This is a genomic window from Ruminiclostridium papyrosolvens C7 (genome assembly GCF_000421965.1).
Lineage (GTDB): Bacteria > Bacillota > Clostridia > Acetivibrionales > DSM-1351 > Ruminiclostridium > Ruminiclostridium papyrosolvens_A.
Genome location: NZ_ATAY01000009.1, coordinates 1 through 53,423, shown reverse-complemented (window position 1 = coordinate 53,423; position 53,423 = coordinate 1). Strand labels below are relative to the sequence as shown.

Genomic DNA, 53,423 nt, shown 5'->3' with positions numbered 1-53,423 from the left:
CACGAGCTGAAGAATATTTTGAAGCAGATTATATGTTTATATTCTTCAGCTCGTCATAAATATTGGTTAGTATCTTCTCTTCTTGCTCCTTAACCAGACAAATTGTATCTATTATCTTAAGTAATAGTTCAGTCTTGTATGACTCGTTGTCACTGCCCCCTTGAGCTATAACACTGTGCTTTAAAAAAAGATTTCTTGCATAAAGTGCTTTTTTTACTACTCCTGAATATTCCCGAATAAGCATTACTAATATTTCACTGGAATTAAAATGTGAAACTATATACTCAAGTCGTTTATGCATGATTGATTTATGCTCGAACATTAAGTGCATATATCTAAAATCCATAGTATTCTTTCCTTGGATTAAGTCGTTTAAATGAAGAATTAATTCATCATGCACTTTAAAATTAAATGATGCCTGCCTTCCATTTGTCTCAAGATTATTTGGACGTATCATGGAATAATTTCCATCACCCGATAAATAAATCTTCAATTCCTCCAGAAATAAATCCAATTTAAAATTATACGTCTCTATATTATTTTTAGGTTTGATAATCTCTGCAGTTTCATTTAAGACCCACACTGGTGAGGATTGATAGTTTTCTTTTCCTAATTCGTATGCTTGATTAAGTATTTTGTAGGTATATTCATTACTTGTAAACACGCCTTTCTCATTAAAAGCAATTGTCATTAAAGTCTCGGTTTGATTACTATACCCGTAAACCATTAATTGGTGCAAAAAGTGATTTGACATATAACTTAATTTTTTTGGTAAATAGTATTCATCTACAAAAATTATTACATAACATCCCTGGTTTATTTTGTTAATAATGAATTCAACAATATCCTTTTCTTCACTTAACCTTTTATAATCATATATTTTATTTTCTGCAACATCCCTATAAAAATCACGATGTTCTAAGTAGTCAACCCAAAGGTTACCATTATCGTCAGTCAAAGTATAAAGCTGTACAAAGTGCTGATAAAACCATGAATACAGGCTGTCGTCAGTGAGAATTGCACAAAGCGGAAGGGAATAGTTTAAATATGTAGTTAAATCCTTTTGAATATTTATTCTTAGCTTATTCTCCGATAGCTGATAACTCATATCATACAGCCTCCTGATAATTACTTTTGTTTTATCTTTTATCGGTATTTCTAATCTTCTCTTTATGCTATCACTATATCAAAACACTGTCAATATTTATAACTTGTTACATATTTTGTATATAATGTCGGAATTTGCGACTATTGAATGATAGAGAAATAAACGTAAAATAAAAAGTAATTTCAGTTGTAAAAGTTTGATGGGACAAGAATTTCTCCCGAATAAATTAAACTCTCAACGAGCTGCGGAAACCTCTTGAAGAATAGTAGGACTCTGCTCCATTGTGGTAAACGAAAACTGTATCATAACGGCGATCACAAAAAATTGCACCTCCAAGTTTTCTAATAGAAGCAGGTGTTTTCACCCAGCTTGAGGTTTTCATATCGAAATTCCCCAGTTTTTGCAACTCCCGGTATTGTTCTTCCGTTAAAAGCTCAGTCCCCATTTCAGCAGCCATATCGATAGCATTATATTCTGGTTTATGTTCTTTTCTTGACTCCAATGCTTCACGGTCGTAACAAGCACTTCTGCGTCCTTTTGGACTTTCTGCTGAACAATCACAAAAAATATATTCATCTGTCTTTTTATCATAACCGACAACGTCCGGTTCACCGCCGGTTCTTTCCATCTCACTAAGCGCCCACAGTTTTTCAATATTTGCTTCCAGTTTTGCTTGCACCTTAGCCCATTCCGTATCATTATGGCGGTGCATATTTTTCTCAAAACGAGCTTTCAATTCTTTTAGCAGTTTCTCACTCTGTTCCGGTAACAACTCTCTTTTTTCATTTATCATTGTAAAATCTCCTAATGAAGTTTTATATATATCTTATTACCAATATAATCATTATTACCATTTATATTAATTTCTAAAAAATCTTTGTAGATGTGATACCCAAGATTATTTACTCCCTGCCAGGGAATGTCAAAGTCCATATTCTCTTTAGTGGTATCTCAGCTTTTATTTCATCGTCTAATTTCTCATAATTCTCCAAAAGCTCATTAATAATTTCCTTTTGATCCCAAAGCCTTACATTAAAAAACTGGGATGGTATTTCTTTATAAACAGAGCTTTTGAATCCACTCCAGGAAACCAACAAACCATGATCGGCTTTGTAATTATGCATTGTACCTACTAACTGGTCGAGAATCGGTCTATCAACTTGGGCATCAGTTGTTTTAACCTGAATACATAATTTAGGACTTCCAAAGCCTAGCGGACCTTGAGAAGCGAGGATATCAACACCTTTGTCGGGGCCTTCCGGACTGCGGTAAGTTACATAACCCTTTGCCTTCAATATAGCCTCAACAATTCGTGCCATACCATGCCCTTTAAATTTTCTCATAAGGTGTTTTGCTATGTGATCCATAGCATACTGTTCAAAATCAATGCCGTCTTGACTAAGCTCATCTTCAACATCTTGAATACGATTGATCTCCATTCCTTCCTTCGGCATCCACTTATTTTTTCCCATTTCTCTTATTCTATTCTCAGCATCATTCCTACTTATGCGGCAAACAGTCATAAAGGCTCCAAAAGAATAAAGAATGTCCTGATCAAAATTTACCCTTGGAATATCTGTAGCAAACCACCTTACAGCCCTATAATGGAAATATGGATCTTCTTGCTTTTTATCAAATACATATTCGCCAGTTATTTCTCCAATATGTACAGATGCCTTCATTTTGCTTGGCAGAACTATCCAGTCCCCTATTTTGATTTCATGTGCAATAGGCCAAATCTGAGAAGCCCAGTTTCTTGCACGTCCAGGTATCTCTGCACCGTAGTCCTCCAATAAATAGTTATACAAGTCCTTTTTGCTTTTAAATTTTGTCAAATCAAGCTTAAGTTCCTCCCATGTAAGATACACTCTATTATCTTCCAGAAACTTGTTCTCATACTCTCCTGAACTACCTGCACGAAACAGCCATATTGCCATAACTATAGTTCCCCCAATCTAGTCGTACACTATACTTTTAACTTATATCTAATACAAAACATAGCATATCATGGGTTTATTTTCAACTATTGTAAAATAGAGATAAACTAATAAGTTGACACTCACAAATAACATATGTTACTATTAACATATGTTATTTGTAAACGGGGTGTGATTATGTCAATACTATTAGCAATATTAGGAATACTAAGTTGGAAACCCATAACAGGATATGAACTAAAAAAGATTTTTGAGGATTCCTCCTTTATGTATTGGTCAGGAAACAATAATCAAATTTACAAAGCTCTAACCAATCTGGAAGACGAAGATTTTGTTACTAATCAAGTAATCCATCAGGATAACTCTCCTTTAAAGAAAATATATACGATAACAGAAGAAGGACTTAAAGAACTAAAAAAGTGGCTGTTGTCATCACCGGAGGCTCCTGAAATTAAAAAAACCTTTTTAGTACAGTTTGCATGGTCGGATATGTTGAGTAATCAGGAATTAAGTGAGTTACTCTCAGAATATGAAAATGAAATCAAGCTTCAATTAATTATGGAGAAAGAAAAATACAGGCGTGCTCGTAATTCACCTAACAGAAGCGCCAGAGAAAGCTTAATATGGGAAATGATTTCAGAGAACATTATTTCAAACTATAAAAATGAACTTAATTGGGTTCATGAAACCCGTCAGAAGTTGTTTGGAAATGACGTAGAGGAGGAAAAAGAAAAAATGAACTATCAAATTAGAAAAATAGGAAGCAAAAAATATATTGAAGTGATTTCTACTACTGAATCTATAAGTACAGAGAATGATGCACTTGATCTGATAGCTTTATGCTGGGAACATGAGGCAAATGCACTTATGATACACTATGAAACCTTGTCAGAAGACTTCTTTAAACTTAAAACAAAAGTTGCCAGTAACATTATTCAAAAATTTATAAACTATGGTATAAAAGCTGCTGCTATTGTTCCTCAGGAGACAATTCAAAAAGGCAGGTTTAAGGAAATGGCCCTGGAAACCAACAAAGGTAATCATTTTAGATTGTATGAAAGTAAAGAAGAAGTAGAAAAATGGCTTTTAAAATAGAAAAGAAAGGCGATTGTAATTATACTCAAAAAACAACCTGAGTCCGTTGCATACAACTTTATTGCAGCCGATTTCTTCGATAGTGTGGCTTACTTTCATCTCTATTCCAAGCTCCGCCAATTTCCCCTGTACAACCCACTGGGAGAATGTCTCTACCTCAGGGACTGCACTCACTTTCTGAATATCTTCACAGCAAAGAAGGTAAATATGCCAGTCTGCTGAAGCAAACTGGCATATCTACTTTAGCTTTTATTAACTTTTATTATACTTGTGCAGGGAATTTTGTTATAAGTCCAATCAGATATTGCTTCATAACAGCAAAATCTAACGCATCTACTGTTCCGCTGGCATTTACATCTGCAGCAACCAAACCATTTTCAGCAGGGAATTTGGTTATTGAGCCCAGCAGATATTGCTTTAGAAGTGAATAATCTATAGCGTCTACACTTCCGCTGCCGTCAAGGTCACCATATTTTACTGTCGGTGTAGGAGCTGTAGCGAGAGCTGCTTGCACTGCATAATAAGCTGGTTTTGGATTATAGTTTTTATCAAAGAGTAAAGCATTGTCTCTTCCTGAGAATGTTCCGGGTACCCAAGAATATTTATCTGTGAAGCCCCAAAATTGGATAGCCTTTACAGCAGGCTGTGCCATACATTTCTCGATGATATTCTTGTAGTAGCTGGCTTGAGTTTGAAGTTCAGTCGAATTAGTATTGCTGGATACACGTACATCCATCTCGGTTACATATATCTCAAGGCCTAAATCTGCAAAACGTTGCATATTCTTAGCGAAGTCATTATAGTCAATTGCGTATTGTATATCTAGGTGCATCTGGAACCCAATACCGTCTACAGGTATACCCCGGCTCTTAAAGTCTTTGAGCATCTCATAGGCAGCGTTGGACTTAGGACCGGTATACTCAAGATTGTAATCATTGTATACTAGCTTAGCAGAAGGATCAGCCGCACGAGCACGGATAAATGCTTTTTCAATAAAGCTCTTACCCATAGTTCTATACCAGAAGGAATTTCTGTAGCTTCCGTTGTCCTCAAAAACTTCATTAGCTACGTCCCAAATAGGAATCTGGCCTTTATAATGTCCCATAACCTTGTCAATATGATTGTTCAAGGCAGACTCCAAAGCACTGGCATTTAAATTCTGTAACCAACTTGGAGCTTGATTGTGCCAAACAAACGTATGTCCATGAACCTTATATTTGTTAGTATTCGCCCAGTTCAGGAGTTTATCTGCTTCGCCAAAGTTAAAACTATTTTGTGAAGGTTCTAAAGCATCCCATTTCATACAATTTTCAGCAGTTACCAGATTAAATTCTGGAGTGGCAGTGTTGAAAAATGTGGAATCATTGTTATAAAAACCACTAGAGAATTCGGTTCCTACCATAACCCTGCTTTGAACATCCTTTAACCTTGTACCTGTTGGAGTAGCGGCACTAACTGTCACTGAACTAACCATCAGCGTTGTCAGTAAGACAGAAAGAGCCACTGATAAAGATTTAAAACTGTTTTTTTTCATAAATCAACTCTCCTCTTATTTTAATATAGTACTTTGCAGATACCATATCTGCCCTTGCTAACCGGTGCTCGATTATATATTCTGTGTCCCACCGCTGGTTGCAAGGCTAATCTTGCGTTAAACAATTCTGCGCCGGTGTTAAATCAACTTCCTTTACCTAACTTTCTTAAACATTCACCTCCATTCATATTAATTGTCTTGTTTATTCAAATTTGAGATTTCACAAAGGACCCGGTTAACCGGCAGTATCCGCATCTTTTGCTTCTCATTTTTGAAACATAGGTTTTATTTTCAGGGATATTCTTTACTATTACGGAAGATGGCACAATGATAAGAGTTTTGTTTGTTAGTTTGAATTAAATATCCGATGTATCGAATAAATAAATTGATTAGAAAATGTAACTATCAGTAGTTCTTTTAAATGTAACTATATTATACTATATTTGGTGCCAATTTCAAATTATCCCTTTATTTTTTTATGTTGTGAATTAACAAGAAAATCTGTAGCGGCTTCGGTGACCGTCCCACTCCGGTCTGGCCTTTTTGTTGATTATATGTTAATATTTTTTTGAGGAAGTAGTAGTATATAAAATATGTCAGATTATAAAGGCGTGAAAAAATGTATATTGATAAAAAAAGCCCTATTCCGGCTTATTATCAGCTAAAAAACAAAATTATCGAAAAGATAAACAGTGGAGAGTATGCTGAAAATTCCCTGATTCCATCTGAAAGAGAATTGAGTGACTCTTTAGGCATCAGTCGTATGACTGTGCGCCAGGCATTGACACAATTGGTACAGGAAGGCACATTGTACAGGGAAAAAGGTAAAGGAACCTTTGTTTCAAAATCCAAGATAGCACAGAGAAACATTACAAGTTTTTCCCAAACTGTCAGAAACAAGGGCATGCTGCCAATGACCAAAGTTCTTAGGCTTGAAAAGATAAAAGCACCGGATAACATTCTAAAAATACTGGAGCTGGAAGAAAATGATTTGGTTTATAATATTAAAAGATTGAGATTTGCCAATGACAAACCTGTAGCAATAGAAGAAAATTTCATTCCTGAAAAATACTGCCCCAGCCTGGATACCCATGATTTGACAGAGTCACTGTACAAGGTATTGACAGAAGAATATTCTCATAAAATTGATTACCTTGAAAATGTCATTGAGGCAGGCAAAGCGTCTGTTGAAGATAAGGAACTGCTGAAAATTGCCTCCGGAACTCCTGTTTTAAAAATCAGCTCTGTTGTTCACACTGATTCCAACCTGAAATTACTTTATGAAGACTCTAAATACCGTTCTGATGAGTATAAATACAATGTCTTGGTTTATAATAATAAAAACTCTCAATAACGAAGCATTACCCGCCACCTGAAGAGGTTGGCGGAAATACATTGCCTCGTTGTTGGTTTTATCATAAAATCAGCTTGACTTTATGGCAGTCAGATGCTAAATTATAATTAACTGGTATATACCTCTATACATATATAATTATAATAAATACATTAGATTGTGAGGAATGGTTATGACAAATACGACACAAATGTGGCAAGAAATACTGGAACAACCAAGTGTTTTAGAAAGGTGCAAGAGTTCAAGCGAAACTGTTATCTCAAACATAACTGAGCACTTGAAAAAACAACATATTGACTCTGTGGTAATTGCAGCAAGAGGTACTTCTGATCATGCAGGAGTATATGCAAAATATATTATCGAATATGCTCTGGAGATACCGGTGGCACTGGCTGCTCCTTCAATATTTACTACTTACGGCAAGAATGTAAATATGAAAAATAGCCTGGTAATAGGAATATCCCAGTCCGGCAAGGCTGCTGACGTACTTGAGGTTATAAAAAGTGCAAATAAATGCGGAGCAACAACTGTCAGTATCACTAATGATACTCAGTCTCCCCTTGCGACTGAATCAATGTTTCATCTTTACTGCAATGCAGGTCTTGAAAAAAGTGTTGCTGCAACAAAGACATTTACATCACAGCTATATCTTATAGCTCTGCTGGTTGCCGCATGGTCCGGTAATGAGGCTATGAAGAAGGAACTGTCTCTTATTCCGCAGAACATCACTAAAGTCATTGAAACTTCTGCCGAGCATATTAAAAACAAGGCTGAACGTTATCTATACATGAATGAATGTTTTATTCTTACCAGAGGTATGAATTATTCTATAGCCCTTGAAGCAGCACTGAAAATCCAGGAGACCTCATATGTTCGTGCAAAAGCCTATGCAGTGTCTGATTTTCATCATGGCCCATTTGCTATGATTGACAAGGATATGCCGGTTTTTGTATACGCACCCGAAGGACCTGCTTTAAAGGATATCATTGAAATGATTAACAAACTGAAGGAATCCCAAGCCGAAATTATAGTTATCTCCAATAACAAGGGAGTACTGGAAATGGGTAACTGTTCCTTTGAAATTCCACAAACCGATAATGATATGATTTCCCCGTTCTATAATGTGGTTATAGCCCAGATGTTTGCATGTACCCTGTCGGTGACAAAAGGTTTGAACCCGGATTGTCCCAGAGGTCTTAATAAAGTAACAATTACTAAGTAACAGGAGACATATTATGGATAATATAAGCCCTAAATTTGTTCCCGTTTTAGATAAAGAGTTTCGTCCTGCTGCTCTTGAAAATCGTTATTTTCTTAATGCTGTTAAAGCAACCGGTAAAGCAGTTCCGATTGCAATTGGGATTGAGCGAAGTGACGGCCTCATTTCCAGATACAGTACTCATATTTTCGACGAATCTTTGGAAATGGCTGAGGCAAATCTTAAATATGTGGAGCGTTTAGTCAAGTCCCTCCTATGGATATGGGGCGGTTGGAAGATTATAATGGGAGGGCCTTCGTATTTAGGTGAATATATCAGAGAAATATATTCGCCCTGCGGAAAAAGAGAATTTGATGCAGGGTTTATGGGCCAAATATACGAAAAGCAATTTACTGTAGAGATAACTGACTACGAAAAAGTTCCGGAAGCTAAAGAGAACACAAAGTCCATAGGACGCCATCAAAACGGCTGTCGTATTGGTCTTGATGCAGGAGGCAGCGGTCTCAAGGTATCAGCTGTAATAAACGGGAATGCCGTACACAGTGAGAAGATTCTCTGGCGGCCCAAGGTCAATAGTAACCCTGATTATCATTATAACGAAATTTTAAAAGCTTTGAAATCTGCATCCACTCGTATGCCATGGGTAGATGCAGTGGGAGTTAGCTCTGCCGGTATTTTTATAAATAACCGCATTATGATTTCTTCTCTTTTTCTAGAGGTTCCCGGTGAGCTTTTTGAGAAAAAGGTACGTAATATGTTTATTGATATTCAAGAAAAGCTGGGTTCTATACCACTAGAAGTTGCAAACGACGGTGATGTTACAGCTCTGGCTGGAGCTATGCAACTGAAAGATACCAGAATCTTGGGAATTTCCATGGGTACAAGCGAAGCAGGGGGCTATATAGATTCAAACGGAAATATTACAGGCTGGCTGAATGAATTGGCCTTTGTACCAATAGACTTCAATACCGAAGCAATAGTTGATGAATGGTCGGGAGATTATGGCTGCGGAGTCAAGTATTTGTCTCAGGACTCGGTTATCAAGCTCGCCTCCAATGCAGGAATTGTTTTTGAAGAAAATATGACTCCCGCCGATAAGTTCAGAGCAGTACAAGACCTTCTCTCTGACGGAGACCAACGTGGAAATGACATATTTGAATCAATAGGTGTTTATCTCGGCTATGCAATCGCTCATTATGCTGACTTTTATGATATAAAACACGTACTGGTACTTGGCGGTGTAACCTCTGAAAATGGGGGGAATATTATACTGAACACAGCAAGGACAGTGTTGGATGTAGAATTTCCGGAATTGGCCTCGGCAATATCCCTGCATTTGCCGGATGAGTCAAACAGAGGTATGGGCCAATCGATTACCGCTGCAAGTCTGCCTGACATTTTATAACGCATACAGGAGAGTGATATAAATGAAATTTAAAAATAAAGGTGCTGAATTCTATATTCCTGATAACAAGCAATTAGATGAAGCTATTAGTAGAACTACACATATGGCTATATCCGCTCATCAGGACGACATTGAATTTATGGCGCAGGATGGTATTCTGGAATGCTTCGGCAAGGAAGATAAGTGGTTTTATTCCGTAGTTGTAACAAACGGTGCAGGCAGCCCAAGGGATGGCCTGTATGCCGATTATACTGATGAACAAATGCAAACAGTCCGAAAGCTTGAACAGAAAAAAGCTGCCTTTGTTGGTGAATATGGAGCCTTGGCACTGCTTGACTATCCCAGTGCAGATGTTAAAGACCCCAAAAATGATGATGTAGTTAACGAGCTAAAAGACTTAATTTCTGCTGCCAACCCAAAGGTTATTTATACACACAACCTTGCAGATAAGCATGACACACATTTAGGTGTAGTTACAAAGGTTATCCATGCTTTAAGAGAGCTGCCTGCTGACGTTCAGCCGGAAAAACTGTACGGCTGTGAAGTATGGAGAAGTCTTGACTGGGTGAATGATGAAGAAAAGGCAGTATTTGATGTTTCTGCACACCCGAATATAGCAGCCTCACTTCTTGGCGTATTTGACTCACAGATATGTGGCGGAAAGAGATATGATTTAGCCACAACGGGCAGAAGGCTGGCCAATGCCACCTACTATGCTTCACACGGAACAGATATGGCTTCTTCTCTGATGTATGCAATGGATTTGACTCCTTTAATTCAAAATCCAAACATGGACATAATGGATTATATCTTCGGATACATTGACAGATTTAAAGGAGATGTTAAAACCAGACTTTCTAATGTACTTTAATTTAGAAAATTAATCTTTTTAAATAATATCAAAACTAAAAACTGCGGCTTGATAGAATTTTTATAATCTATCAAGCCGCAGTTTTTATTAGTAAATCCCTATTAATATCTAAATCATTCAATCATATTATGGTATCTTCCTAACCAGTATGGAAGTGTATATGTTGTGGAGCCTTCCATTTTATTAGGATTACCACCATCAAGTTCGTAGGTGCTTCCATTAAATTTATGCAGATTACGTTCATCCTGTGGTACTACAGTGATTTTTCCAGCATCATCCTTTGAGAGTTCCCCATCTTGTGTTACACCAGGTCTTCCTACAGTATAGGTTTTCCAGGTTATGGTATCGACAGGGTGACGTTTCAGTGCCCAGGATGCAGTATCAATAAGATTATTGCCGTAAGCATCCTTCACTATTGTTTCAGGATATGCAAGCTGGTAAATATAGTACCAAAGTGGATTTTCACTATATTTCATGGAATTCCACCATGCATCTAAACCTGTTCTGTATCTTTCCAATAAGGTATTATCGCTTTCCATCTGGAAAATCAGATAGTATGCAAGCATAGCCATCTCTTCATCAGAGTAATTCAGGTTCTGTTGAATCCACTCATTTATCTCTTCCTGATTGTTTGCGTCACAGCCATCTTCTATTGCATAGTAAACCCAACGTTCCCAGTACTCTCCTGCAAGATTGGCATATTCATATGGAGCTTCCAGTGCAAGCATTCTGTATTCGTCTTCCCATCTTTGTTCACCGGTTACATAACCAGCAAGCTTAAATGCATTTAGAACTACCATTGCACTTAAAGAACAATCTTCCCATGCATAGCTGTTATTGAAATAATCTCTGTCAGTTTTTCCCCAGGTAGTTGACTGTCCTGTCGCGTCTTTAAGGCCGTATCCGTTTTCAACATAGTGCTTTGCAAGATTTCTGACAGTATCAGCAATAATCTGCTTAAGCTCTGGATCTTCGGCACCCAGTACATCATAAGCAACCTTGTATATGAAAAGGTGTCCTATTAATTCGTCAGTACTTGTGTCACCTTTATATATTATGTCATCCTTACTGAAAGGTTGTCCTGTTAATGGATTTGTTACAGTATTGTACAATTTCGCCAGTCTCTCAGGAACAGTACCACTTGCATCCACAGTAACTCCTGCCAGCTTCTCCCATTTTACTTTATTTGAAGTAGTATCCAGACATGTGGCAGTATTCCCAGTTACATCATAATAATAGCCATCATTATAGCTTCCTGCACCAGCATCCTCGCTATCAAGTCCTGCCAAACGGTAGGTACGTGCTATAAATCCTGACAAGCTGCGTTTTCTGGTCTCAAACTCTGTTCCTTCAGGAGCTGTACGCGGGTCTAGCCAATCCAGAAGGGTAACAGGATTAAATACATCCTGAGCACCTTGATTGTGGTTTGTTCCAAATCTGTCTCCACCTGCCGGTCCTACTACAGGTGAAAATACAGCATAGTCTTTGCCCTTTAGCAATGCATTTCCACTCATTTGATTACTATCATTGGTCATATAGCGTACTTTCGCATCAACAGTACCTGTTCTCATTGATATATTACCCAAGAGCAGGACCGCCTCTGCTGATTTGGTAGCTACAGCCTTTGCATCATCAACCATCTGCTGTGTAACTGTGGCATCTCCAGCTTCAAATGCCTTTTTCAGCTCAGCATATCTGTATAATTCTCCAACTCCATACATACTGGTCCATAAGCCATCATTGTCTGTTTCCCTTGGGTTCCAGCCATTTGGTGACGTTGCATCTTTAAAGGCTTCCGATACCATACCTCTGCGGGATACATATTTCTGTGATGCATCACTCATTACTATAGCTTTTTCCTGATAGGACATTGTTTCCATTCTTATATGAGTAACACCATTATCAGATACTACCCAAATACCATTATTGTTATCACTAACTATTAGACCTATAGTTCCAGCCGGTAGATAACGTTCGTTCATGAAATACTGAACCTTGTCTCTGTCATTTGTTTCATTTGCCTGCGTTCGTACGATGCCATAGGATTCCACTTTCCATGTGGTGCCTTGGGCATCAGTTACCTCTGTAGCCCCACCGGTAGAGGTATCAGCAATATAATTCTTGACGGCTTCAGGTACATTTACGTCTGCACTTGCCTCCGCTAAAGTGTATCTGTCAACAAGCTTCTGAAGATTGTCCTCTGCTGTTGCAGCATTACTTGCTGTATATGATACAGCAGACTTATTAACCACTCCCTTAGTTGCCGAAGTAACAATGTTGATTACTGCTTCTGAGGATATTTTTTCAACTGTAGTTTCAGCTTTTATAGTTACATTTCCGGCAGCTAATGCTGTAACTCTTCCATATTTATCAACAACTGCTTTTGTTTCGTCACTTGAGCTCCAAGTCAACGTTCTGTCTGTGGAACTGCCAGGTAAAATAAGAGTCTCAATTGAGCGGGATTCTCCTACCACCATTTCACAATTCTCAGGAATAGCCATTTTTACCATTCTTCCATTAATTGGTGATGCAGAGCTTGTAGCCATCAGGTACATATTTTTACCCACAAGTCTTTCTGTTGTGGTAGCTGAGTAGCTTGAAGAGGCATTCACATCTGTTGTTAATTTTGCCTCACCATTTTCATCAGTCCTTCCACGGCCAATGTATTTTCCGTCAGCATAAAAATCTACAATAACCCTTGAAATAGGACTTCCGTTATCTGAGGCTTTTAATACCAGATCAATAGATGTGCCGTTGGCTGCCTGTCCGCTGGTAAGTTCAGTAGTCAGGTTTTTCTTTGTATAATACTTGCCGTCTGCCTTTTCTGTTATCATTCCGTAGTACCGTCCAAACCAGTAAGATAAGGTAAATACAGTTCCGCAATCCAGCGAGCCGGATGAATAATTACTGTAGGATTGGGCAGTAAATCCTTGATATCTGGTAAATGGATTTGAGTTGTTTTTACTTATGCTTCTTTCATCAGGCGGAAGTGCATAATTTGTTTGAGATGTAGTTTTGTCTCTTTCACAAGGTTCAATAAAGAATACATCCTGTCTATCACCTCTTACAGACATTGATTGATTTCTGATCTGAGGTGAACGGTAGAAGTATCTCACTGCTGAGTTCAGATCAACATCTGTCTTTTCGGGATGTGCCAGTTGGTACAGGAAGGTATAGAATGGATTTTCTTCTCGTTCTTCCTGATTCTCATACCATTGGTCATATGCAGAAACAATCTGTGCTTTACGCTGTGGATCTGTTTCCAATATCAGCAGAGAGTATACAGGGAACCAACCCAGCTCTTCATCGGAGTAATTGACATATTGCGTCCAATCATTATGGAGTACTGCATTTGCAGTTTTATTCCCTCTGAATTTCTCCTCAAATTGAGTTACGGGCACATTATCATTATTATTGTAAGCATCTGTTGCCTGACGAATGATTCTGCGTTCTGAATATTCATTAGCCATATCAATGTAACCCTTGCCGTTAATATAGCCTTTATCATTATTTACTCCGCCGCCTGAATATGGGGATTCATAGCATAGGTCGTAGGCAGCTTCATAAGTAGTTACCTTGTCAGCATATTTTACCGGGTCTGCATCTTTTGCAATATAGACCGCTGTCTTAAGTGCTGCCATTACTTCAAGTGCATTTAAAGGCCCATCCTCAAAACCGTATGACAAGTGGTCGTTTCCTTCAGTATCAACTCCTACATTGAACTGCCATTGAGGCTGATTTTTCATCATATCCATTCCGTCATTGAAATATTCCGAAAGCCATCTTGACCATTGTGTTGATTTACCATGTGCATCTACAATATAGTAATGGTCATCCTTTAATATAAGGTCAGTCATATCTGTTGTAGCTTTTACTATAATGTCCTTGAGTTCTGAATCTTCTGCAGTATCACAGAGGTATTTGTATGCAGTAAGGAATAATGCATAATGTCCGTCAACCTCATCAGATGAAGTATCCGCTTTGTATATAATCTGTGAGTCATCAATATAGCCATCTGCAGCAATTGCGCTAGCAGGGAACAAATCATTGAAGAAGGTAGGAATCCTTTCATAAACCGGTGTTGTCAATCTGAATTTGATTTTTGAAGGATCAATATCTGAACTATTTCCTGACGCCGGACTTGTATTAACACCGTCAACCATTAATGGGTAAACCTGACCATTGCCCGAAACAACATCTGTACCAAGCTTATTGCCTGCATCTCTTACAGTATTAAATGTAGCAATTGAAGATGGGCTTAAGCCTAGACCATTAAACAGGTCGGAGCTGGCCAATACCTGTGATCCCTTTTTATTCATAGCATCCTTTGTAATTCGTACTGTTGCTATTCCTATTGGCTCTTTGCCATCAAGCTTCATTTCATCAATAATTGGATCCGGGTATGCTTCACTTTCATTTAACAGTCTTTTTTCAAACCAGAAACCATTTTCTGTCTGAAAGTTATTATACATACCGGTAAGGGGAGCCTCTTCCTTCAGCATATAGGATCTGCAAGGGAAACCATTTCCCCGCCCTGAAACAAAGTCCAGAAGAAGGACCGCCTTTGTAGCTCTGACAGCTGCAGCCTTTGCTGCTGCTATTTCCTTATTTTCGGCACCTGTAGCTTTGAGGGTTTGATATCTGAATATTTCTCCCATTGCATACATAGCCGTCCATAAGCCGTCATTATCCTGAGTTGTTACGTATGAAGAATAATATTCGTCAGTTGCTGCATCATATGAGAAACCGTTGTTGGAGCTAACCATACCACGTCTGTCATTTATATCATTTATCAGCTTTTCATAAACATAGGTTCTTTCTTGCATTGTCTTCTCAGGCATTCTGATATGGACAGAACCCTTTGCATTTCTTACCCATACTCCTCCGTTATTATCCAGAGCAACACCGGTAACAACGTCATCTCCGCCATACATATATCTTGGCCCTGAAAAATATTGTACAATATCTCTCTGGTCAGTTTCTTTAAAATTAATACGCATCAAGCCTTTTTTAGTTCCAACCCAATATGTATCATCGGTATCCTTAACAGCACAGGTAACGTCTCCTATAGCTGCCTTTGGCATAAAATTAATATCTGTAGAACCGGTCACCCAGGTTACTCCTGCCGGAGTCTGTGTATTATAATAATCCATTTCCTTTGTTGGAGCAGAATCCAGCTGTACTGGCGAATATTTAGCTCCTGACGGTGTACCTAGTGAACCGGCAGCTGCTGCAACTGAAGACGGTGCTGCAAATGCTAAATTTGAAAATAGCATAATCGTAGCCAGCGTTAATGATATCACTTTACTTACGTTTTTAGCCTTCAACATAATAATCCTCCTTTTGGAAAATTTGTTTATCATTGTTTTATTTTAGTTACACCATCAGTTGTAATTACCCATACACCGTTACTATCTGCATCATCAACAACCAGCAATACTTTTCCCGAACCTATAGAAGCGGCAGAGTACGAAGTTACTTCATTATTTTCAAGATTAATACGGTCAACTCCACCTGCCGTATAGCCTAACCACAAAGTCTTACGATCGCTTTTAAGAACTGAGGATGATACATTTTCCAGTGTTGGGAAAATGGATGGCTTAATTGTAAAATCCTTATTAACAAAGGTCTGAGCATTTGTCAGTATAGAGCTTATTTCAGTTAAGTTATTGCTTGGAGTATATGTAGGATCCTGTAAAAACTTTATATACTGTTTTACGAATCCCTGTGAACCGGTATCAGAAAAATCAGTTAATACTTTATCGTAGGTATATTTTGTAATACCTGATTCCGGTGCGGTTCCCTGTATTAGTCCAAAATATTTACCAAACCAGTATGGCATTGTAAACGTTGGCGCATAATCATATAAGTACCCTTTACCACCTGTGAAATTGTAGTCATTTGCCCAATTATAATTTTTGATGGTATAGTCCGGATTTAAACCGGTACTGAGTAGTAAATTTCCATTAAAGGTTACATTTGTATCCACGCTTAATGGGTCATTATTTATTTTCATTACACTTCTTTCATCGAATGGCAGTGCAATATTTGAGTATAATAGATTCCAATTACGTGAGCCTACAACATGTGTGTAGATATCATTTCTGCCTGATTGATAAGAAGGATAGCTTAACAGGTATTGCGGTAAACGATATAATTGTCTCATTGCTCCATTCAGATCAATATCTGTTCTATCAGGATTTGCAACCTGTGCCAGGAAGAGATATGCAGGAGTTTCACTTGTTTTCATGTAATCAAACCACTGTTCAAAGCCTTCTCTAATGGCATCTCCTCTTGTTGTCCCCTGTTTTTCAAGAAGCAGCAAAGGCAGATATGACAGGTAAGCAAGTTCCTGATCTGAACCATTTACATACGGAGAATAGCAATCCTGTACCCACGCCTTTTGGAACCAGTATTCTTTTTTAGTCTTGTTATTCCAATCAGCAACTGTACTCATTCCCCAATCAGCCATGTTTTGTGTTAATTTACGTTCAAAATATGTTTTTAAAATCTCAATATAACCTACACCGTTAAGTTCCGAGAAATCAGCATCTGCGCCTTTGGCAGCTTCACTAACAACTGCGCTGTAATCATAAGGCTTAAACGCTGCTTCCCATGCTGCATCAATGTCAGACACATTAACTCCTAGGTTATGGTTGCTGTTTAAGTCAGCAACAATACCGGAATAATCCTTTGCTATTTCCTGAGCCACTCTAATAAACATCATAACTTCTGCTGCCTGTAGAGGTGCATCTTCATAGGCATAACTTGGATCTAAAGACCTACCATCACTGTACAGATTATCAACACCATCTGTTAAAGGTTTATTAGTAATCTGTTTATTTTTTACTTCATCAATTGTTAAATCTTTTGGAATAGGTTTTTTACCACTTGGTGTTATAGATGAGTCTACTTTATCTGTATAAGGTTCGGTTTCTACTGCCTGAGCAAAGTTCTGTGAACCGACTCCAACACCTTCGTTTATATTATCAGCATACCAAGTTACATACCATTTTGCCCAAAGTGTAGGTCTACCATTTTCATCTCCCATAAAATAGCCCTTATTAAGAACTATATTTTTCATCTGGCGCATACAGGATTGAACCATGAGCCTTTGTATTTCGGTTTCATCTGCAGTCATATTATCCATACTTGCAAAGAGGAATTTGTCCGCAATGTAGTATGAGAAAAATGCTGCCACTACTTCTTCAGAGGATGTATCGGTTTTGTATACTATTTCATTATCTTTAGCTGACTTGAACTTATCTCCATGATAAATATCATTTTCACGGTAAAGCTTTGCCAATACAGCAGGTACTTCTTCCTTTATTTGAGATTCCAACTGGAACACAACTCTTGGCATCATATGTGCCGGAACCTTTGAAACATCAGGAATAGCATCGTTATTTGGGGCCATTATCGGACCGTTTGTTACCCCTCCTGATACAACACCTTTCGCATCTACCTTATAGCTGTTGTCAGGGATTCCGGTTACCGGATCACATGCCAGCTGCAGATATAAGTATGGTATTCTGATAGCACCGGCAGGTCTTTTGCTCTTATCACTTATTCCTGAATCAACAAAAGTATATGTATTATCGGCAGCTACTTCTTTTACTATATAATTTCCTGAGAAGGTTTTCCAATAAGCATCGTGCTTTTCAATAGCATCAGGTGTCATCTGATATTTTCCATCAGTCGTCGACATAAGTCCACCTGCTGCCCAGCTAAAGCCAATACCGTCAGTAGGATAATCTACTCCGTTAAATTCATTGAAAACACCAGTTTTAGAATCACGAATCTTATTTCTGGGTGCGATATAGGACTTTGAATTTGGTGTTATAGTACCATCCGGGTTGATATCCTTCTTCCAGAAAGCAACATCACCGATATTATCGTTAAAGGTATTCAATCCCAAAGGATCTTTATACATATTTATATCGTATGTTCTTTTTGCAGAATCCGGGTCTGTTGTCTGATTTCCATTTTTAAAATATTCTTGCTGGTAAGTAGCATGATATTGACGTGTAATGAAACCGTCCCCACGTCCTGAAATATATCCCTGCAGAAGAATATTGGACAACATTCTCATGGCATTTTCTCTTGTCTCTATTACCATTGGCTCAGCGTCGCTCATACCACTCTGTTTCAGGTATGCATACTTGTATGCATCACCGGCAAAACGAAGGGCTGTCCATAAGCCGTCATTATTTGTAGAATAAGGAGAATCCTGTGCAAAAACACGTCCATTGACAGTAGTTAATTGGTCTGAATTTGTGTCAGTAGGTACGCTTCCTGCCGGGTGTGCTCCATCAGAGGTATCATTACCATTATCATAAAGATGAACATTAGAATCATTTATTGCCCCCCTGATATCGGTAACAGGGCCCATCTGTTGATATACTGCATCTTTTTCTGTTAATGATCTTGGTACCATTTTTATATGTACTGCCCCAGCTGCATTTTTAACCCATACTCCATAAGAGCCATCGTCTTTTAACGCAGTTACAACATCGTCACCATTAAAAAGGTATCTTGGCCCGTTAAAATACTGTACAACGTCGTCTGTATCAGGCTCGGCCATACAAACTCTCATTAAACCCTTATCTGTGCCTATCCACAATACTTCATTACCATTGTTATCTATTGACTTCAATGTTACCTTGACATTACTTCCTATCAGTCCTGCGGTGATTCCTGCACTTTGATCAGTATTTGTAGTAACCCATCCATCAGTTGGGATTCTGCTGTCACCACTGGCAAAATAGTTTATTTCTTTCTGCAGCGTTACACGCTCAGTTACAGGTGTAAACTTGGTCACACTGCCACCAAGGGAAACGGGGACATAGCTCTTTGCAGATACCGGTAAATTTACCGAACTTGTTATAACGGTTGCAGCTGCCACTGTTATGGCTAATATTCTTACGCTATTTTTAACCTTAAACATATAACCCCTCCATTATTTATTTTTGAACTGGAACATGTGTAACATATCCAGGGGTAATTGCCCATACGCCATTTTTTCCATCGTCAATTAAAAGTTTCACATCAGTTTCTTTTAACTTGTCATTGAAATTTTCCTGTGTTCCATCACTAACCTTTAGGCGTATTATTCCCTGGGTATTTCCTATCCACAAATACTCTCTGTTTGTACTGAATACTGATGTAGTTACATTGTCTCCAACTGGGAATACAGATGGTTTAACTACAAATTTATATGTCATAATTTCAGTACCATTTTGTATTTTTATATAATCCTTAATCTCCTGAGGTACCTTTGCAGAAACCAGAGCATTTTCGTATGTATCGCAGTATGCTTGTTCTGTGGGATTAGTCGGGTTTGACGGATTCGATGGGGTTGATGGGTTAGTAGAATCCGTTGGTGTAGTAGTCTCTTCTTTTACTACAGTTTTTCCTAAAGTAATGACTGAACCGGATACTTTAACATCAACAAGTGTTATGGTATTTCCAACACTTGGAGCAACTATCAGATCTCCTGTAATCTCTACACCCTTAATTATAACTCCAGGACAATTTACTACTACATTCCCCTTTTCTAATGCAGTATAAGTTCCGGGTTTATATATATAGTTAGGGATAACATTCGAGACGATTTTTACTGCTTCTGCACGTGTCAATCCACCATGAGGATCAAATAATTTACCGGGCTTCCCTGATATAAATTCCTTTTCAAATAATGCTGCAACAGCCTCCAGTGCATAACCGGATATTTTATTAGCATCATTAAATGAAGGATTAGAACTTGCATTTTTTATGCTGAATGCCTTTTTTATCATTATAGCTGCATCTTGCCTTTTAATAATGGCATTGGGCATGGCCTTTCCATCATATCCATTCATAACGCCTGCTGAGGCAACAGCAGTTATATGACTATAAAACCAATCCGATGGTTTTACGTCACTGAATACTGCATTCCCTTTGTCATACTTCATTATCTTGTTAAGTACTGCTGCAAATTCTGCTCGTGTTATTTGGTCGTTTGGCCTGAACTTTCCATTTGACCCTGTCAGTACCTGTGCATCACTCCATTTTTTAATAGCCTCACCTGCCCAAAATCCCTTGCTTACATCATCAAAGGACTGAGCCATGGAAACTAAAGGAGCACAAGTCAATAGTATGGCCGCAACTACTGCTAAAATAATAGCTTTTTTGAATGAGTGCCTTTTCATTCTTTTTCCTCCTTTAAATTGATTTATATTCATAAAATGATACATAAAAATTCATATATCATTTTCAAAAATATACAATTTTAAACTCCGTAATATTTTTCAAATAGACCTCTGTTCCACTCATCTCCGCCATCGATATTTGAGCTTTTGAATACTGAAGGAATTATTCCTTTTGAAGCCAGCTTTTTGGCCAGTAATATTGAAATAAACTGAGCTGCATAGGCTCCTGTGACTGTTGATACTGCGCCCATACAAGTACTGGCCTCCTCCACATAATAACCGGCATCTCCTGTTTCTGCACAATTATCGATTACAACGTCAGCATATTGATAAAGATATTTTCCGCTGGGATGTCTTGATTTTTCGTTTTCCGGTTTTCTGGGGTTTGTGAGAGCTATTACCTTTGCCCCCTTCTCCTGTACAAGTTTCGCCAGTTCAACAATCATACCGTTTCTGCCTGAATTAGAGGCTATCAGCACTACATCTCCCTGTTTAACTTTGTAAATATGCATAATGACCGCAGCGTAATCAGTAACTCTCTCAACCGCAGTACTCTTTAGTGGATGCTCATGGAGCATAAATTCAGATGGAAGTATCGGATATACATTTGCAAAACCTCCTGCTCTTGTATAGAACTCCTCGGCTATCATGTGTGAATGTCCCGTACCGGTAACAAAAAATTTACCGCCATTAATAATACTGTTAGTTATCAAATCAGCTGCAACATTCAGGTTATCAATTTGAGTATTATAAAATTTTTCCATTACGTTAATTATGTAACTGTGAAAATCCTGAAAATAATTTTTCATAAGTAGGCTCCTAACACATTGTAATATTGTTTACATAATTTACCACATAGGATTTTGGGTATAAGAAAAAACGCCCAAGTTGTTCAGAACTAAAAATTTTCTATAATATATAACTTGAAATTTTATTTAGAATTCAGTGTCTATCAAGTAAATTCGCTACGCTCAGTTTTTTAGGTGCCATTTATATATAGCGAGCAAATTTTCTTGTTCGCTAGGGGGGGCTACTCCCCCCTTCGACGAAATGCTCCGCATTTCTGAGCACCCCCTCTAACCCGGAAAGGGAATTCCCCTTTTCAAACCCCGCATATAGGAATTTAACTATATAAAATTTTCTGATGTACTAGATCAACCTTAGTCATATCAATACTTAGAACATCAAAAAATTATATAAATTCCTATATGCCAAAAAAACAGGTTACCATCCGTATTTTTCATAACCCCATTTTTTAATTGTAAGCTCCTGCTTAACCTGTATAAGACTGTTTTCTTCAACATCACCAACTAATATAACTCCAGGCCCTACAACACTGTAAGAGCCTATCTTGCATCCGGGCATCAGAATAGTATTAACTCCTGTACGGCAGTAATCACCAATATATATAGCATCTCCATAGGATAAAGGAATTTCACTCCTGCCTTTTACCCTCTGGCGCGGGTCACCATCGTCAAATCGCAAGGTACCACATACAGTAGCTGCACCAATATCAACATAGTTTCCCAAGGCTCCATACATTTCACAGTAGTGATATAAATATACCTTGTCCATCATTAAGCCCCCTATAAATTCAGAGCCATGATCTAAAATGCAATCTGATCCGATTGATACTCCATCATAAATATGACAGTAGTTTCTGATTTTTGTATTATCTCCAATAACTGCACTACCGCTGATTATTGCTCCATTGTCTATAATTGTATTCTCACCTGCAATAACATTGCCTTCTATGAGAACATTGTCACCTATTACAGAGTTTTTACCAAGCTGAACAAATCCTCTGACAATAGCCCTTTCAGAAATTCCGGCTCCTTCTGCCAGTATACTCCCAGTCAACTTACCTGTTCTCATCTTGACCATTTGTTCATTTGCTGCCAACATGTGCCATGGTTTATCTATATCAAAAAAAATACCTCGGCCTTCTATTGCCTTAATCTGGCCCTGCTGTGCAGGTTTTATGAGACCGGCTTCAACAAAACGTTCCCTTGGAACTCCAACCCCGCACTTTACATTGGGGAAATAATCCGGAGTTTTTGCTACTTGGGATATTATGTCGATATCCAAATTAAAAGCTGCAAACTGATGAGTTATAAGACTGCCCCTATAGTGAGCTCCTATATCACTTATCCTATTATCTGCAATCGTTGCTCCTATCCAATTTTTTGAAGTTTCTGATAAAGGGTATAACAGCGCAGCCGGTTCAACTTCCGAGTAAAGTCTTTCGAGATCGCTTTCGTCAACTATTGTGTCACCATAAAGTACTAAAATGTTATCATTTGTGCACAGATTTGCTCCAAAAACAAGGCTGTCAGCACTGCCACAATTTTCATTCATACAAACTATATTTATATTTTCAAGAGGTGATAAGCAAGCTTCTATTTCTCTTTGGTACAAAGCAGAGGTTACTACTACAATATCTTCACACCCCATTTTTGCAAGCTTTTCGGCATTATATCTTATTAAAGGTATTCCCGCAATTTTTATAGTTGTCTTTGATCTTACGGTATTAAAAGGGAACATTTTACTACCTGTTCCGGCAGCAAGAATAACCGCACTCTTTTTTATTGCCATAGCAGCTCCTCCCTCAATAAATATTTATTATTTAGACATTATAATGTGGTAACCTGAAAGTACAGTGCACTTCCGAAATCCTGACTCCTAATGATTTTTTTAGTTAAATCAATAGCAGCTGTCTTTTCCATTTCAGTGACTTCAAATTCTATCTTCATTCCAATCTTTGAAATAAACTCATACTTCACGTTGTCTTCCTTATATGAAGTAAGAGCACTGATAATTTGTTCCCCCATAAGTGCAGAATTGACTACTATTTTCATATTGTCACATCTCCTTAGTTAATGTTGCCTTATGTTAATATTTAACCAGTTTAAATTTATTACGACCGTATTTAATACTTTCTAATAGTCCAATAGCATCCTGATGAACAAAACCCAGTACATTATGTTCTATTGATGGCCCTATATCGGTAAGAGAAATCTGAAGCTCACCCATATAGTGAGATGCATTAGAGTTGCAGATTGTTACTGTGTATTTTGAACGGTTGGCACAGTATATTGGAGCCACTTCCAACCCCCTGCTATCTGACGCTCTAATTACTTCTGCCGGTTGATCTATCCGTGATTTTAACTCCATATTCAATATTTTCTCTTTTATTGAATCGCTAATATATTGATTAAAAACTACAGGAATCTCTATTGTGGAACTTTTTGCACACTTAGCCATTGTTTCAAGTTCACTGTCATGTGCCATGGAATCACCAATCAATACATAGTCAAATCCTTCTGCAAAAAGCTCTTGCATTGCTATATGCGGAGGCAAATATCTATGTTTTTCAACCGTTGGAACTCCATTACCATTTTTATGCAGGTGCTTCGGTGAGAATTGTGAAGCCACAAAACCGCCCAGTGGTATATCATAGGATTTGAATAATTTGTTAACATCCCGTATTTCTGAAATATCTATCCCGGTACCTGTCAGGGGATAAAAGTTGTGACATGCTGTTAAGCTTTTCAAAGTACCTTCTTTTTTTATTAATTCTAACAGTTCTTTGGTTTCATCATAAGTATAATCGCCTTTTTTTCCTGCCGAAGCAGCACTTAATTCTATCTTTATCCCAAAGTCATTGTTTGTGAGTGTACATATTTCAGCATTTGAAAATCCATCATCAATACGAAGTCTTTCTATACACATGTCCCGCAACGGTTTTAATTTATTCAAACTGCAACCTGATACCTCAAAAACTTCACGATTTATATCAGCAGTTATATGTAAACCAAGTTTATGGCATATATTATAAAGTTCTTTTAACTGATGGTACTCCATTTTATTTAAAGTTTCGAAACCATGATTCTCTAGTATCAGTGAGGTGAATACCTTTTTAAACCCTAGTCTGCTGGCCTTTGAAAGGTATATGGTTATATATTCCATTGAGCAAAAATCACTATATACACTTACACCGATTTCTCTCATAGTAAATAGCCTCTCAAATTTACTTTTTTACATAGTCCAGATAGGGTTTATGAGCAATTAACAATTCATCAAGTATGGCTTTGGCATCTGAATATTCATTAACAAGAGGATTTGCATTTATAGCCATAAGTGCATCATAATAACTCCCGGAAACAGCCGCCTTAATAGTTAATTTTTCATATGACTTCACATAGTTTATGAGGCCGGCTATTTTTGTATCGGCAGCACCTATATGAATTGGCTCAGCTCCATTTCTTCCAACAATACAATTTGCTTCAATTATTGCATCTGAAGGGACATTCGTTATTGTTCCGTTATTTAATACATTAATAGTATGTATTTCATTTTTGTCATTGTGTATTGCACTAATCAGTGAAATAGCTGCGTCGGAATAGTATGCCCCACCCCTGCCTTCAAGCTCTTTAGGCTTTACATTTAAATCTTCATCCTTATATAGCTCGAACAGGCTCTTTTCCAGTCTTTGTACCTGCATTGCCCGGGAACCGTTAGTTCTGACGCTCTCTTTTTCCTCCTCAAGCATTGTCTTTGTAATATAATAATATCTGTGATACGGGCTTGTAAGCATACCTAAGCTTTTTATGAAATCAATATCCCAAACTATATCAGATATGGCTTCTACTTGTTCATGGTATTCAGGAGCACTATATTTTTCTATTATTTCATCTAAAATACTATACCCGTCCAAATAAACATTTGTAATGAAATTCATATGATTAAGTCCTACAAAGTCCACTCTTATACGCTTTGAATCCACCTTTAAAAGTTTTGCAATATCCATTTTAGTACCAAGAGGAACATTGCAAAGTCCAAAAACTTTAACATTTGAATGTGTCTTTACTGCCTCTGTTATGATTCCTGCCGGGTTTGTAAAATTTACAAGCCATGCCTCCGGTGCCAACTCCTCAATTTCACTGCAAATATCCAAAATTACTGGAATTGTTCGCATTGCTTTAGCAAAGCCCCCGGGGCCCGTTGTCTCCTGACCTATTACATCGTATTTTAATGGAATAAGCTCATCTTTTTCTCTGGCCTTTAGCCCTCCAACTCTGAATTGTGTTATAACAAAATCTGCGTTATGTATTGCTTCTCTTCTATTCAGGGTTGTAAATACTCTTATATCCAGGCCACTTTTCTTAACCATTCTCTTGGTGAGAGCTTCAATGATATCGAGCTTTTGTTTTCCCTCTTCTATATCTACAAGCCATAATTCCGACACTGGTAATTCATCTTTTCTCTTTAGAATTCCTTCCACTAATTCAGGAGTATAGCTACTGCCACCACCAATTACAGCTATCTTTAATGCCTTACTCATTTATTCTTCCCTCCCCAATGCAATAATTAATGCTCCATAAGCCGGCTCATCCAGCGGTTTACATATTTCAATACCGGGTAAGCTTCTATTCATACTTTCCTTAAATAACCTCAAATAAATATCTGACTTTAACATTAAGCTTCCAGCAAGGCATAGTCTGAACTCACCTGTTTTCATTTTTTTTGACAGAGCTGTAATCATTGCAACTAATCTTTCTATTTCTCTATTGAGAATATCCAAAGCAGCCGCATCCCCTCTTTCAGCTTCTTCCTGTACAATAGGAGCTATTGCAGCAATTTTGTCTATGCTAAAATCTTTATCTATATATATCAAATCCATAAAATCTTCCGGAGAATTTATTCCATAATAATTTAGTACTCTATCGGTTAATGATGTATGTTCAATAATTCCGTCATAATGATCCATTATTGCTGAGACAGCCTTTATTCCAAGCTTATAGCCACTTCCGTCATCACTGGTCATATAACCCCAGCCACCGGTTCTTACCTCTTTTCCTTCAGAAGAAATGCCTATAGCGATTGAACCCGTACCCGTAATTAAAAGTGCACCATTTCTTCCGCCATTACCACCTATTAAAGCGATATATGCATCATTGAATACTTCAAAACTACAATCAAAACCACCGATTTTTAAAGCTTCACGATATACTGCTGCATCCTGTGGTCTGTCTATACCCGCTGCTCCCATTGCCAGAGATGCATTTACAAGTTGTTCTTTACCGAATTTCTCAGCCAGTTCAGTGTATATTGTTTTTAAAACCTGTTCTAACCCATCTACTCCGATGTTGTTATAATTAGTCGATGGATATTTTTTTTCAAAAAGTACATCCCCGGTCAAAGACTTTTTTACTAAAACTTTGGTTTTAGTTCCGCCACCATCTATTCCTATTCCTAATTTATCAGGCATCTGCAATCATATCCCTCTTAATTAATTTATTCTTTTCTTCCTCAACATCTTTTCCCTTTAACTTTTCAACAACAACCGTCTTAACAATATAATCATAGCCAGCCTTTGATTGATAATTTGCAAATATGCTTAATATAGAGATAATAAATGGAATTCCCTGCAATAAATATATTAAAATTATTTTTATAAAGCTTCTCACCGTCATAAATAAATAATGGAATACCACTCCACGATTACTATTTTGAGAAACTATGCGCAGCCCCATAATTAACTTTCCGATTGTTGATCCCTTAAATAATATTTGAGTAACAGTTTCATAACCGAAATATATAAGCAATGATTGTATAAAAACCATGTTGAAGATAGCTGTTGAGCTATTTACGAGAGACTGCCACTCCGGAGTATTTATCTTACTATTCGCTTCTGCCATTGCTGCCATTACCACTGGAAAATTCGGTAACTCAAATAATTTATACAATAAGGTCAAGAGTACCGCCATGATACCCATGTCAATTATGAATGCTACCAATCTACGAAGTCTGAAATTTGTAAATGCCTGTTTTAATGATTTCATACTCTTTCCCCCATTTATTAAATTTTAGCCTCCGTAATATCTGCATTCGAACATAGTACAGATATTACAGAGGTAATTGTGAAAAAATATAGTTAGATTGTGTTATTATTGAACAGCAGCTGTTACAGGCTCTTCAATCTGATTTTCAGAAATATAATTCTTCTTGTCCCAAATTCTTATAAACGGAAGCCAAATTATAAATGCTACTGCAAATAATACTACTTGGGCAACCACACCCATAACATTTCCGCCTGTCATCAAGTAACCGCTTATAAAATATGGAGTAGTCCAAGGTATAATAACTCCTGTAGTGTACGGGAATATACCGATTAAAGTACCGAAATATGAAACAGTAGTTACCGCAATAGGTGCTAATATGTACGGAATCATAAGGAATGGATTTAACACAACCGGCAATCCGAATACAACCGGCTCATTAATGTTAAATATACCCGGAACAATTGCCAAACGTCCAATCTGCTTTACCAGCTTTGATTTAGCAAACACCAACATATAAACAACAACTGCTAAAGTTGCACCTGAACCACCCATCCATACTCCATTTTCATAGAAGGAATATGTAACAATGTTTGGGAGTTGCTCTGCTCCAGCTTTAAAAGCCTCCAGGTTTGCACCGGCATTAGAAATCCAGATTGGCTCCATAACTGCCGTCATAATTGAAGAACCGTGAATACCAAAAGACCAAAGGGTATGTTCAAATAAACATGCAAATACTGTTCCTATGTAAGATGAGCCTGCTAACTCTATCGGCTTTTTTAATACGCTTTGTACAAATGTTGCTAGATCTGACCATCCTGTAAAAGAAAATCCTAACCTAACCAGCATAAAGAAAACTACTATTACAAAACCCGGTACAAGTGCGGTAAAAGAACGTGATACTGTTGGAGGAACGGATTTTGGCATTGTTATAACAAATTTCTTCTGCAGCAGAAATCTATATATTTCTGCTACACTTAATGATACAACTATTGCAAGAAATAAATACTCAGATGTAAATACAGATGTTCCCCATGCTTCAACTGCATCGTCTCCTGTGCCAAAAACACTTACTATATTAACAATGAAAAATGCTGCCACAGATAATACACCCGCAGGAATACCATCAATTGGCTTCCCATCAACTTCATAGCTTCCGGCTAGGGAATAAGCAATACCAAAGACTGCAATAAGTGATATAATTCCCATTGTTCCATTCAGGGCAACACCCTCAAAAGCCTGCCAATTTGCGCCAAATACTGAAGCCATAAAATTCTGGTATGCATCAATAGGTAACTCTGCTAAGATTAGAAAAAGTGAACCTATAATGAGAAGTGGCATAGTAAACATAATTCCATCTCTCAGTGCTATGAGGTGCTTCTGATTTCCTATTTTTGCAGCAATAGGCATAAATTTTTCTTCGAAAAAGCCTTGAACGTTATGTTTTTTGCTACTCATTTTACATATCAACTCCTTATATTTATTTTTTGCTATAAAGCACAAGAGCATCATTAAGTACCTTTTCACCATTCATAAGTCCATAATCAGACATATTTATTACTTCTATAACAGAAATTTTGTTAGCATATTCTGCTCGCATTCCGGATATCATGTACCTTACCTGAGGGCCCAATAACAAAATATCTGTATCACCCAGATTATTTTTTATTTCTCCCTCTGCCAGAGCCTGCATCTGAACCTCAATTCCTTTAGCCTTTGCTGCTTCTTTCATCCTCTCCATAAGCATACTTGTTGACATTCCAGCCGAACACACCAAAGTGATTTTAACCATTTTTATCCTCCTCTCCTTTTGATTAATTATTTTGAAAATTTCTCATACATTGTGACAATCTCCGTAGCTAAATCCTTAATTAATACAGCACCCATGAGATGGTCCTGTGCATGGACCATTATCAGTGCTAATTCCATTTTTTCACCCTGCATTTCTTTAGTAATTAAATCGGTTTGTATACTGTGAGTGTCCCTCAAGGCTTCTTTAGCCTTTTCAAGGCTTATACGTGCTTCTTCATACTTTCCTTCTCTAGCAAGGTATATGGCTTCCATTGCACAGCTTTTTGCGTCACCGGCACCTGCAATAATAGACATAGAGGTTTGTAATATATCCATAATACTACTCCTTTATTAATGTAGTTATGTTAACTTTCACCAAGTCCACCTAAGAAAAGTTGATTAATACTTTCAGAGGCCTCAGCTTCGTCAATTCCATCAATCTGGATAGTGAGTTCATCTCCGAATTTGCCGTTTAATGTGATTGCACCTCTTACATTTTTTAAATCATAAAGCTTACCATCCTTTACTGCATTAATTGAGCTTTTAAAAGCTGCCGCAGTCCTTACAAGTTTAGCCGCTGTTCTAGCATGTATACCCAGCTGATTCATAACTTTAACATTAATTGAAATCATTTTATACTCTCCTATTGTGTATTTAATTAAAATAGAAATTAAAATTGAAACTTCGTTTTAAGATATTCTTCTACTTCATAAGCATCATCAAAAGATAAAACTTTTTCTAAAACCGGGATCAAATCATTTTTGTTAATATTGCATATCTGTTGTCTTACTGCCAGAATTGACGGAATACTAACACTTAAGTTATCAACCCCCATAGCAACCCAGATGGGAATCAGATACGGGTTTTCACCTGCATGTCCGCATATATCTACTTCAATACCATTCCTTTTCCCACAATCAACTACATCCTTTACTACCTTTAAAAGTTGGGGATGGAAACTGGAATTTAAATATGCTACCTGCTCATTCATACGGTCTGCTGCAAATAAATACTGAGTGAGGTCATTGGTTCCTATACTAAAAAAGTCTACCTCCTTTGCAAAACGGTCTACCATCAAGGCTGCTGACGGCGTTTCAATCATCATTCCAATTTGTGTATCCTTGCAGAACGGGATACCTTTGTTTTCAAGGTCCTTTTTAACCTCGTCAATCATTTCTTTTGCACTTCTTAACTCCATTAATGTAGCTATCATGGGAATCATAAATTTTATATTTCCAAAAGTGCTGGCCCTTAATATTGCGGAAATCTGGGACTTAAAAATATGTGGATTTTTCAAACAATATCTTATAGCTCTGAATCCCAGAAACGGGTTTTCTTCTTTTTTGATATTTAAATAGTCAATGGACTTATCTCCACCGATATCTAATGTCCTGATTATAAATAGCTTGTCCTTATTCCTCTGAGCTATATCTGAATATATTCTATATTGGGCTTCTTCCGTCGGGAGTGTTTTACTGTTTATGTAAATAAATTCTGTTCTAAACAATCCTATCCCTTCGCCGCCGTTTTCTAACATAAGTTTAATATCATTTTCTGAAGAAATATTTGCTAAAATTTTCATAGTAACGCCATCCTGAGTTCTGGTATCTCTGTCTATGAATTTTTTAAGCTCTACATTTTTTAAATGTTTGTTGTCTTGATACTGTTGATAATCTGAAATGTCATTTATATTTGGATTTATGTTTACTTCACCGGTATTTCCATCAATAATTACTTTTTCCCCATTGGTAACCAATTTCTTAATATCCTTTAAGCCGACTATACACGGTATTCCCATAGAACGGGCAATAATTACGCTATGAGAGGTCTTACCACCATATTCCATTAAAATTCCCTTAATATTATTTCTATCCATGCTCATAACCTGCGATGGAAGCATTTCATCGGTAGCAATTATACATTCGCCATCCATGCATGAGATATCCTGTAAAGGCTTTTCCGCAAGTACCATTTGTACTCTTTTTTCCATATCATAGATATCTGAGGTTCTTTCTTTTAGATAATCATTCTCTATTGCTTCGAAATCTCTAATAAAATTATTTACACATTCATGCAGAGCATATTCACAGTTTATATGTTGGTCCCTTATATATCTTTTTATGTCATCAAAGAAGGATTCATCTTCCAGAAATAAGAGTTGATAGTCTAAAATCCCTACGTTATCGTCCCCTTGGCATTTAGCGTTGCTTTCCATTACTGCTTTTATCTGTTCTTTTGCAATTTCTCTTGCGTTATCTATTCTTTTGCATTCAGCTTCAATATTATTAATGATGTATTTGTTTATTTCTACACTATCATTATTTACTATATAAATCTCTGCAAAAGCTTTTCCTCCTCCTGTTCCTATTCCTTTCATTGCATTCCCTCCCTTAGGACTTCTGTCTGCATTTAAAGCCATATTCATTTTTTAACAACCCTATTCCTTAAATAATAAAAACTTTTCCATAACTTCTCCATAAGCTGACATATTATTGTCAGTAACAAAGCAAATGTTAACATTTTTTACAAGAATATCATCAACTAATAAATTTGAGTTAATGCTGCAATTAATGATAATTGACTGTTTTAAATCTCCCTCTACAACTTTCACATACATATTACCTTTTATATGTAATCTATTCTTATCATCAGAAAAACAATTTCTGGCCAGACTTTTAATTTTTTTAGGTTCATCCACACTACCTTCATCAATTAACCGTTCTATAGTTAGAAGCAGATCTTCAATAGTCTGTGCTGAGTCTTCAACTTTTAAAGTTAATACGTTTACATTATTATCAGTTCTTTTTGAGTTCTTCAATATATAGCTATTTACAAACCTTTTTATTTCATTTATGTTGTCATTATCAAGTTTCACAGGCACCTGCATTACAGGTTTATTTTTATAGCTCAGTGGCATGGTAGAAATAATAAATTTATAATTATCATGATTTCTTAAATTCAATTGATAATATGAGCAAATATCTACGACCTGTATATTAGGAATATACTTTGTTAACTGATTCCTAATTTCTATTGCTGCTTGTAGGCTTGTATCAGACACAATAATTGCTTTATTTTTGCGCCACTTTCTTTCTATGGCAACTAAAAAATACCGGGCAACCTCTAATATCTCTTCACTGGAAATACTAGCTGTAACACTTGCATATTTTTTATAAAGTGTATCGGTAGTCCATACAGCCATATATATCTCTTGCAAGACATCGTCTACGTTTATATCCTGCGAAAAACCTTTATTAGCGTTATTCTTAAGTCTGAAAATTGATGTTTTCAAATAAAACATTAGTCCTAAAAATAATACCTTGTCGTCTGTAAAATCCATATTTAAGATGTTTCCTACATACCTTACTATTTCATAAACTAAGGTCTTAACATTGCTGGGGATATTTAACAGAGCATCGTCAATATTCATTCTGTCTGTACCGCTATAAATATTCAATCCCATTAAATGCATACATATATATGCAAATTCAGCCTGAGGAATTGATATTTTAAATTCCTCTTCTAATCTGGATACAATGTATCTTGCTACCTGGGTTTCAATATCATTACACTGACCTTCAATTAACTCGCTCTCATCGTCAACTTTTATTCCCTTGAGTAATCTGCCGATACTTATTACTAAATGGGTAAACATTGAATTGTAATGTTCCTCCGGCATAAAAAATGCAAATTCTTTCTCGGCATTGTGAATTATGTTACCAATTTCGTCGATATTAATTTTAGGATATATCTTTACAATTTCGTTATATTTATTACTATTTTGTTTTATTTCTATATTTTTTATTTTAGAGTCAGGCTTTTTAGAGTTTATGTTACCCAATTTCAATACAGCAACAATTGCGTTTCTGATATCCTTTTCACTGCCTAAGATATATACACCCTTATTCTGCTTTTTTTCAACCTCCAGATTATATTGTTTTAACCATCTGTTAATCCAATCCAAATCTTTCAGAATTGTGCTCTTACTTACATAGTACTGGTCGGCCAGAAATTGCGTAGTTAACTCCTCATTTGAATTAATCATCATATTCATTATTTCCAATCGTCTTGTACTATTATCCGTCTGTATTTTGTCAGTTGCTAAACTGTTTATGTCCAGCTCGTTAAAGTTAAAATCAGGTGACTTAGATTTCAATCTTATTCCGGAACCGCTTTTTCTTTCAATGTATAATTCATCTGAGTTAAAGCATTCATTAATATGATCATCCAATTTTTCTATATCACTTCTTATTGTCCGAGCTGAAACATTTAGCTTTTGTGCGATATCTTTTACAGAAATATAGTCAGAATTACCTAATAGTAACGATATAATCTCCATAGTTCTTATCTGAGATTGATTTTTCATATTGCACACTCCTAAAATACTTTAATTTTAATCATCAGTGCGCTTATCATGAATTAAGTTTATATCATAAACTTTTTTTAGTCTACTTGCCAATATTCCTTTTTTGTTTATGGTATTGTTGCAATTTTGGAATAATTTTATCTAATTATGTCGAGATATGCATATAGGTACATCCGGTTTTGGGAATGTGTTGGGATTTAGATGAAATATGAAAGGCTTAGGATAGATATAAAGAATGGTTAATGATATCAATAAAAAATCCTCCAATTGAAATTTTAACGTCAATTGGAGGATTACATTATTTAAGTTGTTGCATATACTCTTTTAAATTAATTACAGTACCTTCAATTCGCGATTTTTCCGCAGCGAAAGACATTAAATGGCTCTGAACGGAGTTTTTAGCGGAAGTAAGACCATTATTATTATCTTCTCTTATTAAATTAATAAAATCACTCATAAGCCTTTCATCACCGCCACCATGTCCATGTATATCCACACCGATATTAAGGTCAATAGTTACTTTTTTTGAAGTTCCAAACTCAATTACTTCTATCTGGTTCTTCTCCATATGACCTCTTATCTCACCTTTTGTTCCCATGAGCTTTATAGTTCTGCCCATTTCATTTGAAAATGCACACATTGTAAATACAGCGGTAGTGCCATTTTCAAACTCCATGTTGACTACCTGATGATCTACCACATCATTATCGCAGTGGTAAACACATCTTCCGTAGGGTCCGTCCTCTAATGCTTTTAGCCTGCCTTCTACACTTAGGTCAGTGGAAATAACAGATGTAGGCCAATCTGTTTTTTCTGTAAGATAGATTTTAGGAGCATAGTATGGACATTCCTTTTCAAAAGGACATCCTTCCAGACATCTTTCCGGCGAGCCTTCAGGAGCGTTTTCTTCCTTGAAGTGAGTAAGTGCTCCGAAAGAAGACAGCCTAACGCAGTCGGCTCCGGCTAACCACAGAAGAATGTCCATATCATGGCATGATTTTGCCAGAATCATGGGGCTGGATTCTTCAGCTTTGCGCCAGTTACCTCTTACGTAACTGTGAGCCTGATGCCAATAACCTACATTTTCATTATGTTGAATGGAAATAAGCTTACCAATGCTACCTTCATCCAGTAGTTCCTTTATTGTTGAAAAGAACGGGGTGTATCTTAACACATGACAAATCAACAATATTTTATTATACTTTTCAGCACAGTTCCCAATTTTAATACATTCGGCAGGATATACGGACATAGGCTTTTCAAGCATAACGTGATAACCTTTTTCCAGTGCCATCATTGCCGGTTCAAGATGCATTCTGTCCTGGGTGCAAATCAAGACTCCGTCAGCCAGTTTTGGTTTATCAAGGAAGTCTTTATAATCTTTGAAACAACAATCCTCACTTATACCATACTGTTTTCTGAAGGCTTCTCTTTTATCATTATCCGGTTCAGCTACAGCAACAAATTCAACTTCGTGGGGTTTATTTAGTGCAAACGGAGCATAAGAGTGCATTCCTCTATCTCCGGCACCTATTAGTGCTAAAGAAATTTTCCTCATTTACATTCACCTCTATATATTGAAATCAACCTTTTATGCCTGTCGTTGCAATTCCTTGTACAAAGTATTTCTGATATCTGAGGAATAGTAATAATACAGGTAACGTTGTTAAAATTACTCCTGCCATTACAAGATTAGGTCTGGTAAAGAACTGATCATTAACTGTTCTCAAACCAACAACTAGTAAATATTTCGACTTATCACTTATAAATGTTGCAGGAACAAGATATGAGTTCCATGTTGATGTGAAATTCAATATTACTATAGTAGTTATTATATTTCCTGAAAGCGGTACTATAATCTTAAAGAATGTCTTTGCCTTGTTAAGTCCGTCAATGGTAGCTGCTTCTTCAATTTCTTTAGGAATAGTAAGGAAGAATTGTCTAGCCATGAATATATACAAACAATTGTACATAAATGGAACAATAAGTCCGGTCAATGTATTATGTAAATGTAATTTTGCAATCATAATATACATAGGTGTAATTATCAATTGGAATGGGATCATCATACTGGCAAGTACTAACATAAAGATTAGTTTTTTACCCGGAAAATTGAACTTTGCCAGTGCATAGCCTGCCATAGTGTTTAAAACAACATTGCCTAATACAGTTAAAACTGTAACAATGGCTGTATTAAAGAACCATTGAACTACCTCAGTTTTCTGGAATAGAGTAATATAATTATTTAAATTAATTTTAGTAATCGGCACAATTTTGTCCACGTATTGTAGTGGTAATAATGATGTATACAGTGCATAAAAAATTGGTATTAAAAAAATTAATGATAATAAACCAAGTAAAATATATAACAAAGTTTTTGATAATGTTCTCATATTATTTTCTCCTTACTCTTCGCCGCTATCGTCAAGAAGCTTTTTCTGAACCATAGTAATTATAAAAATTACGATAAACAATAGTATTGCAACTGCACTACCATAGCCCATGTCCCAGTTTTTGAATGATTGTACATAGAAATATGATACCAATGTACTTGTGGCACCGGCAGGCGAACCCAACGGCTGATTCTGGGCAACAGCAGCAACCTGATCAAATACCTGAAGGGCTTGAATCATTCCAAAAGTCAGATTCAAAAATACTACCGGTTTCAGCATTGGTAAGGTTATGTAAAAGAATCTTCTGAAAGAATCTGCTCCATCAACTTTAGCTGATTCGTTTAACTCCGCGGGTATTGTCTGTAGTCCCGCTAAGAATACAACTATATAAAATCCAATTTGCTGCCATACATAAATCATTACTATAAATGGCAAAGCTAAATTAAAATCTGCGTACCACGTAGTGTTATCTATACCGAACAAAGAGAAAAATTTAGTGATAGGTGTTCCCATTACAAAGAAATACATGAACACTGTAGTAACCGCTATACTAGAGACTACATACGGTGTATAAAAAATAGTACGAAAACCGCCCTTAAATTTAATATTTAAATTCAGCGCCATAGCTAATAGCAAAGCTATTACACTCTGAATAGGAACTGCTACAAAAGCAATAATCAAAGTATGTTTTAACGCCTGATAAAAGTCAACTTCAGTTAAGGCCCTAATAAAATTCTGGAAACCCACAAAATGGTTCTGAGACACTTGAACAAAGCTGTACTGATAAAAGCTGATAACAAAGGATTGGATAGTCGGTATTAAAAACCATATCAACCACAGCAGTATTACAGGTAGAAGAAATAAATATGCAGTAATAGTCTCTTCCCTTTTACTTCTTGATTTTGACCTTACTGATTTTAACAAAACAATCAACTCCATTCCATCTCGGATAATATAGTATTTAATAGAACAGGAGAGCTTAAGCTCTCCTATCCTTTTTTTCAAATCTTAATAATTTTAATTTATTTGAATAGAGCCTGAACATCTTTCACAATATCAGCACCGGTTTTTTTGCTGTCCTTAGCATATATTGCTTCATCAAAGCCTTTTATAAGTGCTTCTGAAAATTTCTGTCCGGCAGCCGGATAAGCAAATGGCTGTGCGTATGCAAGAACAGGTTTCAAATCTTTAACTATAGGGTCATTCGCAAAGTACTCGTCACTTATAGCAATACTGCTAGGTGGTGCTCCCGCATCCTTTACAACGGTCTGCTGAACTTCATCTCTCACGAGATATGCTGCTATTTTTGCTGCTACTTCAGCATCCTTTGCTGTCTTAAGTACGCCTATTGCAATTGAGTGTAATGTACTTCCGTTTGTCATTCCTTTTGGTAATGGTATCATTTTATAATTAATGTCAGGAGCCATTTCTTTAAGTGTTGCAATATACCAGGTTCCGCCTGTAGACATTGCGCACTTGCCTTTAGCAAATACTTCTCCGTCCCAGCTCAGACCGGCTTGTTTAGGAGTGATTGCAACTCCATCCTTAAACATATCAATTAAGTACTGTAATGCCTGAGCGTTTTGAGGAGTATCAATTGTCTTTCCGAATCCCCAACCACCGCCAAAAGCTAATGCATATTGTGTTAAGTGGAACTCAGCGTCAGGTATACAAATACCCTTTACACCGTCTTTTGTCAGGGCTTTAGCCGCAACCTTAACATCATCGAGAGTCTTTGGAAGTTCTTTAAGACCTGCTTTATTCCACATATCCATATTGATTATAAAAGCTTCAGGTTGTGCAGTAAGAGGAATACCATAAAGTTTTCCGTCTATCTTCCATGCATCAACTGCCTGTTTCTGAATTTTAGATAAATCAATTACTGATTCATTTAAAGGAAGCATAAGTCCATTAGAAATGAAATCAAGATACTTTTCATTGGTCATTGCTGCTAAATCCGGAGCTGTACCTGCAGCTACCTGAGCTGGAAGGTTGTCCCAGTAATCTTTGTCTGTAGGGTACATCATAGGTTCTACTTTTACTCCGGGAAGTACTTTTTCAATGCCTTCACAAGCTTTCTCATAGGTAGAAGTATACTGCTCTGAAAAATAACCTACCTTATAAGTTACTTCTTTTACCGGAGCTGAGGATGATGTAGCCGCTGCTGACTTATCTGATGCCTGCTGTGAATCTGATGAACCACAACCGGATAGACCCATAGAAACAACTAAACATGAACTAACCAGTAAACTCATTGCCTTACTAAACCTTTTCATTCTTAGTCCTCCTTTTTATAGAGAAGATTTTTTCTCTTCTTGTATTTAATTATATCTGTTAAAATTTATTGTTAAATTTATAACCTTGTCATTTTGTTATTAAATTAAAAGGTAATAAAAGTATATAGAAATAGACTGGATTAATAAAAATGTACTTTTGTTAATATAATTGTCATTAAACTAAAAATATAAAAAAAGGTTACGTAATGTAACCTTTCATCTGTCATAATAATTTATTACGATATTCTGAAGGGGTACAGTTTGTTAACTTTTTAAATACGATATTATAGTGCATATGGTTTTTATACCCTATTCTTTCCGCAATTTCGTAATTTTTTAACGTAGTTTTTCTTAAAAGTTCCTTTGCCTTTTCAACACGTTTAATATTTATATAGTTGGATACAGTCATGTTCATTTCTTTATTAAATAGCCTGCTGATATAACCTTCACTTACATTAAGATAATCACTCAGTAGCTTAAGGCTGATATCTTTTTCATAATTTTTATTAATATATGCAACAGTCTCCCTGACTAAATAGTTACTCAATTCTGTGGATGAAGCCAATAAACTGCCGGACCTTTCTTTGAGCTTCTTCAGATAGCCAATTACATCATTGATATTTTCCCATAAATCTTCATTAACAAATGAACTTTCATCTTCTAAAAACTTGCTAGTTAATGAATATATGATTCTTGACAAAAATGTTTTAAGTGATTTTATGTCTACATATTTATTTGGTTTCAATCCTTCTAAAGCACTAATCAAATAATCTAAAGCACCTTCAAAGCTGATGTTCTCTCCCAATATTTCGTCGGAACTGACAAGTGAATTTACACAAAAGGGAGTTCTGAAATCTATATTGTTTACAAAAAAGTAGTAATTATCAGGAAACAAGAATTTTTGAGTTAGGGACAGAAGTGCCTTCTCAAAAGCTATTCCGGTATTGTTCAAGTCATTGTACATTTCACTGGCAGCAAAGGTTAACTCTACATTTAAATATTTCTTAAAAGTATTTTGAAATCTCTTTATCAACGTAATAGTATTCTGAAAGATATTTTGCTCACTTGTTTCTTGAATATTACTAAGTAAAACAGCATAGAGATTGTCATCCTTGATTACAAATTCACTTCCATTTACATTGCTTAACAATTCCTTTGAAATGTTCTCAATTGAAACTTGCAGAAGTTCCTTCTCGTAGCTGTTATACCTGTTTAAAACTTCTTTATAGTTGTCCACTTCAAATAGGATACATATAATGTTTTTGTTACTGAGTTTTAACCCTAGCGTATTTAAATATCTTGTTAACTCATAATCCTTAAACTGATAACCTTTTAATAATTTACATAAAAATTCATTCTTTTCGTATATCAGCTCTTTTGCAGGCCTTATCCCAATATATTCCGTATCGTTTTCTTTACGCTCAGCTTCAATTGTTTGTTTGACTTCTTTTAATATATCAATAATACTTTCAGGCTCAATTTTATGTTTTAGTATGTAGTCCAGAGCACCATACCGCATAGCGTCTTTTACATACTCAAATTCGTCATGGCAGCTTAGAACTATAACTTTACACTCCTCTTTCCTCTTCTTTAGTTCTTTTAAAACCTCTATTCCATCCATTATTGGCATATTAATATCCAACAGCAATATATCAGGTTTTAGCTCAGCCACCATGTTTAATGTTTTTTCGCCATTATCTGCTTCACCGACAATAACAATGTTTTCTTTTTCCCAATTAATTGAAGACTTAAGTCCTGCTCTTACAAGCATTTCGTCATCAGCAATCAGAATCTTCATTTTTCTCCTCCCCTGTTATTAAAATAGCCGGAATCTCAACATGCACCCTGCTGTTTTCCCCATCCTCTGCCAGTATTTCTACACCGTAGGATTCCCCGAACTCTAGCTTTATCCTTTTGTTTACATTATATAGTCCGATTTTGCTAAACTTCTTTTTTGAACTGTACTCTTCGCTATAAAGTATTTTCCTTACGGTTTCCCGGTCAATACCTTTACCGTTATCAATTACATCATAGATGATTCTGTCGTCATTTCTAACAATGGTAATATTAATGATTCCATTACCGGATAAATCTTCAAATCCGTGTATAATGGCATTCTCAACGATTGGCTGTAATAAAAACTTTAGTGTCATGCACTCCAGCGCTTCATCATCTATTTTATATTCAACAGAGAATTTATCATTGAACCTTAAGTTCATAATATCAAAATAATAATTAAGCTGCTCCAGTTCTTCCCGAATACTTATCAGATTATCCGTATTTTTGGATGCAAAGGTTAACAATTGAATTAATGAGCCTAATGCATTTACAATACCAGTTGAACCCTGTATTTTAGCCATCCACTTTATTGTGTTAAGGGTGTTGTAAAGAAAATGCGGGCTGATTTGTGATTGTAGCGCAATAATTTCGGCATTTCTTTTTTCAGTTTCCTGTTCATATATTTTTTGAATTAAATTTCTCATTTTAGATATCATTCTGTTGAATCCGGAGCTAAGCTCACCTATTTCTCCTCCGGAAATAGATGAAGTAACATTTAAATCTCCATTTTCAACGGATATCATGGAATTTTTAAGCTTTAATACAGGTCTTGTTATACCGGTAGCAATGATAGTAGATACGCTCAAAGCCAGTAATATCAGCACGATACAGAGAAGTACAGTTATATCCCTGATATTATATATCTCACTAAACAATTCATCCTTTGGAGTTATACTGACCACTCTCCATTGGTATAATTCAGATGTAGCAATATTTAAATAAACATCCTCACCGTCGATTGTTGTTTCAGTGGAGCCATCTTGGTTAATGACTTTAGAAAACCCGGGTATAGTGCTGATATTTTCCCCTGAGACTCCTATTCCGCTGCCGTAGATTATATTATTTTTGTTATCAATTACTGCAAATTTACTTTCGGGTGTAAGTGAAATGTCTTTCCACAGTGTCATAATTCTGTCGGCCTTTACGTTTAAAACCGTTACTCCGTAGCTTTTGTTAGTGAACGGGTCTACAATGCTTCTTCCCACAGATATAACATATTCACCATCTGACTGAAGAAAATCCCTGTGGATACCAAATATTACAGCTTTTGCCTCAGCTTTTAAAATATTCTGATACCATTTCTGTGACTTATCCGGATAGCTAATTGTATATTTAGGTATTATGCTTACATTAAAAACATAATCAATATTGTTTGGAACAACTGTAACAGAACCTATGTATTCATTCATATAGAATACACCCTTATAAAGGGATGCATTAGCAGCTTCAACATCATTTAAAATTTCAACGAATTTGTTTTCAGATTTACTATAATCCTTTCGAAGAATGCTGCTAACTGTATCATCTAAACTGGGAAATTCAGATATTTTTGACAAACTTGTTAAGAAATTATCGATATTCTTTACTATCTGTGCATTGCTCTCCTGTGAACTTATAACAACTTTTTCATATAAAGTATTAGAAAAGTAATAATATGAGTAAAATCCCAGAATTACCAGGGGAATTACAATTAAAAGGATATATGAAAATAACAATTTTTTCTTCAAACTCAAGTTTCTATAAAAAGGATACCTTAGACTGTTCCTCATATCATTACCCCAATATGCTAAAATTGATTAGTATAAATAAATTATTCGAAGTGATATAACTGTCACAGGTAGTATATCATATGTAGATTGTCTATGACTAGCTTTACATAAAATCACCACATCCTTTCAATACCTTTATCTGTTATTTTAATGGCGCCCTCTTTTAATAGCCTTCCTACAGCTCTTTTGAAAGCTGCTTTACTCATGTTCAGTTCAGCTTTTATAGCTTCAGGAGAGCTTTTGTCATTGAGAGGAATAGCTCCGCCACTTAATTTAAACATATCCATGATTTTTTGAGAATCACTCTCTATTTCGTTATACGCCTCATTTCTAAGGCTCAATTCCAACTTTCCATCCTGCCTTACCTTTTTAATTCGTACATTAACGCTGTCGCCCTCTTTATAATTACCGTACAATTCCTTATTTGGAATCAGACCTTGATACTTGTTGTCTACAGCCACAAAAGCCCCTAACTCTTTACTAATACTATAGACGGTTCCATTAACTCTATCATTTTCTTTATATGGTGATTCGCTGCTTAACAGATTATATATATTCATAGTTGCACATAATCTGTTGCTGCTATCTATATACAATGCAACTAAATATGAATCACCTGTTTTAACATTCCCCACCTGTTCTCTGAAAGGTAAAAACAAGTCTTTATCCAATCCCCAATCCAGAAAAGCGCCTATATTTGTAGTTTGTATTACTTGTAAAACAGCCAGTTCACCAAGTGTAATCTTTGGTTTTTTCATTGTACATATCATTCTGTCTTCAGAATCCTTATAAACGAATACCTCTATTTCATCGCCCACTTCAACATCTTGTGGCACCTGATTTTTTGGTAATAGGATGTCATCCTTACTTTTATCACTTTTGGTGTTCATATATACCCCAATCTGGGTATTTCTAACTATTTGCAGTTTCTGGCTTTTCCCTAATTCAATCATGTGTCCCGTCCTTAATAAATTATCTTATTATTTTTTAGCCTTAGGTTTCTTTGCTTTAATTTTTTTGGATAACTTAGGAGCTCTGGTATCCTTCCAAACTTTATTCTTCTTTTTCTTCAACTTATCCGGATTTTTAAATGACATTCATTTCACACCTTTCAATAGGATTCTACTATTTTCCCATACTTAGGATACCCTATTTTTATTTGCTGAAAACAGTTTTATCAAATTGCCAAACGTATCCCATATATAATCTTCCTTAGTATACACTTAAATTCTCCTTAATGTTAAAATTTTCTCAAAAAAAGAATGTGAATCTATCAAATTCACATTCCTAGTCACCACATATTTAATTTACCATTTCTGATTTTTCAGTTTTTCAAAAACATCCGTTATAAGTGATAAATCTTTTATTTCATGTTTAACAACTTCTCCGATTTGAATTGGTAGCACAAAATTAATATTTCCACAGTTCACCTTTTTATCATGTAGCAGAAAATAATACACTCTCTCTTGGTCACAATCCTGTATATTATTCAATACACCTATCCGTTTGAGAATATTCTTTATTCTTATTGTTAAAGAACCTTCACATAAACCAAGTTTTTCTGAAATATAACATGCTCCCATAATACCTAAAGCAACGCACTCGCCATGTTTATATTTGTAATCCATGGCACTCTCAATAGCATGGCCGAAGGTATGTCCGAAATTTAAAATTGCACGTTCACCCAAATCCTTCTCATCCCGTTCAATTACACTTTTTTTGATATCACAGTTCCATGCAATGAGTACTTCCATAATATCAGGTTCAAGATTTAAAATCTTATCCAGATTGTCTTCTATGTAGCGGAATAACTCTGCATCCTTAATTATTGCATGAACTAGTATTTCCACCGTTGCGTTCTTCACTTCTTCTTTTGGTAACGTTTTAAGTACTTTGTAATTTGAATATACAAGAGTTGGTTGATAAAATGCTCCTATTATATTTTTTGTTTGGTTTAGATTTACAGCAGTTTTTCCGCCGATACTGCTGTCTACCTGTGCCAGTAAAGAGGTTGGAACATGAATTAACTGTATGCCTCTCATATAAGTGGCCGCTGCAAATCCTGCAAGATCACCAATAACTCCGCCGCCAAAACTCATAACCACATCATGTCTGCAAATTTTATGTTCGATAAAAAATGTATATAATCTCTGTGTCATATCTAAGGATTTACTTTTTTCACCCGGCTCAACAGCATAAACAAACACTTCTTTAAAATGTTTGTTTACAGCTTCTTTAAGCTCAACTATGTGCAGCATTTCCACATTTCTGTCTGCAACAATTACACATTTATTCTTATTATGAGCATACTTCGAAATTAATGAAAAATCTTCTGTTATAACAATGGGATAAGAATATTCTTTTAAATTAACTTTTAATTCTTTCATAATAATATTAGCCCTGATTCTATAAATTTATGAATTAAATTTGCGAATTACATCTATAATGCTATTTATCAGTGCTTCGTCTCCCAAGAGTATATTATGGCTAAGGCAGACAACCTCATCGCTAATGCGTTGGGAATTAGCACAAGCTCCATCCATTCTCCATGCTTCTAGAGGCAGTGTTTTGAATACAGGGAGCTTATGGATACATTCATAGGAGCGGTTTACGGGTATTCCGGCATTCTTTAAATATTCAACAAATTCTGCTCTGGATGCTCCGCCAAAAGCGTTTTTATCATAATAAAACATTACCATATAATGAGGATGAACCGTCATAGCTTCATTTGTTTCCTGCAAAACAATTCCTGGAATATCTTTTAAGCCTTCTGCTAAATATTTATAATTCTTTTCTCTCAATTCGATTTGCTCAGACAGTCTTGAAAGCTGTACTCTTAATATTGCCCCTTGTACTTCCGACAATCTTGCATTGCCTCCTATCAAAACATGCTGATAGGTCGTATCTCCCTCAGCTCTTCCACAATTGGCTTCAAGCAGTACATGATTAAGCAGCTTTTCATCATTACTTAGTATGATGCCACCCTCTCCGGCAGTAATAAGTTTAGCATTTTGAAAACTAAAGGTACTCATTGTGCCAAAGGAACCTGCACTTTTTTCTTTCATCATTGCGCCATGTGCATGTGCAGAATCCTCTATCACAAAAAGATTATGTTTTTTTGCAATTTCATTAATTGCATCCATATCCGCTATTTGCCCTGCCATATGTACCGGAATTACAGCTTTTGTTTTATCGGTTACTGCCTTTTCTATCTTTTCCGGATCGATACAAAAAGTATCTTCTTTTACATCTACCAATACCGGGATGGCTCTTACTGCTAATACAGCAGACACTGTTGAATAAAAGGTAAAATCGGGAACAATTACTTCATCGCCTTCACCAATTCCTAAAGATTTTAAGGCAATTTCCAAAGCAACCGTACCATTGGCAACTGTAAAACCACCTTTACAGCCGTGGTATTGTGCAAATTCATTTTCAAATAATTTTACCTGTGTTCCTGTATTACGCCACCAGCTTCCTGATGATAAAACTTCCTTTACTGCTTCTTCCTCCATTTCATCTGCAAATGGCCACTTTGGTATATTTGTGATTTTTTTACTTTCTTGCATAAATACCTCCAAATAGGTTAAGTCAACTTACATTATTTATTAAATTCATTTTGTATTTTCTTCACCGCACCTACAATTTCCTTTAAGTCCTCTTCATCTCCCTCCAGTGTACGGTGATGAAGCCATACCATGTTTTCTCCGGCGTTATTTGCATTAGTTAAGTCATGTTCTTTCTTTTTGTCATAATTAATATTTCTTCCATTAAAATCGTTTTCAACAAAAAACTTCGTATTTGATAAAACAGGAAAACAAACACATGCCGGGATTCCTTCAGCCTTCAGATATTCAACAAACTCTTCTCTGGGCAATCCCGAAAAAAATGATTTGTCATAGTAAAACATGTACATATAATGGGTAAATATTGTAGCATCTGCCTCTCTCCCCTGCGGCCTAATGCCTTTTACATCTGCAAATAGTTTGTCCAGCTCTGTTGCATGCTTTTCACGCAGCCGATTCAAACCTTCAACACGCTCCATCTGTGCCAAAAGAAGTGCCGCCTGGAATTCATTCATTCTATAATTAGCACCACGTATTACATGTTCATAAATTATGTCATTTTTTGGCCTTCCAACATCCTGAATTACATATGCCTTTTCATAAATATCTTTATTATTTGTAACCATTGCTCCGCCTTCACCACAGGTCATCAATTTTCCGTTTTGAAAGCTGAATATTCCAATATCGCCATAGGAACCGAGTCTCTTATTTTTCCATTCCCCTCCATGACCGTGAGCAGCATCTTCAATTACTATGATGCCGTTTTTCTTTGCTATTTCACAAATCTCCTCCATACGACATCCATGTCCTGCCATATGTACCGGAATTACCGCTTTTGTTCTAGGTGTAATTGCCTGTTCAAACTTTTCAGGAATAATGCACAATGTATCCGGGTCTATATCAACCAATACAGGAGTTGCGTTACAGTTAGTAACTGCAAGACCAGTTGAAATAAACGTCATTCCGGGTACAATAACCTCATCCCCTTCACCAATACCGAATACTGAAAGTGCCAGCTCAATTGCACTTGTACCATTGGTAACTCCAAGGCAATATGAACAGCCTTGAAATTCAGCAAATTTCTTTTCAAATTCTTTAACTTTACTTCCTGTCACCCTCCACCAGTTTTGGCTTTTTACTACATCAGTAACAAGATTTATTTCACGTTCATCGTAAATGGGCCAGTTTGGAAATGGCTTTTGTTTAAATGGAGTTCCTCCATCTCTCGCTAGTACCTTCATTTTCACTTTTCCCTACTTTCTAATCAAATAAATATAAATTCGTTATAATTCAACATTATATATGTTTTCTATCTCAAGCCACGATTTTCCTGCAAAGTGAACATAAAACTCCCATATTTTGTTCAAAATTGTTTTTTATAACTAGGTGTTTAAATATTGCAAAAATTTACTCCATATCTCAATTTAGGGTACCTTTCCATCAACTTCTCCTGCTAATGCTCCTCTGGCCAGTACGGGGCTAATGCTTTCAACAACCTCTTGTATGGATAATAAAAAAACTCACGTCCCATATAAGGACGGGAGTTATTCTCGCGATTCCACCCTACTTGCTGCTCCTGTGCACTTGCACTGATTGTGACGTAATCAACAAATAGCTCAGAGCCGGTCTTTATTAAAGCATAGGGGTTTGAATACTTCCAGCTAATGTAATCAATCTCTGAACCCTTTGTCATATGCCGGACATTCTTTAATGTCTCAATATCGCTATATATTGTTCTGGCCTGGAAATTGGGGTAGATTAAAGAACGTGTATAATTAATAATTATTTCTCTCGAAGTATTTTATCCATAGATTTTCCCTTTGCCAATTCATCAATCAGCTTATCCAAGTACCGAATTTCCTGCATTATCGGCTCCTTAATATCTTCTACCCTAACACCGCAAACAACTCCTTTTATTAAAGTTCGTGATGGGTTTAGGAGGGGAGCATCTTTAAAGAATGTCTCGAAGTCTGTTTGTTTTTTTAATTGTTCCTCAATCTCATCCTGAGTATACCTCGTCAACCAGCGAATAATTTCATCAACTTCTGATTTAGTACGTCCTTTTTTCTCCGCCTTTGCTATATAGAGTGGATAGACACTTGCTAAGCTCATTGAATAGATTTTATGATTTGACATTGCACTTCCTCCTAATAATGTTAAAATTTTCTACTTGTTGAATTCCAAGATCCAAGACCGTTTCATATATACAATCTTTTAACCCTCACAAAAAGGATTAGAAATCAGCTTTCCAGTGGTCCACCCTATCTTACCGTTATTTTGTAAATAAGTCTTAAGATTTCTTTGCAGGGTAGTATCTTCCGGCAATTCCTCTAAGGGAATATCTCTGCCTCCATATACCCAATCCATAAAACCTAAACTATCCTCTTCAATATGTTCAATTTCAAAGGATTTCTGGAATTGCAATATTCTAGAGTTTTCAGGCAAAACATTCTTTAATGTTGGTGCAAGTAACCATGAACCACAAACCATATCTACTCCCGCAAAATCAGGATAATACTTCTTAAAGAAATCTAATGCTTCCAGATAGGATTTGCGAAGCTTGCCAATTGTCATATCGGCATCCGCCGGTATATGAATATCAATCCAGAACCGATTGTCTTTCATTCTCATTTCATATTCAAGCTCTCCAATTCGATATTCCACCATAGAAATCTGACGAACAGCCCACCACGCCCAGACATAACGAAAGCTTCCATGTCTATCCTTATGGTCCTGTAGAAATCTCGTAAAAAACTTCATGGTAGCAATAAATATTTCTTTCGATATACCAAGTTCCTCGTATTTATCATAAGTATCACATACACAACGTAACTGGCAGGTTAAAATTTTCATTCCATCCTCATCAGACCCTAACAAAGATTTCAAGCGCTCAAGTGCACCCTCCCAACATTCCGGGTGCTTCATTTGCTCTAACTCCTGTTCCATACCTTTAAAATCTATATTTTTCTCGAACTCAATTAACTTCTCCTGAACTTCCATTTGTATCTCTAGCAAATTACAAAGCTCGATTAATTTCATTATGCATTTTCTCCATTTTCTTTTCATCTTAATTTAATTTCTTAATATTACAATGCGCACAAAATTCCATAGCCTGCACCTAATATTGAGATTCTACTCGATGTATTAGCTTATCAATGACGGACCAACATTTGAAGACATTCTTCATCATGAGCTAATTTTGAATACCTGCTTTTGTCCTCCCTTTTGTTAATTAACAAAACAGATATTAATTTTAGCTCATTATGTTATTATAAGCGTACCTATACAATATAAACAGTCTGCAATAATTTATCACATCATGCTATAATTATATTGAGAAGGTTATTTTATTGTACACTATACATTTTTAGGTTAAATTGACTACAATACCCGTTGTGATTTTCAACGGATCAACACCATCCGGAATTGCAACCTTTCTCTCAACATATACGTTAAAGCTACTGTCGTTTACAGTACATCCGTATAGTCCACGGACGGTACCATAAGGGTAAAGCCGCCGTGTAAACGTGTGTTGCGTGGACAAAAATGATGTCGTGAAGACCCACTAATTTCTTGGTGGAGGGGTATTTTTCTCTAAAAACGGGTTATAATGATTCGCCTTTTCGAATACTAACCTCCGCACTTTACATCGGAAACTATCATTTCTGTCAGACACTTTGAAGTGCTACTACAACTTTACCAGTAAGTAAAAATTGTGCGCAATAAAACTTTCAAACTTGTTGTGGTTTGAGAGCTTTATTCTGAACAATTATTCAATTGTATTGATAAAGTCTTTTTCCATGATTAATCCGGATTTACAGTACACCGTGTAGTTCTTTCATCCTTGATGACTATCCGTTCAATCATCTGATTCAGTACTGATTTGGTTAAATCACTAATACCAAACTCTGATTTATCAGCTAATAGGCAATTCTCTAATGTAGCTTTTGTTTTCGATGCGTTACTATATTTTTTGCTGCCCCTGTTATTGATAAAAAATTTAAAAACGAACATCGGGGAGCTTCATACTTTCCTGATTTTATGGATTACACAGTCATTTTCGGCACTTGGTAGTGCAATGACCAACTTTGCGCTGGTAATCTGGTCTTATCAGCAGCAAGGGTCGGCTCTTACCACCTCGTTGTTGGCCCTCTGTTCCTATGCACCGTATCGTAATCCAGTACACTGCCAAAAGTATTTAAGGCCTACCCCATAGCGAACTTCCATCGCCTAGGTGTGCTCCATGCGTGACACAAAAAAAGGAACAGGAGAGAAATTAATTATACCTCTTCCTGTTCCTTTTCTAAGATTATTTCACTTTACTGAAACTGCTTCGCCTTTTTCATCTAAGACGTAATCATTTGTTGTCCAAGAACAAATCTGGCAAGATATTGTATAAATAACGATCCACACAGGTCCAGTTATGAGCTCCGCCCTTCAATGTTATGTAATAGAAGTTACCCTTTCTAAGATCTGCTGAATAAACAAACGTATCAGTAAGTTTCTTCATCTCAGCAATCTGGGAATTCATTCCATTATAAGCTAAATCAGCTGTACCTGTTGCACAGAAGATTCGTATATCATCTTTTGTATAACCCGCTTTTTTAGCGATTTCAGCTAAATATTTAGCTTTGATCTCATCATCGGTCCCTGTGAAATTATATCCTTCTTTCTTTATTGAGTCTACATCCTGCCAGCACCATAAACTAATTGGAACATAGTATTTAAAATAATTTATGCTATAAATGTAGTTATACCAAGTGCAGGCAGAACCCATGGAGAATCCAGCAACAGCTCTGTGATTTCTTGCTGCAAGCAAGTCTTTTTCATTGTTAGACTGAGCATATACATTAAATTTTCCTTCGATTGTAGGTATGATATCCTTCACTAATTCATTATGGAAATTCTTAATACGGAACATTCCATCTTCGTTCTGTCTCTCAGCAGTATATGGAGCTGTATTATACCAAGTAGGAGTAACGATAATCATTGGCTTCATCTTACCAGCAGCAATCAAATTATCAACTGCTCTCATAAGCTCAGTATTCTGACCAACACCGCCAAAAGCAGTATGCTGACTCTCGGAATTACCATGAATCAGGTATACTATATCATATTTCTTATTTTTATCGTTGGCATCATATCCATGAGGAAGATATACAAGCATATACTTGTCTAAAGCTTTTGCCTCTTGATCGTAAGTATTTGTTTTGTAGTCAACTCTTACGATAGATCCTCTTATGCTCTCAGGATCTGACGTCTTGTATGCCTTTGGTATATCTCTACACTCTTTTTCATCAAAGGATAAGTCGTTATGTACCAAATTATCAATGGCAGCTTGTAATTTAATAAGCAAGTCGTCAAATTTTGCTTGTGTTGAAGCTTTGTTAGCAATCGCAGCTTCTGAATCTTTAATTAGTGTGTCAACTGCATTACCATTAGAATAGCGTTTCAGTTCGATATCCTTTGCACTCATGACTAAGGATTTCAAATCATAAAAGTTTGGTTTTGATACAGAATTGAGGCCTTTACCAGTTAAAAGCATTTGACCAAACTTTTTTGTATCCTGATAAGCAGTACCCGTAGTATCAAATATATTCATAGTAGCTATTCTTGTACTTCCTGTTGCATCATTGATCTGACCTTCCATACCCATTACCTTACCATTGGCCGGGGTCTGAGATAATGCAACGCGGCCTTCAATTACATAACCGCCTGCTACTGTCTTTGCAGCTGTATACAGATTTGTTAAATCACCATGGTCAGTGGATCTCTCATTTTTAAAATTAACTCTAAACTGACTATCATCGCCTTCATATGTCCCACATCTCTTATTATCTTCGTCCAGGAAAAATTCTACGCTATCTTTTTCATAAACATTACTGGAAGCATCGGAAACGTTAGCATCCTTTACTTCAGTCAGGAAATAAACAGCATTATCATCCCACAACACCCTCATGGTTGCTGTTGTATTCGTACTGCCGGAACTTAGCTTTGTAAATTTTACCGGTTCAGCAAGCTTCCAAGCACCTTCAATGTCTCCGTCAATACTATCCGGCGAGCCATAGTAAGCAACAACTCTTCCGCTGGCATCTAAACCATTAGCATCTACTGTAACCCTTGGAGTCCCTTGGTCCCCATTAGTTGCCTTATCATACCCGAGCTTTTGAGCAAGAGTCTTCGTTCCGCCGGCAACTGGCTTATCAAGAGCTTCCTTAAGTGCAGTTACCAAATTGGCATTGCTTATCTGACCTTTTACAGTACTGATCTTGGTAAGACCCTTTTCAGCTGCAAACTTAATTGTGTTTGCATACGTAAAGTCTTTTCCTGCTTTGTAACCCAATGCTTCAAGAATTATCTTGTAAATCATCTGAGCGGTCGCCGGGCCGTTAGGATCAAATCTGCCTCCGCCCATACCAACCCATCCCAACTGCGGATTAGCCTTGAGATATGCTAAAATATTTCTTCCTTCTTTCCATGCTAATAAATCAGCATCAGCAAAGTTCTCTTTAGATGAAAATTTAAGAGCCTCTGCCTCTAATCCACACAATTTAAGAAAGATTACTGCCGCCTGAATTCTTGTAGTTCCTTTTGCAAGGTAAACGGTATTTACACCATTTCCATCACCTTTAATTACATTAAGCTTTTCCAAATATTGTGCATCAGTCTGTGCGTTAGCAAATGCAGGTATCGATAATGTTGCGAGTACGCATATTGCTAAGACTATTGCAATTAACTTTTTGAGATTTCTCATACTCTCAAATCCTCCTGATAGAATAAATATTAAGGTTACCTTCTATAGCCTTGATCTTCATTGAATATCAAAACTATATAATATATCTTTAAGCAATGACTCCTAGAGCTCTTCAGAGACTGCTTCAAAGATCTTCTCAAGTATTTCAACAAAGCCAAACGCAATTACTTTTGGAAAAATTGGTTATTTACAAACCTTTATAACTTAATACTTACATTGTATTTTTATCCAACCCACAACTATCACAATTTTGAACTAATTACCATAACTTTTGAAGTATAAACTCAACATTTTTTTGCTTTTGACTTAATATGTTGTATTTAACATATTATCAGGAGGTTTTTTAAGTTATCTTATTATTTATTTCTTGTACCTTTTGGGGATTTTTATCCACTATGGGTATAAGACCTATTTCAGGAATATTTTCACGTATTTTCTCCATATTTATACTATCACAAAGTAATTGGATGCTCATTTTAAAAATCATACTATCTGACCTTATTAGAATAAAATAGGCGCTGTAAAACGGCATTTATCTATTATTTACATAAAATATTACATTTTTTATAAATTTCTATAAATTCTATTTAAAAAAGAACCGCTAATTAATTGACCGTTTTATAAAAGTTCTATTATAATTTCTTTCAAGCCAACAATACTTGTAAAATAAATCAATATTGCTAATATTGATTTATGTGCAAAACTAAAAACCCCACTCCTGCTCAATCCATAGCAAAAGTGGGGTTACCCATATCATCCTTCTTTACAATTTTCATCAAATCGTTATGTCTTCAATATCTATATCATAATCCAATACACTGCCAAAACCGTAGCTTGCATAAACAGAAGGACTGTTTTAAGAAATCAACAAATTCCTGTTTATCTACACGCTTTTTAAAGTGACAGATCCCTTTGGCATGCTATTAATAGTTCAAGCATGGACTCTGAAATCTTCTTTGTCCTCTATAAAATCGGCCAAAAAATCAGGCCGAAAAGTGCACTTTCGAGTCCCTATTTCAGCTCAATTTTTGTTCCAAAATCACAATATCTTGTGGTCAAACCCTACTTTTTATCCTCAAAGCCACATCTTGTCATCAGTATTACCTCTTTAACG

General features: G+C 36.3%; 40 protein-coding genes and 1 pseudogene. 6 read left to right on the top strand and 35 right to left on the bottom strand.

Annotated features, from left to right (window positions below):
- Nucleotides 1-28: 28 nt before the first annotated feature.
- The 3 genes from L323_RS22930 to L323_RS22920 all read right to left on the bottom strand — a co-directional run bounded on the left by L323_RS22930 (nucleotide 29) and on the right by L323_RS22920 (nucleotide 3,045).
- A complete protein-coding gene (locus L323_RS22930) occupies nucleotides 29-1,108 on the bottom strand; it encodes a hypothetical protein (RefSeq protein WP_020813981.1) in 1,080 nt (359 codons plus the stop codon).
- A gap of 226 nt (nucleotides 1,109-1,334) precedes the next feature.
- The gene (locus L323_RS22925; RefSeq protein ID WP_020813980.1) at nucleotides 1,335-1,901 is read right to left on the bottom strand and encodes a DUF4256 domain-containing protein; all 567 of its coding nucleotides are present in this window, start codon (nucleotides 1,899-1,901) and stop codon (nucleotides 1,335-1,337) included.
- 109 nt (nucleotides 1,902-2,010) lie between these two features.
- Nucleotides 2,011-3,045: a restriction endonuclease gene (locus L323_RS22920; RefSeq protein WP_020813979.1), complete on the bottom strand. Its 1,035-nt coding sequence runs from the start codon at nucleotides 3,043-3,045 to the stop codon at nucleotides 2,011-2,013.
- Between the two features lie 177 nt (nucleotides 3,046-3,222).
- Here L323_RS22920 and L323_RS22915 point away from each other — a divergent pair, with 177 nt between their 5' ends.
- The gene (locus L323_RS22915) at nucleotides 3,223-4,140 is read left to right on the top strand and encodes a DUF4180 domain-containing protein (RefSeq protein ID WP_020813978.1); all 918 of its coding nucleotides are present in this window, start codon (nucleotides 3,223-3,225) and stop codon (nucleotides 4,138-4,140) included.
- On the opposite strand, the gene L323_RS0120415 is transcribed toward L323_RS22915, so the two are convergent.
- Both L323_RS0120415 and L323_RS22910 read right to left on the bottom strand, forming a co-directional pair.
- Nucleotides 4,132-4,314, bottom strand: a complete 183-nt coding sequence (locus L323_RS0120415; RefSeq protein WP_031341739.1) for a hypothetical protein — start codon at nucleotides 4,312-4,314, stop codon at nucleotides 4,132-4,134. The genes L323_RS22915 and L323_RS0120415 overlap by 9 nt on opposite strands.
- Before the next feature lie 88 nt (nucleotides 4,315-4,402).
- Nucleotides 4,403-5,674 carry an endo-1,4-beta-xylanase gene (locus L323_RS22910; protein ID WP_020813977.1) on the bottom strand — a complete coding sequence of 424 codons (1,272 nt, stop codon included), beginning with the start codon at nucleotides 5,672-5,674 and terminating at the stop codon, nucleotides 4,403-4,405.
- Nucleotides 5,675-6,293: 619 nt separating this feature from the next.
- Between L323_RS22910 and L323_RS22905 the strand changes: the two genes are divergently transcribed.
- The 4 genes from L323_RS22905 (at nucleotide 6,294) to L323_RS22890 (ending at nucleotide 10,523) form a co-directional block, all read left to right on the top strand.
- Entirely contained in the window at nucleotides 6,294-7,028 is a 735-nt protein-coding gene (locus L323_RS22905; RefSeq protein ID WP_020813976.1) for a GntR family transcriptional regulator, read from the top strand.
- A 172-nt stretch (nucleotides 7,029-7,200) separates the two neighbouring features.
- On the top strand, nucleotides 7,201-8,250 hold the full coding sequence (locus L323_RS22900; protein ID WP_020813975.1) for an SIS domain-containing protein: 1,050 nt from the start codon (nucleotides 7,201-7,203) through the stop codon (nucleotides 8,248-8,250).
- Nucleotides 8,251-8,263: 13 nt separating this feature from the next.
- A complete protein-coding gene (locus tag L323_RS22895) occupies nucleotides 8,264-9,652 on the top strand; it encodes an ROK family protein (protein WP_020813974.1) in 1,389 nt (462 codons plus the stop codon).
- Between the two features lie 22 nt (nucleotides 9,653-9,674).
- Nucleotides 9,675-10,523: a PIG-L deacetylase family protein gene (locus L323_RS22890; RefSeq protein WP_020813973.1), complete on the top strand. Its 849-nt coding sequence runs from the start codon at nucleotides 9,675-9,677 to the stop codon at nucleotides 10,521-10,523.
- A gap of 113 nt (nucleotides 10,524-10,636) precedes the next feature.
- Here the strand turns inward: L323_RS22890 and L323_RS22885 are convergent, their stop codons facing one another.
- From L323_RS22885 to L323_RS41230, 29 genes are all read right to left on the bottom strand, one after another.
- The gene (locus L323_RS22885) at nucleotides 10,637-15,853 is read right to left on the bottom strand and encodes an Ig-like domain-containing protein (RefSeq protein ID WP_020813972.1); all 5,217 of its coding nucleotides are present in this window, start codon (nucleotides 15,851-15,853) and stop codon (nucleotides 10,637-10,639) included.
- Nucleotides 15,854-15,882: 29 nt separating this feature from the next.
- Nucleotides 15,883-19,470: a hypothetical protein gene (locus tag L323_RS22880; RefSeq protein ID WP_020813971.1), complete on the bottom strand. Its 3,588-nt coding sequence runs from the start codon at nucleotides 19,468-19,470 to the stop codon at nucleotides 15,883-15,885.
- 16 nt (nucleotides 19,471-19,486) lie between these two features.
- A complete protein-coding gene (locus L323_RS22875) occupies nucleotides 19,487-20,713 on the bottom strand; it encodes an S-layer homology domain-containing protein (protein ID WP_020813970.1) in 1,227 nt (408 codons plus the stop codon).
- Nucleotides 20,714-20,793: 80 nt separating this feature from the next.
- Complete coding sequence (locus L323_RS22870; RefSeq protein WP_020813969.1) at nucleotides 20,794-21,522, bottom strand: SIS domain-containing protein; 729 nt, start codon at nucleotides 21,520-21,522, stop codon at nucleotides 20,794-20,796.
- Nucleotides 21,523-21,937: 415 nt separating this feature from the next.
- The gene (locus L323_RS22865) at nucleotides 21,938-23,308 is read right to left on the bottom strand and encodes an NTP transferase domain-containing protein (protein ID WP_020813967.1); all 1,371 of its coding nucleotides are present in this window, start codon (nucleotides 23,306-23,308) and stop codon (nucleotides 21,938-21,940) included.
- A gap of 38 nt (nucleotides 23,309-23,346) precedes the next feature.
- Nucleotides 23,347-23,571 (bottom strand): hypothetical protein, encoded by a 225-nt coding sequence (locus L323_RS22860; protein WP_020813966.1) that lies wholly within the window; start codon nucleotides 23,569-23,571, stop codon nucleotides 23,347-23,349.
- A 34-nt stretch (nucleotides 23,572-23,605) separates the two neighbouring features.
- On the bottom strand, nucleotides 23,606-24,724 hold the full coding sequence (locus L323_RS22855; protein ID WP_020813965.1) for a MupG family TIM beta-alpha barrel fold protein: 1,119 nt from the start codon (nucleotides 24,722-24,724) through the stop codon (nucleotides 23,606-23,608).
- A 19-nt stretch (nucleotides 24,725-24,743) separates the two neighbouring features.
- Entirely contained in the window at nucleotides 24,744-26,057 is a 1,314-nt protein-coding gene (locus L323_RS22850) for a 6-phospho-beta-glucosidase (protein ID WP_020813964.1), read from the bottom strand.
- The gene (locus tag L323_RS22845) at nucleotides 26,058-26,984 is read right to left on the bottom strand and encodes an N-acetylglucosamine kinase (RefSeq protein ID WP_242835221.1); all 927 of its coding nucleotides are present in this window, start codon (nucleotides 26,982-26,984) and stop codon (nucleotides 26,058-26,060) included. It abuts the gene before it with no gap.
- Nucleotides 26,977-27,558: an RDD family protein gene (locus L323_RS22840; RefSeq protein WP_020813962.1), complete on the bottom strand. Its 582-nt coding sequence runs from the start codon at nucleotides 27,556-27,558 to the stop codon at nucleotides 26,977-26,979. Before L323_RS22840 ends, L323_RS22845 begins: the two co-directional genes overlap by 8 nt.
- Nucleotides 27,559-27,663: 105 nt before the next feature.
- On the bottom strand, nucleotides 27,664-29,013 hold the full coding sequence (gene celB, locus L323_RS22835; protein ID WP_020813961.1) for a PTS cellobiose transporter subunit IIC: 1,350 nt from the start codon (nucleotides 29,011-29,013) through the stop codon (nucleotides 27,664-27,666).
- A 22-nt stretch (nucleotides 29,014-29,035) separates the two neighbouring features.
- On the bottom strand, nucleotides 29,036-29,347 hold the full coding sequence (locus tag L323_RS22830) for a PTS sugar transporter subunit IIB (protein ID WP_020813960.1): 312 nt from the start codon (nucleotides 29,345-29,347) through the stop codon (nucleotides 29,036-29,038).
- Nucleotides 29,348-29,373: 26 nt separating this feature from the next.
- A complete protein-coding gene (locus tag L323_RS22825; RefSeq protein ID WP_020813959.1) occupies nucleotides 29,374-29,682 on the bottom strand; it encodes a PTS lactose/cellobiose transporter subunit IIA in 309 nt (102 codons plus the stop codon).
- Between the two features lie 29 nt (nucleotides 29,683-29,711).
- Nucleotides 29,712-29,978 carry an HPr family phosphocarrier protein gene (locus L323_RS22820; RefSeq protein ID WP_020813958.1) on the bottom strand — a complete coding sequence of 89 codons (267 nt, stop codon included), beginning with the start codon at nucleotides 29,976-29,978 and terminating at the stop codon, nucleotides 29,712-29,714.
- A gap of 38 nt (nucleotides 29,979-30,016) precedes the next feature.
- On the bottom strand, nucleotides 30,017-31,723 hold the full coding sequence (gene ptsP / locus L323_RS22815) for a phosphoenolpyruvate--protein phosphotransferase (protein ID WP_031341735.1): 1,707 nt from the start codon (nucleotides 31,721-31,723) through the stop codon (nucleotides 30,017-30,019).
- Nucleotides 31,724-31,783: 60 nt separating this feature from the next.
- A complete protein-coding gene (locus tag L323_RS22810; RefSeq protein ID WP_020813956.1) occupies nucleotides 31,784-33,712 on the bottom strand; it encodes a BglG family transcription antiterminator in 1,929 nt (642 codons plus the stop codon).
- A gap of 298 nt (nucleotides 33,713-34,010) precedes the next feature.
- Entirely contained in the window at nucleotides 34,011-35,270 is a 1,260-nt protein-coding gene (locus tag L323_RS22805) for a Gfo/Idh/MocA family protein (RefSeq protein ID WP_020813955.1), read from the bottom strand.
- A gap of 25 nt (nucleotides 35,271-35,295) precedes the next feature.
- The gene (locus L323_RS22800; protein WP_242835220.1) at nucleotides 35,296-35,982 is read right to left on the bottom strand and encodes a carbohydrate ABC transporter permease; all 687 of its coding nucleotides are present in this window, start codon (nucleotides 35,980-35,982) and stop codon (nucleotides 35,296-35,298) included.
- A 135-nt stretch (nucleotides 35,983-36,117) separates the two neighbouring features.
- Entirely contained in the window at nucleotides 36,118-37,029 is a 912-nt protein-coding gene (locus L323_RS22795) for a carbohydrate ABC transporter permease (RefSeq protein WP_020813953.1), read from the bottom strand.
- A 98-nt stretch (nucleotides 37,030-37,127) separates the two neighbouring features.
- Nucleotides 37,128-38,381, bottom strand: a complete 1,254-nt coding sequence (locus L323_RS22790) for an ABC transporter substrate-binding protein (RefSeq protein WP_020813952.1) — start codon at nucleotides 38,379-38,381, stop codon at nucleotides 37,128-37,130.
- A 223-nt stretch (nucleotides 38,382-38,604) separates the two neighbouring features.
- Complete coding sequence (locus L323_RS22785) at nucleotides 38,605-40,179, bottom strand: response regulator transcription factor (protein WP_020813951.1); 1,575 nt, start codon at nucleotides 40,177-40,179, stop codon at nucleotides 38,605-38,607.
- On the bottom strand, nucleotides 40,160-41,989 hold the full coding sequence (locus tag L323_RS22780; protein ID WP_020813950.1) for a sensor histidine kinase: 1,830 nt from the start codon (nucleotides 41,987-41,989) through the stop codon (nucleotides 40,160-40,162). Before L323_RS22780 ends, L323_RS22785 begins: the two co-directional genes overlap by 20 nt.
- A gap of 113 nt (nucleotides 41,990-42,102) precedes the next feature.
- Nucleotides 42,103-42,942, bottom strand: coding sequence for a CvfB family protein (locus L323_RS22775; protein WP_020813949.1), 840 nt, complete (start codon nucleotides 42,940-42,942; stop codon nucleotides 42,103-42,105).
- Nucleotides 42,943-43,296: 354 nt separating this feature from the next.
- The gene (gene aroB / locus L323_RS22770) at nucleotides 43,297-44,376 is read right to left on the bottom strand and encodes a 3-dehydroquinate synthase (protein ID WP_020813947.1); all 1,080 of its coding nucleotides are present in this window, start codon (nucleotides 44,374-44,376) and stop codon (nucleotides 43,297-43,299) included.
- A 27-nt stretch (nucleotides 44,377-44,403) separates the two neighbouring features.
- Nucleotides 44,404-45,558 (bottom strand): DegT/DnrJ/EryC1/StrS family aminotransferase, encoded by a 1,155-nt coding sequence (locus L323_RS22765; protein ID WP_020813946.1) that lies wholly within the window; start codon nucleotides 45,556-45,558, stop codon nucleotides 44,404-44,406.
- Nucleotides 45,559-45,590: 32 nt separating this feature from the next.
- On the bottom strand, nucleotides 45,591-46,796 hold the full coding sequence (locus L323_RS22760; protein WP_020813945.1) for a DegT/DnrJ/EryC1/StrS family aminotransferase: 1,206 nt from the start codon (nucleotides 46,794-46,796) through the stop codon (nucleotides 45,591-45,593).
- A gap of 541 nt (nucleotides 46,797-47,337) precedes the next feature.
- The gene (locus L323_RS22750; RefSeq protein ID WP_020813943.1) at nucleotides 47,338-47,691 is read right to left on the bottom strand and encodes a DUF2200 domain-containing protein; all 354 of its coding nucleotides are present in this window, start codon (nucleotides 47,689-47,691) and stop codon (nucleotides 47,338-47,340) included.
- A gap of 78 nt (nucleotides 47,692-47,769) precedes the next feature.
- Nucleotides 47,770-48,594 carry an acyltransferase domain-containing protein gene (locus tag L323_RS22745; protein WP_020813942.1) on the bottom strand — a complete coding sequence of 275 codons (825 nt, stop codon included), beginning with the start codon at nucleotides 48,592-48,594 and terminating at the stop codon, nucleotides 47,770-47,772.
- Nucleotides 48,595-49,359: 765 nt separating this feature from the next.
- A complete protein-coding gene (locus tag L323_RS41230) occupies nucleotides 49,360-49,569 on the bottom strand; it encodes a hypothetical protein (protein ID WP_020813941.1) in 210 nt (69 codons plus the stop codon).
- Between L323_RS41230 and L323_RS41560 the strand changes: the two are divergent.
- Nucleotides 49,544-49,726, top strand: a pseudogene (locus tag L323_RS41560) (MFS transporter); the annotation flags it as partial. The gene L323_RS41230 and the pseudogene L323_RS41560 overlap by 26 nt on opposite strands.
- A 186-nt stretch (nucleotides 49,727-49,912) precedes the next feature.
- On the opposite strand, the gene L323_RS22735 reads toward L323_RS41560, so the two are convergent.
- Nucleotides 49,913-52,309 (bottom strand): sugar-binding protein, encoded by a 2,397-nt coding sequence (locus tag L323_RS22735; protein WP_020813940.1) that lies wholly within the window; start codon nucleotides 52,307-52,309, stop codon nucleotides 49,913-49,915.
- Between the last annotated feature and the right edge of the window lie 1,114 nt (nucleotides 52,310-53,423).

Coding starts and splice junctions, on each gene's coding strand:
- L323_RS22880 (WP_020813971.1), bottom strand. CDS start 19,470: ATGTTTAAGGTTAAAAATAGCGTAAGAATATTAGCCATAACAGTGGCA.
- L323_RS22910 (WP_020813977.1), bottom strand. CDS start 5,674: ATGAAAAAAAACAGTTTTAAATCTTTATCAGTGGCTCTTTCTGTCTTA.
- L323_RS22820 (WP_020813958.1), bottom strand. CDS start 29,978: ATGATTTCAATTAATGTTAAAGTTATGAATCAGCTGGGTATACATGCT.
- L323_RS22850 (WP_020813964.1), bottom strand. CDS start 26,057: ATGAGTAAGGCATTAAAGATAGCTGTAATTGGTGGTGGCAGTAGCTAT.
- L323_RS22790 (WP_020813952.1), bottom strand. CDS start 38,381: ATGAAAAGGTTTAGTAAGGCAATGAGTTTACTGGTTAGTTCATGTTTA.
- L323_RS22915 (WP_020813978.1), top strand. CDS start 3,223: ATGTCAATACTATTAGCAATATTAGGAATACTAAGTTGGAAACCCATA.
- L323_RS22775 (WP_020813949.1), bottom strand. CDS start 42,942: ATGATTGAATTAGGGAAAAGCCAGAAACTGCAAATAGTTAGAAATACC.
- L323_RS22785 (WP_020813951.1), bottom strand. CDS start 40,179: ATGAAGATTCTGATTGCTGATGACGAAATGCTTGTAAGAGCAGGACTT.
- L323_RS22780 (WP_020813950.1), bottom strand. CDS start 41,989: ATGAGGAACAGTCTAAGGTATCCTTTTTATAGAAACTTGAGTTTGAAG.
- L323_RS22855 (WP_020813965.1), bottom strand. CDS start 24,724: ATGAGAGAAATCGGTGTAAGTGTATATAGTGATTTTTGCTCAATGGAA.
- L323_RS22930 (WP_020813981.1), bottom strand. CDS start 1,108: ATGAGTTATCAGCTATCGGAGAATAAGCTAAGAATAAATATTCAAAAG.
- L323_RS22905 (WP_020813976.1), top strand. CDS start 6,294: ATGTATATTGATAAAAAAAGCCCTATTCCGGCTTATTATCAGCTAAAA.
- L323_RS22735 (WP_020813940.1), bottom strand. CDS start 52,309: ATGAGAAATCTCAAAAAGTTAATTGCAATAGTCTTAGCAATATGCGTA.
- L323_RS22865 (WP_020813967.1), bottom strand. CDS start 23,308: ATGGCAATAAAAAAGAGTGCGGTTATTCTTGCTGCCGGAACAGGTAGT.
- L323_RS22830 (WP_020813960.1), bottom strand. CDS start 29,347: ATGGTTAAAATCACTTTGGTGTGTTCGGCTGGAATGTCAACAAGTATG.
- L323_RS22750 (WP_020813943.1), bottom strand. CDS start 47,691: ATGTCAAATCATAAAATCTATTCAATGAGCTTAGCAAGTGTCTATCCA.
- aroB (WP_020813947.1), bottom strand. CDS start 44,376: ATGAAAGAATTAAAAGTTAATTTAAAAGAATATTCTTATCCCATTGTT.
- L323_RS22745 (WP_020813942.1), bottom strand. CDS start 48,594: ATGAAATTAATCGAGCTTTGTAATTTGCTAGAGATACAAATGGAAGTT.
- celB (WP_020813961.1), bottom strand. CDS start 29,013: ATGAGTAGCAAAAAACATAACGTTCAAGGCTTTTTCGAAGAAAAATTT.
- L323_RS22895 (WP_020813974.1), top strand. CDS start 8,264: ATGGATAATATAAGCCCTAAATTTGTTCCCGTTTTAGATAAAGAGTTT.
- L323_RS22860 (WP_020813966.1), bottom strand. CDS start 23,571: ATGAAAATAGTAGTCAATTCTGCACTTATGGGGGAACAAATTATCAGT.
- L323_RS22900 (WP_020813975.1), top strand. CDS start 7,201: ATGACAAATACGACACAAATGTGGCAAGAAATACTGGAACAACCAAGT.
- L323_RS22870 (WP_020813969.1), bottom strand. CDS start 21,522: ATGAAAAATTATTTTCAGGATTTTCACAGTTACATAATTAACGTAATG.
- L323_RS22760 (WP_020813945.1), bottom strand. CDS start 46,796: ATGAAGGTACTAGCGAGAGATGGAGGAACTCCATTTAAACAAAAGCCA.
- L323_RS22845 (WP_242835221.1), bottom strand. CDS start 26,984: ATGCCTGATAAATTAGGAATAGGAATAGATGGTGGCGGAACTAAAACC.
- ptsP (WP_031341735.1), bottom strand. CDS start 31,723: ATGAAAGGAATAGGAACAGGAGGAGGAAAAGCTTTTGCAGAGATTTAT.
- L323_RS22805 (WP_020813955.1), bottom strand. CDS start 35,270: ATGAGGAAAATTTCTTTAGCACTAATAGGTGCCGGAGATAGAGGAATG.
- L323_RS22890 (WP_020813973.1), top strand. CDS start 9,675: ATGAAATTTAAAAATAAAGGTGCTGAATTCTATATTCCTGATAACAAG.
- L323_RS22810 (WP_020813956.1), bottom strand. CDS start 33,712: ATGAAAAATCAATCTCAGATAAGAACTATGGAGATTATATCGTTACTA.
- L323_RS22840 (WP_020813962.1), bottom strand. CDS start 27,558: ATGAAATCATTAAAACAGGCATTTACAAATTTCAGACTTCGTAGATTG.
- L323_RS22885 (WP_020813972.1), bottom strand. CDS start 15,853: ATGTTGAAGGCTAAAAACGTAAGTAAAGTGATATCATTAACGCTGGCT.
- L323_RS22920 (WP_020813979.1), bottom strand. CDS start 3,045: ATGGCAATATGGCTGTTTCGTGCAGGTAGTTCAGGAGAGTATGAGAAC.
- L323_RS22765 (WP_020813946.1), bottom strand. CDS start 45,558: ATGCAAGAAAGTAAAAAAATCACAAATATACCAAAGTGGCCATTTGCA.
- L323_RS22875 (WP_020813970.1), bottom strand. CDS start 20,713: ATGAAAAGGCACTCATTCAAAAAAGCTATTATTTTAGCAGTAGTTGCG.
- L323_RS22825 (WP_020813959.1), bottom strand. CDS start 29,682: ATGGATATATTACAAACCTCTATGTCTATTATTGCAGGTGCCGGTGAC.
- L323_RS22925 (WP_020813980.1), bottom strand. CDS start 1,901: ATGATAAATGAAAAAAGAGAGTTGTTACCGGAACAGAGTGAGAAACTG.
- L323_RS41230 (WP_020813941.1), bottom strand. CDS start 49,569: ATGTTCGTTTTTAAATTTTTTATCAATAACAGGGGCAGCAAAAAATAT.